This window comes from Nocardioides aquaticus (genome assembly GCF_018459925.1).
Classification (GTDB): Bacteria; Actinomycetota; Actinomycetes; order Propionibacteriales; family Nocardioidaceae; genus Nocardioides; species Nocardioides aquaticus.
On the sequence record NZ_CP075371.1, the window covers coordinates 1 to 57,671 of the forward strand.

Sequence of the window (57,671 nt, forward strand, 5' to 3'; positions counted from 1 at the left end):
CAGCTTGTGGACAATGCTGTGGAAGGACGAGGGCCCCCACCGGACGGGACGGGCCGCAGGGCTCGCAGGAGCCCGACCGCAGACCAGGAGGGACGCGACGTGCAGCAAGGACCCGAGGACCTCGAGAGGGCCTGGCGACAGGTCGTCGAGGACGTCGCGCCGGAGAAGCAGGCCTGGCTGCGCAGCAGCGCGCTGGCCACGGTGCACGAGAACACCGCGATCATCGAGGTGCCGAACGAGTTCACCCGCACCCGGCTCGAGGGCCGCCAGCGCGGCCAGCTCGAGGACGCGCTCACCGAGCTCCTCGGGCGCGAGATGCGGATCGCGGTGACGGTCAACCCCGCGCTCGAGCGCACCGACGCGGACGTGGCCACCGAGTCGGGCCCCGGCTCGCGGGGCGTCGAGCACGCCGCCCGACGCGACCCCCGGGACCGGGACCACGACGATGACGAGTCGATGCGTCGACCCATCGACATGTCGACATATCGATCCGCCGGGGCCCGCGGCCTCGAGGCGCACGACGGTCTCGGCGGTCCCCCCGTCGACGGGCTCGACCAGGGGGCGCCCTCACGACCCACCCCCGGTGGCGCCTCGCTGGGCTCCTCCGACGGTGCCGCCCGCGCGGCCGAGACCCGGCTCAACCCCAAGTACGTCTTCGAGACCTTCGTCATCGGCTCCTCGAACCGCTTCCCCCACGCCGCGGCCGTGGCCGTCGCCGAGGCGCCCGGCAAGGCGTACAACCCGCTCCTGGTCTACGGCGACTCGGGGCTGGGCAAGACCCACCTGCTCCACGCCATCGGCAACTACGTCCGCAGCCTCTACACCGGCTCGAAGGTGCGCTACGTCTCCAGCGAGGAGTTCACCAACGAGTTCATCAACGCGATCCGTGACGACCGGCAGGACCGCTTCAAGCGGCGCTACCGCGACGTCGACGTACTGCTGATCGACGACATCCAGTTCCTGGAGGGCAAGACCCAGACCCAGGAGGAGTTCTTCCACACTTTCAACACCCTCCACAACGCCAACAAGCAGATCGTGCTGACCTCCGACCGCGCCCCCAAGCGGCTCGAGGCGCTCGAGGACCGGCTGCGCAACCGCTTCGAGTGGGGCCTGATCACCGACGTCCAGCCGCCCGACCTCGAGACGCGGATCGCGATCCTGCGCAAGAAGGCGGCGATGGACCGGCTCACCGCGCCGCCGGACGTGCTGGAGTTCATCGCCTCCAAGATCCAGACCAACATCCGTGAGCTGGAGGGTGCGCTGATCCGGGTCACCGCCTTCGCCAACCTGAACCGGCAGGACGTCGACATGACGCTGGCCGAGATCGTGCTGAAGGACCTGATCCCCGAGGGCGGCGAGCCCGAGATCACCGCGCCGCTGATCATCGCGCAGACCTCGGCGTACTTCTCGCTGAGCATCGAGGAGCTCACCGGCCCGAGCCGTGGGCGGCACCTGGTGATGGCGCGCCAGATCGCGATGTACCTGTGCCGCGAGCTCACCGACCTCTCCCTGCCCAAGATCGGCGCCCAGTTCGGCAACCGCGACCACACGACGGTGATGTACGCCGACCGCAAGATCAACCAGCTGCTCGCCGAGCGCCGCCAGGTCTTCAACCAGGTCAGCGAGCTCACCAACCGGGTCAAGCTGCAGGCGCGCCAGCAGGGGTCCTGAGCCGGCGAACTACACGGCTGCAAGATGTGCAGCCGTGTCGTCCGAACCGGGGAGGGCCCCGGGAGAGGCTGTGGACACCCCGTGGTCGTGCCTCCACGACCGGGCCGGACCCACAGGCCGACGTGGTCCACCGGGGTCGCGGTGCACAGGCCCTGTGGACGACGATTGCGGCGTGCGACCTGCGACGACGTCGTTCCTCCACAGACTCCACCGCTCCTACTACGACCACTCACCTAGAGGGGGTCGGATGAACGGTGAACTCGGGAACGACGTCCTTCCTGTGGATGAGTCCCCCGCCGGCACCGGGCACGGAGCGGCGAGGTCGGGCACGCGCCTCGTCCTCCTCGCAGCGACGTGGCAGGATCGCGTCTCCCACGTCCGGCTGCTCCCGGCCGGCGTGCCCACGACTCCTCGACCCGAAGGACCGCCACTGTGAAGTTCCGTGTCGAACGCGACGTCTTCGCCGACGCCGTCGCCTGGGCGGCGCGGAGCCTCCCGGTGCGGCCGAGCGTCCCGGTCCTCGCCGGTCTGCTGATCACCGCCGGGGACGAGGGCCTGGTGCTGTCGAGCTTCGACTACGAGACCTCCGCCCGGGCCAACCTCAACGCCGACGTCAGCGAGGACGGCACCGTCCTGGTCAGCGGCCGGCTGCTCGCCGACATCTGCCGCAGCCTGCCCGCCAAGCCGGTCGAGGTCGCCCTGGACGGCTCCCGCGTCTCGCTGACCTGCGGCTCCGCGCGGTTCAGCCTGCAGACGATGCCGGTCGAGGACTACCCGGCCATCCCGGACATGCCGACCGCCACCGGCACCGTCGGCAGCGACGTCTTCGCCCACGCCGTCGCCCAGGCCGTCACCGCCGCCGGTCGCGACGACATGCTGCCGGTGCTCACCGGTGTCCGCCTCGAGATCGACGGCAGCACGATGTCGCTGCTGGCCACCGACCGGTTCCGGCTCTCCCAGCGTGAGCTCGACTGGTCCCCGCGCACCCCCGACGAGACCGTGGCGGCGCTGGTGCCGGCGAAGGTCCTGGCCGACACCGCCAAGTCGCTCACCGCCGGCAGCGAGGTGACCATCGCGCTGTCCTCCGGCGGCGCGGGCGAGGGACTCATCGGGTTCGAGGGCAACGCCCCCGGCGGGGTGCGCCGGACGACGACGCGCCTGCTCGACGGCGAGTTCCCCAAGGTCCGCAGCCTGTTCCCGAGCGAGAAGCTGACCGTCGCCTCGGTCGACAAGGCCTCGCTGATCGAGTCGGTCAAGCGCGTCGCCCTCGTCGCCGAGCGCAACACCGCGGTGCAGATGGCCTTCTCCGACGGCACCCTGACCCTCGACGCGGGCACGGGCGACGAGGCCCAGGCCTCGGAGTCGATCGAGGCCGCCATCCGGGGCGACGACCTGACCACCGGGTTCAACCCGCAGTTCCTGCTCGACGGCCTCGGTGCCATCGACCAGCCCACCGTCGAGCTCGCCTTCACCCAGGCGGCCAAGCCCGTGGTGATCTCGGGCTCGGTCGAGGACGGCGCACCGGACCCCGGCTTCCGCTACCTGCTGATGCCGCGCCGGCTGCTGTCCTGACCGGCCGACCCACGCCCGTACCCGACCGCAGGGGGACCCCAGTGAGCGACACCATGACCATCGGACTCGTCGGCCTCGGCAAGATGGGCGGCAACATGCGTACCCGCATGCGCAACGCCGGCCTCACCGTCGTGGGCTACGACCGCAACCCCGAGGTCGCCGACGTCGGCAGCCTCGAGGAGCTGGTCGCGCAGCTGCCCTCGCCCCGGGTGGTCTGGGTGATGGTGCCCTCGGGCGAGCCCACCCGCGCCACGGTCACCGCGCTGGCCGACCTGCTCGCCGACGGCGACCTGGTCGTCGACGGCGGCAACTCGCGGTGGACCGACGACGAGGACCACGCCGCGATCCTGCGCGAGCGCGGTGTCGGGTTCGTCGACTGCGGCGTGTCCGGCGGGGTCTGGGGCCTGGAGAACGGGTACGCCCTGATGTGCGGCGGCTCGGTCGAGGACGTGGCGCTGGTGCAGCCGGCGTTCGACGCCCTGCGTCCCGAGGGCGACTCGGGCTTCGTCCACGCCGGTCCCCGGCCCGGCGCCGGCCACTTCTCCAAGATGGTCCACAACGGCATCGAGTACGCCATGATGCAGGCCTACGCCGAGGGGTTCGAGCTGCTCGAGGCCGCCGACATGGTCGACAACGTGGTGGACGTGCTCGACTCCTGGCGCGGCGGAACGGTGGTCCGGTCCTGGCTGCTCGACCTGCTCGTCGCGGCCCTGCGTGACGACACCCACCTCGACGGCATCGCCGGCTGGGCCGACGACTCGGGCGAGGGTCGGTGGACCGTGGAGGCCGCGATCGACCACGCCGTCCCGGTCCCCGCGATCGCGGCGTCCCTCTTCGCCCGGTTCTCCTCCCGCCAGGACGACAGCCCGGCGATGAAGGCGGTCGCTGCGATGCGCAACCAGTTCGGCGGACACGCCACCCACACCGAGCCGCCGTCCGGCGGCTCCGCCGGCTGAACCGCTCCTAGACTGGCCCGGTCGTCCCGTCCGGGCGCGGCGCGGGAGGAGGACGCACCAGGTGTACGTCTCCCACCTGTCCCTGCACGACTTCCGCTCCTGGCCGAGCGCCGAGATCGCGCTCGACCCGGGCGTCACCGCCTTCACCGGCCGCAACGGCCAGGGCAAGACCAACCTGGTCGAGGCCGTCGACTACCTCTCGCGGCTCAGCTCGCACCGGGTCGCCACCGACGCGCCGCTGGTCCGTGCGGGCTGCGACCGGGCGGTGGTGCGCGCCTCGGTCGTGCGCGAGGGGCGGACGGCGCTGCTCGAGGTCGAGCTCGTCCCCGGCAAGGCCAACCGGGCGCGGGTCAACCGGTCCCCGCTGCCGCGCACCCGTGACCTGGTCGGGCTGGTGCGCACCGTCGTCTTCGCCCCCGACGACCTCGCCCTGGTCAAGGGCGACCCCGGCGAGCGGCGGCGGTTCCTCGACGACCTGCTGGTCCTGCGCGCGCCGCGGCTGGCCGGGGTCCGCGCCGACTACGACCGGGTCCTGCGGCAGCGCAACACGCTGCTGAAGTCGCTGCGCCAGGCCCGCCGCGGGTCGTCGGCGGAGGGCGCGCTGGCCACGCTCGAGGTGTGGGACGACCACCTCACCCGCACCGGCGCCGAGCTGTGGGCCGAACGCGTCGCGCTGGTCACCGCGCTGGCGCCGTACGCCGGGGCCGCCTACGCCGCGGTCGCCCGCGGCGCCGTCCGTGACGACGTGGGGATGTCCTACCGCTCCGCCTGCCCGGCCCCCGATGGTCTCGACCCGGCCGCGCCCGACCTGGCGGCCCTCACCGACGCCCTGCGCGGCGAGCTCGCGGGCCGTCGCGGCGACGAGCTCGACCGCGGCGTGACGCTGGTCGGTCCGCACCGCGACGAGCTGCTGCTCACCCTCGCCGGCCCGGCCGGCCCGGCCGACCCCCTGCCGGTCAAGGGGTACGCCTCGCACGGGGAGAGCTGGTCGTTCGCGCTGGCGATGCGGCTGGCGTCCTACGACCTGCTGCGCGCGGACGGCGACGACCCGATCCTGGTGCTCGACGACGTGTTCGCCGAGCTCGACGCGCAGCGCCGCTCCCAGCTCGCCGAGCTCGTCGCGGGCGCCGAGCAGGTGCTGGTCACCGCGGCGGTGCCCGAGGACGTGCCGGCGGCGCTGGCGGGGGTGCGGTTCGCCGTCGCGGACGGCGCCGTGACGAGGGTCGACGACGATGGCTGACCCCGACGGCGAGGCACCCGCCGAGGAGGTCCCGGCGGCGACCCCGGGGGCGGCGGAGCCGACCGCCGAGGAGCCGCACCGCGACGACGGGCTCGACCTCGCGCGCACGATCGCCCGGGCCACGGTCGGCACGACCGGTCCCGCCCGGCGTCGCCGGGGCAAGGACGCGACGACCCGCGACGCCGCGGCCGCGGCCGCGGCCCGGTCCGGGCGACGTCGCAGCAGCGGCGCGCACCCCGACGACCGGGACCCGCAGCTGCTCGGCAGCAGCCTGTCCCGGCTGGTCGCCGACCACGGGTGGGAGCTCGACCTGCGCATCCGCAGCCTGTTCGCGCGGTGGGAGGAGCTGGTCGGCGCCGAGGTCGCCGAGCACAGCACGCCCGAGTCCTTCGCCGAGGGTCGCCTGGTGGTGCGCGCCCACTCCACCGCCTGGGGCACCCAGTTACGGCTGCTGGCCCCGACGCTGCTGCGCCGGTTGGCCGAGGAGGTCGGCGACGGGGTCGTCACGGTGATCGACGTGCTCGGGCCGCACGCCCCGGGCTGGACCCGGGGGCGTCTGTCGACCCGCGACTCCCGCGGTCCCCGCGACACCTACGGCTGAGGGATCCCCGGCGTCCGGCGTGGGTGCCGCGACGCCCGGCGGCCCGGGCACCAGGAGCCCCCTGTGAGCCCTTCGTGGCCCTCGCTGGCGTATCCGCCCCCGGCGACCCCCTGCTCGGCCCCGCAGGCAGGCTTCCCGGGGCGCCTGGGGCCCTTCCACGGCTCGCCGAGCCCTCCCGGCTGGGGACGATGCGTGGCCAGGAGCCGTACGCGCGGTATGCTGGGTCCGTTCCGGCCTCCGCCGGACCCTGCCTGTCTGACTCCAGCTCGAAGAAGGTTGTGCGTGACCGACGAGACCCCGACGCCCGACGAGATCACCGCCGCCACACCGAAGCCGGACGACCCGGGCGTGACGGCCGCCGACCCGGAGGCCGACCAGGGCTCGATCGCCTCCCGCGACCACGTCAGCGCCGACTACGACGCCTCCGCGATCCAGGTCCTCGAGGGCCTCGAGGCCGTGCGCAAGCGTCCCGGCATGTACATCGGCTCCACCGGGGTCCGCGGCCTGCACCACCTGATCTGGGAGATCGTGGACAACGCGGTCGACGAGTCGCTGGCCGGCCACTGCGACCGGATCGTGCTCACGCTCCTCGGTGACGGCGGCGTGCGGGTCGAGGACAACGGTCGCGGGATCCCCACCGACACCGCCCCCGGCCAGGAGATGCCGGCGCTGACCATGGCGCTGACCCTGCTCCACGCCGGCGGCAAGTTCGGCGGCGGCGGTTACAAGGTCTCCGGCGGCCTGCACGGCGTCGGCGTCTCGGTCGTCAACGCGCTGTCGACGCACGTCATCGCCGAGGTCAAGAACCGCGGGCACCTCTGGCGCCAGACCTTCAGCATCGGCGTGCCCGATGGCGACCTGGTCGAGGTCCGGCCGATGGAGGACGGCGAGCGGACCGGCACGACGATCACGTACTACGCCTCGCCGGACATCTTCGAGACCACCGAGTACAACCTGGAGACGATCACCGCGCGGGTGCGCGAGTACGCCTTCCTCAACAAGGGCCTCGAGATCGTCGTGCGTGACGAGCGCCCCGCGGCCGAGGAGGTCGCCGACGTGGTCGACGACGGTCTCGAGGAGGACGTCGACGCCGAGCGGCCCGACGCGATCCAGCGCGCCGCCGGCGGTGGCGTGGAGCAGGTCTTCAAGTACGACCGCGGCCTGGTCGACTACGTCGAGCACCTCAACCGGCGCAAGGAGACCGCGAACCCCACGATCATCTCCTTCGAGGCCGAGACGGCCCCGTCGGTGGAGAACCACGCCAGCCTCGAGGTGGCGATGCAGTGGAACACCTCCTACACCGAGTCGGTCCACACCTTCGCCAACACCATCAACACCCACGAGGGCGGCACCCACGAGGAGGGCTTCCGGGCGGCGCTGACCTCCCAGGTCAACCACTGGGGCGAGGAGTGGGGCCTGATCAAGAAGCGCGAGGACCGGGTCTCGGGCGACGACATCCGCGAGGGCCTCACCGCGATCATCTCGATCAAGCTGGGCAACCCGCAGTTCGAGGGCCAGACCAAGACCAAGCTCGGCAACACCGAGGCCAAGAGCTTCACCCAGCGCACCGTCAACGAGCAGCTCGGCGCCTGGCTGGAGCAGAACCCGGCCGAGGGCCGCGACATCGTCCGCAAGTCGCAGGCCGCGGCCACCGCCCGGATCGCGGCCCGCAAGGCGCGCGACCTGGCCCGCGACCGCAAGGGCCTGCTCGGCCGCTCCGGCCTGCCCGGCAAGCTCTCGGACTGCCAGTCGACGAACCCGGCCGAGTGCGAGGTCTTCATCGTCGAGGGCGACTCCGCCGGCGGCTCGGCGCGCCAGGGCCGCGACCCGCGGATCCAGGCGATCCTGCCGATCCGCGGCAAGATCCTGAACGTCGAGAAGGCCCGCATCGACAAGGTGCTGGGCAACACCGAGGTGCAGTCGATCATCTCCGCCCTGGGCACCGGCATCCAGGAGGAGTACAACGCCGAGAAGCTGCGCTACCACAAGGTCGTGCTGATGGCCGACGCCGACGTCGACGGCCACCACATCAACACCCTGCTGCTGACGCTGCTGTTCCGCTTCATGCGCCCGCTGATCGACGGCGGGTTCGTCTACATGGCCCAGCCGCCGCTCTACCGGCTGCGCTGGAACAAGCCGGCCGAGCACGAGTTCGTCTACTCCGACGCCGAGCGCGACGCGCTGCTGCGCGACGGCGCCGCGGCCGGCAAGAAGCTGCCGAAGGAGAACCCGGTCCAGCGCTACAAGGGCCTCGGCGAGATGAACGCCAAGGAGCTGTGGGAGACCACGATGGACCCGGACAACCGGCTCCTGCTCCAGGTCACCCTCGACGACGCCGCGCACGCCGACGAGATCTTCTCGATCCTGATGGGCGAGGACGTCGAGCAGCGCCGCTCCTTCATCCAGCGCAACGCCAAGGACGTCCGATTCCTCGATATCTAGGTCTCTAGCACTCACCCTAGACAGTCGTAGAAGCAACCAGAGAGAGCGATCGTGACCGAGACCCCCACCGGCGGCACCCCGACCGGATCCCGGATCGAGCCGGTCGAGCTGCAGACCTCCATGCAGCGCGCCTACATCGACTACGCCATGGCCGTCATCGTCGGCCGGGCCCTGCCCGACGTGCGCGACGGCCTGAAGCCCGTGCACCGCCGCGTGCTCTACGCCATGTACGACGGTGGCTACCGCCCCGACCGCGGCTTCTCCAAGTGCAGCCGCGTCGTCGGCGACGTGATGGGGCAGTACCACCCGCACGGCGACACCGCGATCTACGACACCCTGGTCCGCCTGGCGCAGCCCTGGGTGATGCGGGCGCCGCTGATCAACGGCCAGGGCAACTTCGGCTCGCCGGGCAACGACTCCGCCGCGGCGATGCGGTACACCGAGTGCCGGATGGCGCCGCTGGCCATGGAGATGGTGCGCGACATCGAGAAGGAGACCGTCGACTTCCAGCCCAACTACGACGGTCGCTCGCAGGAGCCCGTCGTCCTGCCGGCGCGGTTCCCGAACCTGCTGACCAACGGCTCCGCCGGCATCGCGGTCGGGATGGCCACCTCGATCCCGCCGCACAACCTGCGCGAGGTCGCCGAGGGCGCCCGCTGGGCGCTCGAGCACCCCGACGCCACCAAGCAGGAGCTGCAGGACGCGCTGATCGAGCGGATCAAGGGCCCCGACTTCCCCAACGGCGCCACCATCGTGGGCCGCCAGGGCATCGAGCAGGCCTACCGCACCGGGCGCGGCTCGATCACGCAGCGGGCGATCATCGACGTCGACGAGGACGCCAAGGGCCGTACCATGCTCGTGATCACCGAGCTGCCCTACATGGTCAACCCCGACAACCTCGCCCTGAAGATCGCCGAGCTGGCCGACTCCGGCCGGGTGCAGGGCATCGCCGACGTACGCGACGACACCTCCGACCGCACCGGTCAGCGCCTGGTGATCATCCTGCGCCGTGACGCCGTGGCCCGCGTGGTGCTCAACAACCTGCTCAAGCACACCGAGCTGCAGAGCAACTTCAGCGCCAACATGCTGGCCCTGGTCGACGGGGTGCCGCGCACCCTGTCGATCGACGCGTTCATCAGCAACTGGGTCGAGCACCAGATCGAGGTCATCCGGCGCCGCACCGAGTACCTCCTGCGCGAGGCCGAGAACCGGGCCCACATCCTGCGCGGCCTGGTCAAGGCCCTCGACATGCTCGACGAGGTGATCGCGCTGATCCGGCGCTCGCCCGAGGTCGAGGACGCGCGCGACGGCCTGATGTCGCTGCTCGAGATCGACGAGATCCAGGCCCGCGCGATCCTGGAGCTGCAGCTGCGCCGGCTCGCGGCGCTGGAGCGGCAGAAGATCATCGACGAGCTGGCCGAGATCGAGCGGACCATCGCCGACCTCGAGGACATCCTGGCCAACGTCACCCGCCAGCGCCAGATCGTGGCCGACGAGCTGGCCGAGGTCGTCGAGAAGTACGGCGACGACCGGCGTACCCAGATCGTGGCCGCCGAGGGCGACCTGTCGATGGAGGACCTGATCCCCGACGACGAGCTCGTCGTCTCCATCACCCGCGGCGGCTACGCCAAGCGCACCTCCCGCGCGCTGTACCGCACCCAGAAGCGCGGCGGCAAGGGCGTGCGGGGCGCGGCTCTGCGCGGCGACGACGTCGTCGAGCACCTGATGGCCACCACCAACCACCACTGGCTGCTGTTCTTCACCACGGCCGGACGCGTGTACCGCACCAAGGCCTACACGCTGCCCGAGGCCTCCCGGGACGCCAAGGGCGGGCACGTCGCCGGCCTGCTGTCGTTCCAGCCCGACGAGTCGATCGCGCAGGTCCTGGCGATCCGCGACTACGACCAGCTGCCGTACCTCGTGCTCGCGACCCGGCACGGCCTGGTCAAGAAGACCCGCCTGGCCGACTACAACAGCCCGCGCCAGGCCGGCATCATCGCGATCAACTTCCGCGAGGAGCACCCGACGCTGGGCCAGGACGAGCTGATCGGCGCCGAGCTGGTCAGCGCCGACGACGAGATCCTGCTGGTCTCGCGCCGCGGCCAGGCGATCCGCTTCCGCGCAGACGACGCCCAGCTGCGTCCGATGGGACGCGCCACCTCGGGCGTCTCCGGGATGAAGTTCCGCGAGGAGGACTCGCTGCTGTCCATGTCGGTCATCCGCGCCGCCCAGGTCGCGGCCGAGGAGGCCGCGGGCCTCGCCGAGGGCACGGAGGACTCGCCGGACGTGGAGGCGTCGCCCGAGGAGGTCGCGGAGGTCAAGCCGCAGTACGTCTTCACGATCACCGACGGCGGGTTCGCCAAGCGCACCCGGATCAGCGAGTACCGCACCCAGTCGCGCGGCGGCCTGGGGATCAAGGCGATGGCCCTGGCCAACGAGGACCGCGGCGGCCTCGTCGGCGCGTTCATCGTCGAGGACGGCGACGAGGTGCTCTCGATCACCGCCACCGGCCAGGTCGTGCGCAGCCCCGTCAACGACGACTTCCGCGCCACCGGCCGCTCCACCATGGGGGTCCGGTTCGTGACCACCAAGTCCGGCGACAGCGTCGCCGTCGTGGCCCGCTCCGTCGAGGCCAAGGTCGAGGCCACGGTGGAGGGCGAGGTCGAGGGCGAGGGCGAGGTGGCCGGCGAGTCGTCCGATTCGCCCGCGGCTGACATGATCGAGACGACCGGGGCGGCCGACGACGCCGCAGAGGTCGCCGGCGACCAGGGCGGCGACGACGCCGGGGAGGACACCTGAGATGAGTGACGGATCGGGCCGCAGCGCCGGCACACGCGCCGACGGGCCGGGCGACGACGCCACCCGCAAGGTCCCCATCACCCCGGCGGCGACGCCGTCCGGGGGTGCGGGGAGGACGAAGGGCACCGGGAGCACGGCCGCCGAGGCCAAGGGCGGCGTCTCCGACGACACCGCGTCGCGACCGCCGCTGATCGAGCGGATCCAGGCCAAGCTGGCCTCGGCCACCGAGGAGCACCGGGCCAACGCGTCGGCGAAGTCGGAGCACACCACCTCGACGAGCAGCCAGGTCAAGACCGGCGGCGGGAGCCGTACGCCCCGACGGGCGCGGCTCCGGCTGACCCGGATCGACCCGTGGACGGTCATGAAGACCTCGTTCCTGCTGGCCATCGCGTTCGGCGTGGTGACCGTGGTCGCGGTGGCGATGATCTGGTCGGTGCTCGACGCCGCGGGGGTCTGGGACTCGATCAACACCACGATCCAGGAGAGCGTCGGCGGACCCGACACCGCCGACCTCGACGTGGAGAACTACATCGGCACCTCCCGCGTGCTGGGCTTCACCGTGGTCGTCGCGGCGATCGACGTCGTGCTGATCACGGCGATCGCCACGCTGACCGCGTTCCTCTACAACATGTCCGCGGCGCTGCTCGGCGGCGTCGAGGTCACCCTGTCGGAGGACCAGAACTGATCGCCGCCGCACCCCTTCCGACCTGCGAACTCAGGTCGGCGGAGCCCGTTTTGTCGGGCTCCGCGGGGGTGGGGTAGTGTCACCCCTCGGCCGCAGGTCGGCCATGTCGGCCGCGGCCGGAGCGGGCCTATAGCTCAGACGGTTAGAGCGCTTCCCTGATAAGGAAGAGGTCACAGGTTCAAGTCCTGTTAGGCCCACCAGCACCATCCCCGCAGCCCGGACCAGCCCCACCACCGTTGGAGAGACCATGAAGAAGGTCGTCCTCGCCGTGCTGGCCGCCGCCGGCGCCGTCGTCGTCAAGCGCCGGTTCGACGACGGTCGGGCCGAGCAGGCGCTCTGGGCCGAGGCCACCGACCCGGTCGAGCGGACCTGAGCGGCCACCACCACCCGTACGACCCGCACCACCGGCCGCACCCGCGGCCGACCCGGGGCCTTGGCGCAATTGGTAGCGCACCTGCTTTGCAAGCAGGGGGTTAGGGGTTCGAGTCCCCTAGGCTCCACCGAGAGAAACCGCAGGTCAGCCTGCGGTTTCTTACCATTTCCGGGCTAACCCCCTGCTGATTCTCTGCTCGCTATGGGGGACTGGCGGGGGAATGGGCCTAGCTGATGCAGGGGTTCCCGAATCTGCCTGACGGCCATGAGCCAAGATGACGTCATGCCGATCCCGGACGACGTGTGGAACGACCTCATCGAGATGCAGCCGGGAGAGATGAAGAACAGAGGTCCGCTCGCGTCCAGGTGGCGCGACGAGGCGGTCGAGCAGCTCCTTACGTCTGGACACCTCGTTGCGGACGGTGGCCGCGTTACGCGCACGAAGGTGTCACTAGACGCGGAGGCCCTTTGGGAGGTTCTGCCGGAGGACGGGTCCACGATGGGCAACCAGAGGGCCCGCACCGAACTCGGGTGGAGGGACGAACGTCGGTACGAGAATGCCAAGGCCATCTTGCTCGCCACGAGCGAGATTGCTGTGGGCCGCGGGCGGGGAGGCTCGATCAAGCGGATCACGGACCCCAGCGGCTCGCTCGAGCAGGTGCCGAACTCGCCCGCACCTACATCCCGGGCAGCGGTGCCGCCGGAGGTTGAGAGCCGTGCTGACGTGCAGGCCCCCGTCGACGAAGAACGTCGGGTGACGAGGGCGCCCGCGAGCACAGAAACGGAACGGGCGGAGCTGCACAAGACCATCTGGCGGATCGCTAACAATCTTCGCGGCAGTGTCGACGGATGGGACTTCAAGACATATGTCCTCGGGATGCTCTTCTACCGTTTCATCTCCGAGAACCTGACGGTCTACCTCAACGAGCAGGAGCGGCTGGCAGGTAACGAAGGCTTCGACTACCGCAACCTGGCACGTGCTGACGCGGAGGTTGGCCGTGACGAGACGGTCAAGGAGAAGGGCTTCTACATCCTCCCGGAGGATCTGTTCGCTAATGTCCGCGCCAAGGCCAGGCACGACGAGAACCTCAACGAGACCCTGAGCCGTGTCTTCAAGAACATCGAGGGCTCGGCCGTCGGCGCGACCTCCGAGGATGACATCAAGGGTCTCTTCGACGACCTCGACGTCAACAGCAGCAAGCTCGGCCCCACGGTGGCCAAGCGCAACGAGAAGCTCGTCAAGCTCCTCGACGCCATCGGCGACCTCCCGCTCGGTGGTGCCTTCAGGGAGAACAATAACGACCTGTTCGGCGACGCCTACGAGTACCTCATGCAGATGTACGCGTCCGCGGCCGGCAAGTCCGGTGGTGAGTACTACACGCCTCAGGAGGTTGCGGAGCTCCTGGCCAGGATCACCGTCGTCGGCAAGACCGAGGTCAATAAGGTCTACGACCCGGCCTGCGGCTCGGGCTCGATGCTGCTGAAGTACGAGAAGGTCCTCGGACACGGCAAGGTGCGGCAAGGCTACTTCGGCCAGGAGGTCAACCTGACCACCTACAACCTGTGCCGGATCAACATGTTCCTGCACGACATCCCGTACGAGAAGTTCGAGATCGCACACGGCGACACCCTGATCGATCCGGCCCATTGGGACGACGAGCCGTTCGAGGCGATCGTGTCCAACCCGCCCTACTCGATCAAATGGGAGGGCGACGCGAACCCGCTACTTATCAACGACCCGCGATACGCACCAGCCGGAGTCCTCGCGCCCAAGTCCAGGGCGGACCTCGCGTTCACCATGCACATCCTGAGCTGGCTTGCCGTCAACGGTACTGCTGCAATTGTCGAGTTCCCCGGAGTGCTATATCGCGGAGGAGCTGAGCAGAAGATCCGCAAATGGCTCGTAGACAACAACTACGTCGACACCGTCATCCAGCTCCCGCCGGACCTCTTCTTCGGCACGACGATTGCGACCTGCGTTCTCGTGCTCAAGAAGTCCAAGCCTGACAACACGATCCTCTTCATCGACGCCTCGGCGGAGTTCACACGCCAGGGCAACAAGAACAGACTCACTGCCGACCACCAGGAGTCGATCCTCGAGGCCTTCAGCAAGCGGGACGACGTCCCCTACTTCGCCAAGCTCGTCGATCATGAGGTCATTGCCGACAACGGCTACAACATCGCGGTCAGTTCGTACGTCGAAGCCGAGGACACTAGCGTCGCGGTCGACATCCGTACTCTGAACGCTGAGATCGCCCGCATCGTCGTGAGCCAGTCGACGCTCCGCGCGAAAATCGACGCAATCGTTGCTGACTTGGGGGAGAGTCGTGAGCGAGGACGAGGAGGCGGCGCGCGACTCTCTGACCACAGCCGTGGAGAGTTCGGTTGAGCGGTTCCTCGATGGGCACCTTTCGCCAGAAGAGGAGCGGCACGCCCGGAACATCGGGCGCATGTGCTTGGAGTTCGCGTGCCTCGAGGAAGAAATCGGCGAGCTCGTGGTGTCTCGAGGCGGCGGATCCCCAGATCGGGAGGCCTACATGGAGAGGGTCAAGACCGGTAAAGGCGTCCTCTCGGCCATTGCCGAGGTGGCCACAGGTGACCTGAGCGACCTCAAGGAGCGTTACAACGCTTTCAAGGCAGAGCGTGATCGCTACGCTCATGCGTCCCTGGGGGCGGTCCTCCAGGAGGAGCAGACGGAGGATGGCCGGAGGATCCTCCACCTCAAGACAGATCTGCAAAAGCATCCGAGAGGCGATCGCCACCCGAGCGGTCGGGTGTCGTCGCTGCCAACTGACGAGGATACGGACGCGCTCATCCGCGACATGCGTTCGCTTCGGATGAGGCTAATGAACGAACGGATGCGCGCCACGGTCGAACGGGCCACAAAGAACATTGCCACGCAGATGCACGAGATGGTTAGCCGCAGTCTCCCGCCCATGCGTGAGCGCATGACCGACATGGTTCGGCGGATCGTCCCGTGAGCCGTATCGTCGACCTTATCGCTGAGCACTGCCCGGAAGGTGTCGAGTTCAAGGCGCTCGGCGAGGTTGGCGAGTTCATTAGAGGCAACGGCCTTCAGAAGAAGGACTTCGTCGCCGCGGGCTTCCCGTGTATCCACTACGGGCAGGTGTTCACAACCTATGGGACGGCCACGAGTACAACGAAAAGCTTCGTGACCCCTGAGTTGGCGATGCGCCTACGACGAGCCAAACCGGGCGATCTCGTCATCGCTACTACCAGCGAGAACGACGCGGACGTCTGCAAGGCCGTTGCGTGGCTCGGGGACACAGAAGTGGCAATCAGTGGCGACTCCTATATCTACTCGCACAGCCTGGACCCCCTCTATGCCGCCTTCTTCCTCCAAACGAGTGACTTCCGATCTCAGAAGATGCGATTCATCACGGGAACGAAGCTCAAGAGGGTCTCCAGTAGGCACCTTGCACGGATCAAGATCCCCGTGCCGCCCTTGGTGATCCAGCGCGAGATCGGCAAAGCCCTCCAAGAATTCGGAAGGCTGAGAGCCGAACTCGTTGTCGAGCTTGAAGCCGAACTTCGATACCGCTCTCGCCAGTTCTCGTATTACCGCGACTCCCTTCTCGCAGGGGGGGAGGCGGAGAGCGATCGTTGGGCAACAGTGGGCGAGTTGTATGAGTCGTCGTCCGGTCTTTCGAAAAGCGCGGATCAGTTCGGGTTCGGTCAACCGTTTCTGTCGTTCAGAACAGTGTTCAACAACCCCATCGTTCCCTCTGAACTTCGCAACCTCGTCAACTCGACAGAGTCGGAACAAGCCCGCTACTCGATCAACGCGGGCGACGTCTTCGTTACGCGAACGAGCGAAGATATTGAAGGTCTCGGCATGAGTTGCGCTGCGCTCAGGGGTTACCCCAAGGCTACTTTCAACGGCTTCACTAAACGACTCCGTCCCAGAGAGCCCGATGTCATTGATGCGCAATTCGCCGCATACTTCTTCCGCTCTTCACTCTTCAGAAGACAGATCGCCCGTATGGCTGTCCTGTCCACGCGGGTCAGTCTGAACGACGACATCCTGCTGAGGATCCGTATCCCCGTTCCCCCGGTGGAAGAACAGCAGCGGATCGTCGCGATCCTCAACAAATTCGATGCGCTCGTGAGCGACTTGTCACGAGCGCTGCCAGCTGAGGTGGCCGCTCGCCGACAGCAGTATGAGTACTACAGGGACAAGCTGCTCACGTTCGAGGAAGCAGCGTGACCGAGTTCCCCGAGCTCGGCGTTGCGGGCAGTGCCACCCACTTCGAGCCGATCTCGGTCAGTGACGAGAGCACGGTCGTCGCAGAGTTCCCGCCCGAGGATTCGAAGGAGAGCGGCTACCAGAGCGAGGCCGAACTGGAAGCTGCGTTCGTCAAGCTGCTCCAGGGGCAGGCCTACGAGTACCTACCGATCGTCAACGCTTCCGCGCTGGAGACCAACCTTCGCGCCCAACTCGAAACGCTGAATAAGTTCGAGTTCACCGACCCTGAGTGGCAGCGGTTCTTCAACGAGTCCGTCGCGGGCAAGAACGACGGGATCGTCGAGAAGACGGCCCGCATCCAGGAAGACCACATCCAGGTCCTCAAGCGCGACGACGGCACGGCCAAGAACATCTACCTGATCGACAAGACGAGCATCCACAACAACCGGCTCCAGGTCATCAATCAGTACGAGGTCGAGGGCCGAGCATCAGGTGTTCAGCGCTCGAACCGCTACGACGTCACCGTCCTCGTCAACGGGCTGCCGATGGTGCACATCGAGCTCAAGCGCCGCGGGGTCGACATCCGGGAGGCCTTCAACCAGATCAACCGCTACCAGCGGGAGAGCTTCTGGGCCGACTCCGGCCTGTTCCAGTACGTCCAGCTCTTTGTCATCAGCAATGGCACCCTGACGAAGTACTACTCCAACACCACCCGCGAGCGACACGTCAGCGAGACGGTCGGTAGCAAGCGCGGCAGGAAGCAGTCGTCCAACACGTTCGAGTTCACGAGCTGGTGGGCCGACGCGAGCAACCGGGCGATCGCCGACCTGACCGGGTTCACCAAGACGTTCTTCGCCAAACACACCCTGCTCAACATCCTGACGAAGTACTGCGTGTTCGATGTCGACCGCAACCTGCTGGTGATGCGTCCGTATCAGATCGTCGCGGCCGAGCGGATCCTTCAACGCATCGAGACCTCCACCAACTACAAGAAGCTCGGCACCATCGGAGCCGGCGGCTACGTGTGGCACACCACCGGGTCCGGGAAGACGCTCACCAGCTTCAAGGCCGCCCAGCTGGCGAGCAAGCTGACCAGCGTCGACAAGGTACTTTTCGTCGTCGACCGCAAGGACCTCGACTACCAAACCCAGCGCGAGTACGACCGCTTCGAGAAGGGCGCGGTCGACGGCACCACCAACACCGCGCACCTCAAGCGAAGGCTCGAGGATCCGACGTCGCGGATCATCGTCACGACGATCCAGAAGCTCGCCAGGTTCGTGAGCTATGAGCGAGGACACGACGTGTTCGGCTCGCATGTAGTGGTGATCTTTGATGAGTGCCATCGCAGCCAGTTCGGCGACATGCACATGGCCATCACGAACGTCTTCCGCCGCTACAACCTGTTCGGCTTCACGGGCACGCCGATCTTTGCCGAGAACGCTGGGGCAAGCGGGAACCCGCAGTTACGCACCACCGAGCAGGCATTTGGCGACAAGCTCCATACGTACACGATCGTCGATGCGATCAGTGACAAGAACGTACTGCCGTTCCGCATCGACTACGTCAACACACTGAAGCTCCCGGCGGCCCTGACCGACAAGCAGGTTGCCGCGATCAACACCGACGCAGCTCTGCTGAGTCCGGAGCGGGTCGGAGCGGTGACGTCGTACGTCCTCGACCACTTCGATCAGAAGACCCGCCGCAACTCGGCCTACCGGCTGGGGGAGAAGCGCGTCGCCGGGTTCAACTCGGTGTTCGCGACCGCGTCCATCGACGCAGCGAAGCGCTACTACAAGGCGTTCAAGGAAGCGCAGCGCGAGCGGGAGGAGACGGTCCCGGGATACCAGCCCCTCAAGGTCGGACTGATCTTCAGCTACGCCGCCAACGAGGACCTCGACGGCGGCATGCTGGGGGAAGAGGAGTTCGAGACCAGCGACCTCGATTCCAGCTCCCGCGACTTCCTCGAAGGCGCGATCCAGGACTACAACGTCATGTTTGGCACGAGCTTCGACACGTCGGCCGACCGGTTCCAGAACTATTACAAGGACCTGTCGCAGCGTCTCAAGAACCGTGAACTCGACCTCGCGATCGTCGTCAACATGTTCCTCACTGGCTTCGACGCCACGACCCTGAACACCCTGTGGGTCGACAAGAACCTCCGCCAGCACGGCCTGATCCAGGCCTACTCGCGGACCAACCGGATACTCAACTCGATCAAGACCTACGGCAACATCGTCAGTTTCCGCGACTTGGAGCAGGCCACCAACGACGCGCTGTCGCTCTTCGGCAACAAGGACGCCAAGGGCATCGTCCTGCTCAAGCCCTACGCCGACTATTACGCCGAATACTCCAGGCTCGTCGCCGACCTCACGACCTTGTTCCCGCTCGGCCAGCCGATCGTCGGCGAGGCTGCGCAGAAGGCGTTCATCACGCTCTTCGGCGCCATCCTCCGGCTACGCAACATCCTGGTCTCCTTCGACGACTTCGTCGGCCACGAGATCCTCAGCGAACGCGACTTCCAGGACTACCGAAGCATTTACCTCAACCTGTACGCCGACTTCCGCGGCCAGGACGCGGTCGAGAAGGAGTCGATCAACGACGACGTGGTCTTCGAGATCGAGCTCATCAAGCAGGTCGAGGTCAACGTCGACTACATCCTGCTGCTGGTCGAGCAGTGGCGTGAAGCCCGAGGCAACGGCTCCGACGTCGAGATGGCCGCGCTGATGAACATCCAGCGCGCCATCGACTCCAGCATCACCCTGCGCAACAAGCGCGACCTCATTCTTGCCTTCGTCGACTCCGTCAACGTCAGCGCGGACACTGGCGAAGACTGGCGCCGCTTCGTTGATGCCAAGATGGCTGAGGAGCTCGAAGGGCTGATTGTCGCGGAGGCGCTCAAGCCTGATGAGACCCGCGCGTTTGTCGCCGACGCCTTTCGCGACGGCGCCATCCCCACCGCCGGAACTGCTGTTACCAAGATCCTGCCGCCCGTCTCCAGGTTCGCGGCCGGGAACGACCACGCACTCAAAAAACAGACCGTTCTCGACAAGCTCGCCGCCTTCTTCGACCGGTATGCAGGACTCTCGTGACCCGGGCCGGCGTGCCGTGAGCATCGCTGCGTGCGAAAAGGTCTGACGGCGACTCGCACCTCTAGAAACGTGTCTGTCCTACCCGGGAGTGCAGAACTACCGCCCAGTCAACGTCGAGCCCCTCGCCCATCCGCCCGATGACTTGAAGCGCAGTTGCTCCGGCCAACCACCCGCTGCCCTTGACGAACTTTGACGAGGACCGACGAGTCACGAAACCGTTGGACTCAGCAGCAGTTCGAAGCCTCCAGACCGAGCGGCACGCATGCTACGAAGGTCCGTAGATCGGTCCGCCCATGGGGCGGGCCGTGAGTCATTTCAAGGCTAAGTGACGACGGCTGACGGGCGGTGACGAGGGCGATGCGTGGTGGGGTCAAGTTCTACCGCGGCTCCGCGTCCGCAGCGCGCTCGTACGTAGAGGCGGACCGCTCACGGGTCGACGACTACTACCTCGCGGAGGGCACGGGCGTTGCCGAGCGGTATGTGGCCAGGACATCTCCCGCCGAGGGGGGACGCGGTGTTTTCGCAGTTCAGGGCGGGGGACGCTAGACGGTGACGCGTACGAGCGGTGGGTCGCCGGGTACGACGTCGAGACTGAGAGGCCGAAGGGCCGGTTGCGCCAGGACGCTCGGGGGCTTCGGTTCGTAGAGGTCGTGGTCAACGGGCCGAAGACCTGGTCGCTGGCTGCGGCGCTTCATCCCGACGTCGCTGCGGCGTACGACGCGGCGATGGATCGCGCGGCCGGCGAGGTGATCGGGTGGGTGGCTGAACATGCCACCACGCGGGTCGGGCCGCGGGGCCGGCAGGTGCAGGTGCCGGTAAAGAGGCTCGAGGCGGCCGTGGTCCGGCACTACACCTCCCGAGCCGGCGACCCGCACCGGCATCTCCACGTGCAGATCAACGCCCGCGTCTTCGCGCAGGGGACATGGCGAGGACTGCACTCGGTCGGTGTCGTCGACAGCATCGAGGCGCTCAACGGGATCGGTCACGCCGCGGTGATGTGCGACCCCGAGTTCCGAGCCGCGCTCGCGGCACGCGGCTACAGCCTCGACGCTAACGGCGAGATTCAGCAGCTCGCGCCGTACGCCGGCGGGTTCAGCCAGCGCGCGGCGCAGATCAACCGCCATGTCGACCGGTACGAGGCCGCTTGGCGTGCCGAGCACCCTAGCCAGGAGCCCGGGCCGCGACTGCGCCGCACCTGGGACCGCCGGGCGTGGGCCGACGCGCGACCCGACAAGGTCGTGCCCCGCAGCGGCGCCGACCTCGTCGCCGCGTGGAATGAGGAGCTGCGCGACCTCGGCTTCACCCCACCAACCAGCCCGGTGAACGACGCCGGCGTCCCGGTCGGCCGGCTCAACCGGGATGTGGCCGCCGACCTGGTGCTCACCCGGCTCGGCGCGAAGCGGTCGGCGTGGAACGCAGCCGACATACGCGGCGAGGTCGAACGACTGATCGCCTCCGTCGACGTGATCGCCGAGCGACCGGTGCGGCACGAGCTAGTTGAGGACATCGCCGACCGCGCTTTGACGCGGTGTGTGCCGCTGCTGGACCGCGACGACGTCCCCGAGCACGTCCGCAGCCTGACATCGCAACGGGTCCTGGGCGTCGAGGCCGACCTGGTCGACAGCTTGGCTGCACGCTCCGCCCGGTCGGTCACTAACGCGGTGCGGCTCCGCGGCATCGACCACCTCGACCCCGCGCAACGAGATGTGGTCGCGGCGCTCGCCGGCGACGCCGAGCTGCTCGTCATCGAGGGCGCCGCCGGCACCGGCAAGACCACCACCCTGGCGGCCGCCCGCGACGTGCTCGACGACGCAGACCGTCGACTCGTGGTCGTCACCCCCACGCTCAAGGCAGCCCAAGCAGCGCAGCAGCAGGTCGGCACCGACGCCTTCTCCGCCGCCTGGCTGATCCACCAACACGGCTACCGCTGGGACGAGGACGGCCACTGGTCACAGACCGACGCCGCGCCAGAGGCACGCGCACGGCTGCTGCCCGGCGACGTCCTCCTCGTCGACGAGGCCGGCATGCTCGACCAGGACACCGCCCGCGCGCTGCTCGCCATCGCCGACCAAGCCCACGCAGCCGTCGCGCTCCTCGGCGACCGACACCAGCTCCCGGCCGTCGGCCGCGGCGGCGTCCTAGACCTCGCCGCACGCTGGGCGCCACCTGAGGCGCACCACGAGCTCGAGTCGGTCCACCGGTTCAGCGATCGTGCGTACGCCGAACTCAGCCTCCTCATGCGAACCGGTGAGCGGTCTGGTGAGGTCTTCGACGCCCTCCTCGAACGCGGCCAGGTCGTCATCCACGCCAGCGAGGTCGGACGCACCGCAGCTCTGGCCGCCATCGGCGCCCGCGCCGCCGACGGTGACCAGCTCGTCATCGCCGACACCCGCGACCAGGTCGCCGCGCTCAACGCAGCCATCCGCGACCGCCGCCACGAGGAGCGCGCACCATCCGGTGAGCAAGATGGTGAGCGCGGTCGTGGAGATGTTGTTGGGCCGATCACGGCCCGGGGTGAGCGGATCGGTCTCGGCGACCGGGTCGCCACCCGACGCAACGACCGCGACCTCGAAGTCGCCAACCGCGACACCTGGACCGTGGCCGGCATCGGCGACGACGGCAGCCTCCTGATCACCGGCCGCCACGGCCAACGGACCTTGCCCGCCGGCTACGTCCACGACCACGTCGAGCTCGCCTTCACCACCACCGCCTACGGAGCACAAGGCGATACCAGCGACTGCGCACACCTCGCACTCGGCGAGACCACCGGCGCCGCCTCGGCCTACGTCGCCATGACCCGCGGCCGCCACCACAACATCGTCCATCTCGTCGCCGAGTCCCTCGACGAGGCCCGCAGCCAATGGGTCGACGTCTTCCACCGCGACCGCGCCGACCTCGGCCCCAGCCACGCTGTTCAGCGAGCCGCCGACGACATCGACCGGTACGGGCCGAACGCTCAGCCGACCAATGCTGGAACGCGGCCGGTGCCGAGCAGCGGCCCACGTCGCCCACCGCCATCGCTGCCGGCTCCTCCATCCAGCTCCCGCGGGATCGGCCGCTGACCACCTTCCTCGCGCCGAGTGATCGCCCGCAGCAGCCCGGAGGACCTAGGTGACCAGGAGAGGCCCGGGTCTCGACAACAGCGGCCATTAGGGGTGTCCGAACCGTTGGACCCGATGTCGCTTCTCCAAGAAGGAGCCGCCGAATCCGTCGGCGGCCATGGCGAAAGGCGACGTGATGGTGACACCCATCGGCATCCCCGACGACTGGGACGACAACAACCTGATCCTGTTCGAGGAGTTCTGCGACCTCATCCGCACACCGCAGCGAACCGTCCGTGACTGGCGTCGTCGTGGCGTCGGGCCGCGGTGGACCCGCTTCCAGGGCGTGGGCCGGCTCTACATCACCGTCGCCGAGGCCCGACGCTTCCTCGGTTCCGCCACCGCCCCACGAGCGGAGGTGCGTTCCGATGGCTGAGCGACGCCCCATCCCCGTCTACCTCAGCCTGGAGGAAGCGGCCGACGCCATGTCGGTCTCGGTCAAGACCATCCGGCGCTGGATCGCCGCCGGCACCCTTCCGGCGTACCGGTGCGGCAAACGTGCCATCCGGATCAAACTCGAAGACCTCGAGGCCGCGCCCCGACAGATCCCGTCCGCTCGTTGGTGAGACCGTCTGGCAATCGCGCCAGTAGCTAAGCCGACCGTGCCGTGAAGCCCACCCCCGCGGTCATTAGGGGACGGAGTGCCTGGACCAGCGCGGCGAGCTCACCCGCGGCGAGGTCGGCAGGCACGCCAACCTCCACCAAGGTCTCGGCCCGAGCAAAGGCCACGCGGGCGGAGGTCTCGAAGTGGCCGAGTTGCTCCGGGCTGAGCGCGTTGGCCTCTGCCTTGCGACCGTAGGAGGCGACTTCATGTTGGGAGCGGCGCAGGTACTCCTCAAACGTGTCGACGTGAGCCTTCGCCCTCTTGTAGTCGCGGTCCGCTCCTCGACGGCAGGTGTCCGAGCAGTACTCCTTGCGACGACCGGGCCCAAGTTCCTGAACAACGGGCTTCTTGCACGAGAGCCGCCCGCAAGGGGGAGCGATCTGGCCAATGCTCTGGTCGTCCGTATCCATGATGTCCGCCTATCCGCGCGCTAAGGGGGTCCTGTAAGCCCCACTGTGGCGGCAAGGGGTCACCACAAGCCGCAGAAACGCCGAACTACACGGGTGTTTATTCGCGCGATTCACCAGCGAAATTGCCCCAGCTTCGTCGGCGTGTTGCGGCCCGGCGGGTCGGCGTCGCTGCTGGACTGGCGTCGCCACCTGAACCCAGGCGGCGCAAAAACCGCGCGAATGCCAAAGCGCCCGGCTGGGAGGCCGGGCGCTGAGGTGCACGGGACATGAGCTGTCGTCGTACGGATGGAACCGCAATGACATCACCGGTCCCGAGCTCGCGCAAGACACGCACTGACGTGCGAGACGGGAGGGATCGCCAATGTGGCGGTTCGTCGTAGCAAACAATCAGGCCGGCAACCCGACGTGGTGGCTCTACGCCGGCAACAACGAGATGGTGGCGTGGGCGGGTGAGACGTTCGCGTCGACCTCCAACGCCAGCCGGGCCGCGTCGGCCTTCAAGCAGGGAGCGAGGACCGCGCGGTACGACGTCTACCAGGACATCGGCGGCTCCTGGCGTTGGCGGGCGTGGCGCTCGTCCGACAAGGTCGCGGCCTCCGGCGAGTCCTTCTCCAGCAAGTACGCCGCCGACCAGGCGGCGGTCAGGGTCCGTGATCAGGCGAGTGGTGCCTCGGGTCCGGCCTGACCGTTGACGGTGGCGACACCTGGCTCGGGACAGGTGCCGACCGGCCGCAGCGGGCAGCGCGCGCCCACAGGCCCAACGCGATCAGTTCTTATGTGTCGCTGCTCCGTGTTAGCGTGACATCACTACATCCCCCTCGCCTCTCGTAGAAGCGCACTAGGGGGATTTTTATTTTGGTTGGGCTGGAGATCGTCCCATGGTGAAGGCTTCGCGTGCCCGAGGCACTGGCACCTACGACAAGCCTCCGCTCACGCTCGAGGAGCTGGTCGAACGCCTGCAGGATCGGGGCCTTGCGATACCCGACCGAGATCGGGCCATTCGCTACCTCCGACACCTTGGCTACTACCGACTGTCGCCCTACACGATCCCGTTCCAGGTCGCCGGGACCGACCACCAGTTCCGACCGAACGTCGAATTCGACGACGTCCTCGACCTCTATGTCTTCGACCGCGCGCTGCGACTGCTCATCCTCGACGCCGTCGAGCGGGTCGAGGTGGCCGTCAGGAGCTCACTCACCGACCACATGTCTATTACCTATGACGACCCGCACTGGTATGTCGATCCCAGCCACTTCGCGGATGGTCGCGACCACAGCGGCCTGCTCAGGAGCATCGGGAAGACGTGCGACGAACAACTTGGGCGGGCAGCAGAGCATCCCGGAGACAATCTTGTGTTCCGTTCGGCGCTCGAGCACTACCTCACCACTTACGGCGCGCCGGCACTGCCGCCGTCATGGCTGATGGTGGAGACGCTGACGATCGGTTCCCTGGAGCGAGTCGTGCGCAACCTCAAGCGAAGGTCGGACAAGACCGCAGTCGCCAAGACAGTTGGCATCAACGCTGTGCTGTTGGACTCCTGGCTGCGCACCTACGTCCGCGTGCGCAACATCTGCGCTCACCATGGACGCATGTGGAACGTCGGCATCGGCGTATACCCGGCGCTCCCTACTTCCAGCGCCATCTCCTGGCTCGAAGACAAGACCGTGCTCGCCGGTCGCAGGGCGAAGCAGCTCTACCCCGTGCTCGTATCTCTCCAGTCCGTACTGGACACGATCTCCCCACGCAGCACGTGGGCGCGACGACTCAGCGACCTCATCGCCGAGCACCCGCACCTACCCCTCGGCGGCATCGGAATGCCCGAGGACTGGCGCGACGACCCATTTTGGGCCCGGCACATCCAGGACCACGGGTAGCGCCCAGACGCCGAGTCAGCGGCTGCGTGCGCTCTCCCAATCGCTGTAGGCCACGCCGATCTTCTCGGCGAGTGACCTGTCCCGGTCGAGGGTGGCGTGTTGGTAGATCGCCATCGCCGCTTGAGACGCGTGGCCCGCACGAGCCTGCAGTTCTGCAGCGGTCGCGCCGTGCTGCCCGGCCAGCGTCAACGCCGTGTGGCGGAGGTGGTGGAGCGTCAGGTCCGGGCGTCCGGCGGCTTCCCGAGCCGGACGGTAACGGTCCATTAGGTAGCGGACGCTCATGTGGTCAGTGCGGTCGCCGGGGAACAGTAGGCCGTTCGGCCCCTCGGCGCTGTACTGAAGCAGGTGCTGCTGGAGCATCTTCAGGAAGGGAGGCGGCACGTGGACGGTGCGCACGCCGCTCCTCGTCTTTGGGGTGCTGATCGGCCGGCCGCACTTGGGACAGGCGCCGCGGGCTGATGGGTTCGCATCCTTATCGACCTTGCGCGTGACGTCGATCCGGCCGGTGACGCCGTCGACGTCGGAGCGCCGGAGTTCGAGCAGCTCGCCTTCGCGGAGGCCGACGAACGCGGCCAGGACGATGAGCAGCTTGAGCCGCTCAGGCATGGCGTCGATGATGACCGCGAGCTCGTCGAAGGTGGCCGGCACGGCTGCCCTCTTGACCCGCGCGCCGCTCGCCCCGCGGATCTTCGGCGGCGCTCGGTCGATCAGCTCCTCCTCCTCCGCCGCCTGCAGGAGGGAGCGCAGGAGCCGGTACGCGGCCGCGTTGGTTGACTCTGTTGATGCATTGAGGGACGCGCGCCAAGCCTTGATCTCCGAGAGTGTCACGTCACGGAGCGGCAGCTCGCCGAAGTAGGGAAGGAGCCGCGAGGCGAGCAGCGTCTCGTAGCCGCGAACGGTGTTGGGCCGCAGCCCGCGCTCGGCGAGGTAGCGCTTCGAAAACGCGCGGACCGTGTTGGCCGCAGCCGCCCGCTCGCGCAGTTCGGCGGCCGCTTTGCGCGCGGCCGGCGGCGTCCACTCGTCGCGGTCGATCAGCGCCCGCTCGGACGAAAGCCAGCCCTCTGCGTCCATCTTCGAGCCGAAGCTCCGCGAGTAGCGCGTGCCGTCGGGCATGGCGTACCTCGCCCGATAGGAGACATCGCTCCGGCTGGTGCGCCGTTCGACCTCGCCGAAACCTCGTCTTCGTGCCATCGCGAGACCTCCCGCCCCGTCTGTGGGATAGGTTCCCCGAGCCCACCCCGGGTGGATCCCCATGCTTAACCAGCAGGGCGTGGGGGGCCCGTGGGGGAAAGGATGGCACAGTCCGTCCATTGTAGGCCACCTCTGAACTGGAACTTTAGCCGCTGGCCACAGTTTGCGAGGTGACCCGACATGCTTTGCAAGCAGGGGGTTAGGGGTTCGAGTCCCCTAGGCTCCACCGCCGAGATGACGCTCGCGGACAGCCGAGATGACGCCTCCGGCGCCTCGAGATGACGGTTCCGGCGCGGATCGCCGGCCGTACGACGTCCCGCCCACGTGACGCGGCCCACGCCGCCGCGCGCCGTGTGGGCCGGTCTCGTGGGCGAGACTCTCGGAGTGATCGTCTCCTCCGTCCCCCCGCCCCTGACCGCCTGGCGCGGTCTGCTGCCGCCGCTGGCGCTGCTGCTGGTGTGGGACGTCGTGGTGACCCTGGCCTACGTCCGGGGCTGGCTGGGCTTCGGCGAGATCACCATCCAGTACACGCTCTACGGCACGGCCGTCGCGCTGTTCCTGGGGTTCATGGTCAACGCCGCCTACGCCCGGTGGTGGGAGGCGCGGACGCTGTGGGGCACGATCACCAACCACTCCCGCAACCTGGCGCGGGAGAGCGTCACGCTGCTCGACACCGCCGCCGCGGAGGCCCGGCCGATGCTGGTCACCGAGGTCGTCCGGGCGCAGGCCGCGTACGTGCACGTCCTGCGGACCTCCCTGCGGGGCCAGGAGCCGCCCGAGGAGCTGACCCGCTACACCACCGACGAGGTGGCGGCGCGCGTGCTCGAGGCGACCAACAAGCCGAACGCGGTCCTGAACGAGATCGGCACGCTGCTCACCGAGGCCCGGCGCCGGGGGATGGTCGACACGATCACCCGGGTGCAGCTCGAGACGACCCTGACCACGCTGGCCGACGCCCAGGGCGGCCTGGAGCGGATCAAGAACACCCCGCTGCCGGTGCAGTACCGCTTCCTGCCGTCGTTCTTCGCCCGCACCTTCTGCGTCATCCTGCCGTTCGCGATGGCGCAGGACCTGAGGTGGCTGACGCCGGTCGGGTCCGGCCTGGTCGGGATGATGTTCCTGCTGGCGGTGCAGGTCGGCCGGGACCTCGCCGACCCGTTCCGGGACGAGATCCACGACGTGCCGATGACCGCGATCACCCGCACGATCGAGATCGACCTGCTGGAGACGATCGGGGAGCGGTCCCCGGACCGGGTGGGTCCGCGGCACGAGGTGCTGTGGTGAGGGCGCCGGAACCGTCATCTCGAGGCGCCGCGAGCGTCATCTCGGCGACTAGGGTGCGCGGGTGCAGGCCCTCCCCCCGTTCGCCCGGGCACCCGTGCTGGGCGCGATGGCGGCGGTGGCGCTCGCGCTGACCCTGGCCAGCCCGGCGTACGGGTACCACCGCGACGAGCTGTACTTCCGGATGCTCCCGCCGCAGTGGGGGTACGTCGACCAGCCGCCGCTGACCCCGCTGATCGCGCGGGCCACGACGCTGCTGGCCGACGAGACGTGGGCGCTGCACGTGCCGGCGACGCTGCTGATGGCGGTCTCGGTCGCCGTGGTCGCCCTGATCACCCGGGAGCTCGGCGGGGACCGCACGGCGCAGACGCTGTGCGCCTGGGCCTACGCCACCTCGCTGCTGCCGCTGGAGTTCGCCCGGGTCCTGCTGACCGCCACCGTCGACCTGGTGGTCTGGCCGCTCGTCGTGCTGCTCGTCCTGCGCGCGGTACGCCGCGACGAGCCCCGGTGGTGGCTGGCCGTCGGGCTGGTCGTGGGCCTGAGCACCTACAACAAGTGGCTGGTCTCGCTGCTGGTGCTCTCCCTGGCCGCCGGGATCGCGATGCTCGGGCCGCGCCGGCTCCTCCGCTCGCCCTGGGTGTGGGGGGCGGGCCTGCTGGCCCTGGCGCTGGCCGCGCCGAACCTGGCCTACCAGGCCACGAACGGCTGGCCACAGCTCGACATGGGCCGGGCCCTGGCCCGGCACAACGCCACCGAGGTGCGGCTGCTGGCCCTGCCCATCCTGCTGGTGATGCTCGGCCTGCCGCTGGTCCCGGTCTGGGTCGTGGGGCTGGTCGCGCTCTGGCGCGGGCGCCACGGCTGGGGCGACGTGCGGTTCCTCGCGGCGGCGCTCCCGGTGCTGCTGGTCCTGGTCGTGACGGGCGGCTCGCAGTTCTACTACTCGCTGGGCCTGCTCACCGCCGTCCTCGCGGCCGGGTGCGTCGTGGTGGTCCGGTGGTGGCGCGACGGGCCGCGCAGCCGGGCCCGGTGGGTCGCCGCCGGCGTGGTCGTCAACGCCGCGACCTCGGCGGTGATCGCGCTCCCGCTCATCCCGGTCGAGCACCTCGGCTCGACCCCGGTGCCGCTGTTCAACCAGATCGCCCAGGACCAGGTCGGCTGGGAGGAGTACGTCGCCGACGTCGCCCGCGTCCGGGACGCGCTGCCGGTCGAGGACCGGGCACGGGCGGTCGTGGTCACCGACAACTACGGGGAGGCCGGGGCGATCGACCGGTACGGCGCGGCCCACGGCATCGACGAGGTGTACAGCGCGCAGAACGAGCTCTACCTCCAGGGCCGGCCGCCGGAGGAGGCCACGCTCGCCGTCGTGGTCGGTACCCGGATCGGCATCCTGCGGCGGATCTTCAGGGACTGCCGGATCGGCGGTCGCCTCGACCACGGGCTGGGCGTGGACAGCCAGGAGCAGGGCCGGCCGGTCACGGTGTGCGACCTGCCGCGCGGCGGGTGGGAGGCCGTCTGGCCCCGGTTGCAGCACTACGACTGAGGCTCGGGCACGGCCTCGTACGCTGAGGGGGTGCGCGCGTTCCTGACCCCCCGGATGCTGGGGGCGCACCTGCTCGCCCTGGTGCTGGTGACGGTCGCGCTGCTGCTCGCCGCCTGGCAGTTCGCCGCCTGGGACGCCCGGCGCGACGCCGAGGCCCGTGACCTGAGCCGGATCGAGCCGCTCGCGATCACCGAGGCGCTGGGCCCCGACGACCCCTTCCTGGGTGACCTCGTCGGCCAGCCCGTGGTGCTCGAGGGCCGGTGGCTCGACGACGCGACGGTGCTGGTCTCCGGGCGGGAGAGCGAGGGCCGCGAGGGCTTCTGGGTGGTCACGCCCCTGCAGGAGGACGCCACCGGGTCGGCCCTGCCGGTGGTGCGCGGGTGGACCGCCGACGAGTCCGACGTGCCCCCGGCCCCCACCGGGGAGGCCGAGATGGTCGCCTACCTGCAGCCCCCGAGGGCCGGGTCATCACCGACGCCGACCCCACCGACGACGTCGTGCCCCAGCTGCGCACCGCCGACCTCCAGCAGCGCGTCGAGGTCGACCTCTACGGCGCGTACGCGGTGGTCCCGCCGCCCGCGGCCGACGCCATCGCCCCGGTGACTGGCCGCACGGGCGGACGGCGGTCAACGACGGGACAGACGGCCTGGACCCGGCCACGGTCGAGCAGCTGCCCCCGGTCGGGCAGACCACCGCGCTGCGCAACCTGCTCTACGGCATCGAGTGGGTCGTCTTCGGCGGGTTCGCCGGCTTCATCTGGTGGCAGTTCGTGCGTGACTCACGTCGCGCCGAGTCCGCCGACGGCGCCGACCCGGAGCCGTCCCCGCAGCCCGACCCGGTAGGTTCGGAGCCGTGAGGGGCGCGCTGACGAGGTACCGGGTGATGGCCACGATCGTCGGCGTCCTGCTGGTCGTGCTGATCCTGGTCGGCACCCCGCTGGCCAACTTCGACGGCACCGGCATGTGGTACGTCATCCCGTCCACGCCGGAGGTCTTCCCGGCCGGGTCGACGGCCCACGAGGTCGGCCTCGCGATCACCGAGTACCTCGGCGTGGCGCACGGCTGGCTCTACATGATCTTCCTGGTCACCGCCTTCTGGCTGAGCCGCAAGGCCGACTGGGACCTCGGCTTCACCGTCGTCACCCTGCTCTGCGGGACCGTGCCGCTGCTGTCCTTCTGGGCCGAGCGCCGGGCCACGCGCCGGGTGCGGGCCGAGCACGGCGCCGAGCTGGCCGCGCCCGCCGCGCCGGCCGCCGCCACCCGTTGAGCGCATGACCACCGCCTTCGTCCTCGGCGGCGGCGGCGTCCTGGGCGCGGTCGAGGTCGGGATGCTGCGGGCCCTGCTGGAGCGGGGTGTGACCCCCGACCTGGTGCTCGGCACCAGCGTCGGCGCCCTGAACGGCGCCCTGGTCGCCAGCGACCCGACCCCGGACGTGGTCGACCGGCTGACCTCGCTGTGGCGCTCGGTCGCGGAGTCCGGTGAGGAGCTCTACGGCGACCGCCGCCTGCGCACGCTGCGCCGCGCCCTGACCACCGGGACGCACCTCTACTCCGCGGCACCCCTGCGCCGCCGGGTCGAGGCCGAGCTCGGCGGCGCCCGCTTCGAGGACCTCCCGGTGCGCCTCGAGGTGTGCGCGGCCAGCATCGAGCGGGCGGCGGAGCACTGGTTCACCCGCGGCCCGGTCGCGCCGGCGGTGATGGCCAGCGCGGCCGTCCCCGGCCTGCTGCCGCCCGCCGAGGTGGACGGGCAGCACTACCTCGACGGCGGCATCGTGAACTCGATCCCGCTCGGGCGGGCCGTGGAGCTCGGGGCGACCCGGGTCTTCGTGCTGCAGGTCGGCCGGGTCGACCGGCCGCTCGCGGTCCCGCAGCGCCCGTGGCAGGTCGCCCGGGTCGCCTTCGAGATCGCGCGCCGCCACCGGTTCGCGCGCGAGCTCGAGCTGGTCGCCGGCGCCCGCCCCGAGGTCGAGTGCCACGTGCTGCCGGCCCGCGGCACGTCGGCGCGCGACGACTCGCTGACCGCCTTCCGCGACACCTCCGGCGTCACGCGGCGGATCGAGGCGACGTACGACGCCACGCGGGCCTACCTCGCCGAGCACGACGTCGCCGCCACGGGCACCTCGTGAGCTGGACCAGCGCGACCGCGCGACGCACCTGGGTGGTGCGCCGGTTCGTGCTGGCCCCGGCGGTGGTCGCGCTGACCGCGCTGGTCTGGGCCCTGCTGCCGGTCGGCATCGTCGTGAGCGCGCTGGTGTCGCCGCTGATGAGCGGGCGGTGGCGGGCCCTGCGGCTGTTCTGGCTGCTCGTGGTGTGGCTCAGCATCGAGACCGTCTGCCTGGCGGTGCTGCTGGGCTGGTGGGTGGCCAGCGGGTTCGGGCGGCGGATCCGGACGCCGTACTGGGAGGGCGTGCACTACGACCTGGCCCAGGGCATGACCTGGGTGCTCTTCGGACGCGCCGAGCGGGTGCTGAACCTCCGGGTGGTCACCGAGGGCCCCGACCCCGACGCCCATCCCGGCCACCCGCTGGTGGTGGTCAGCCGGCACGCCGGGCCCGGCGACTCGCTGGTGCTCGTGCACGCCCTGCTGCACTGGTACCGCCGCGAGCCGCGGATCGTGCTGAAGGACACGATCGCCTGGGACCCGCTCGCCGGGGTGCTCCTGGGACGGATACCGTCCCGGTTCGTGACCCCGGGCGGGGACGCCGGCGACACGCTGGAGGGGCAGGTGGCCGCGCTGGCCACCGGCCTCGACGACGACGACGCGTTCGTGATCTTCCCCGAGGGCGGCAACTTCACCCCCGGCCGCCGCCAGCGCGGCATCGACCGGTTGCGTGAGCGCGGTCTCGAGCCGATGGCGCGGCGCGCGGAGGCGCTCACGAACGTCCTCGCGCCCCGCCCCGGGGGCCTCCTGGCCGCCCTGGACGCCGCCCCGGAGGCCGACGTCGTGCTGGTCGCCCACACCGGGCTCGACCACCTGCTGACCGCGGCCGACCTCTGGCGGGAGGTGCCGATGGACAAGCAGCTGATCATGCGGTGGTGGCGGGTGCCCCGCGAGGAGGTCCCGCTCGACCGGGACGCCCGGATCGAGTGGCTCTACGACTGGTGGGCCCACATCGACGCCTGGGTCGACGAGCACCGTCCCGAGCCGCTGGCCCCGGGCGCCGTCCGTCGCCGGGCCGCACCGGCCGCACGTCCGGACGCACCGACGGCCTGACCCCCGGAGGGGCCAGGCCGTCAGCTGGTGCGGGGTGGTGCGGGGTCGTGCTCAGGCCTTGTGCTGGCCGTCCACGTCGATGACCTCGGCCGGGTCGTCCGGCGTCGTGGCCGTGTGCGGGGTGCCCGCGGCGTCGGCGAGGGCCTCGTCGGGCGAGGAGCCGGCCGAGTCGTCGAGTCCGGCGCCCTCGGCGGCGACCGGCGACGGGGGCGTCGTGGTCGAGGCCGGGGCGGGCGGCGGGGTCGGGGTGTAGGAGGACTGCCACGGGTCCTCCTGGGACCCCTGCAGCTTCTTGGCCACGAGGGCCGCGGCGCCGGCGACGCCGGCCACGACGAGCAGCGTCTTGAGCTTGCTCCGCTTCTTCTTCTGCGGCTGGCCGCTCAGCTCGGCGACCTTCGCGTCGGCGAGCTCCTTGACGGCTGCGGCCTTCGAACCGGCAGCGGCAGCGCCGGCGGCGACCACGGGGGCGGCCTTCACCTTGGCCTCGTGGACCAGGGGGCGGTGCGGTCGCGCACGGTCGCGAGGTGCGGCGCGGCCTTGCTGCGGACGTCGGCCACGTAGGGCGCGGAGAGGTCGCGGGCCTGGGCGACGTACGGCGTACCGACCTCGCGGGCCTTGTCGCGGGCGTCGGCGACGTACGGCGCGGCCTTGTCGCGGGCGTCGGCCACGTAGGGCGCGGCCTTGTCGCGGGCGTCGGCCAGCGCGGGGCCGGCCTTCTCCCGGGCGTCGTTCAGCGCGGGGATCGCGGTGTGGGTCACGAAGTCGCCCGCGGAGGTGAGGGCGGACTCGACGTGAGGCTTCGCCTTGGCTGCCAGGCCGACGCCGCCCGCCTGGGCGAGCAGGGTCTTCTTCTTCTTGCGCAGTGCCATGCGAACGTCCCTCTGCAGTGGTGGTCTGGGGGTCTCACCCAATCATGAACGGGCCGGACCGACCACGCTCCGGGGGCGGGCGGCACACGCTCCGCTTGATGATCATGGCAGGATCGCCGGGGACGACCTCCACCCGCACGGGTGGCGGAACCGGCCGCGGGCGCGGGGCGATGACCCCGCGGGACCTGCGACGACGCCGACGACAGACCGACCGGAAAGGCACCCCCACCCATGCCGAAGCAGGCGATCCTCCACACCAACCGCGGCGCCATCTCCGTGGACCTCTTCCCCGACCACGCGCCGGAGACCGTCGCCAACTTCACCGGTCTGGCGACCGGCGAGAAGTCCTACGACGACGGCCGCGGCCGCAGCGGCCCGTTCTACGACGGCCTCGTGTTCCACCGGATCATCGACGGCTTCATGGTCCAGGGCGGCTGCCCGACCGGCACCGGCACCGGCGGCCCCGGCTACACGTTCAAGGACGAGCCGCACCCCGAGCTGACCTTTGACAAGCCCTACCTGCTCGCGATGGCCAACGCCGGGCCGGGCACGAACGGCTCGCAGTTCTTCATCACCCTCGGCAAGACCCCGTGGCTGAACTTCAAGCACACCATCTTCGGCGAGGTCGCCGACCAGGCCGGGCGCGAGGTCGTCGACGCCATCGGCAAGGCCCCGACCGGCCCCGGTGACCGTCCCCTCGAGGACGTCGTCATCGAGCGTGTCGAGGTCGTGGACAACTGACGCAGCAGCCCGCTCCGGGCACCGGAGGGGTGCCGGTCTGCTACCGGCACCCCGACCGGGAGAGCCACATCCGCTGCCAGCGGTGCAGCCGCCCGATCTGCCCCGACTGCATGAACGACGCCGCGGTCGGCTTCCAGTGCCCCGCGTGCCTGGCGGAGGGTCGCAAGCAGACCCGCCAGGGACGCACCCCGTACGGCGGCCGTCGCTCGGCGAACCCCCAGGCGACCTCCCTGACGCTGATCGCGGTCAACGTCGGGGTCTGGCTGGCGACCGTGCTGGCCGGTGGCGCCTCCTCCGGCCTGGTGCGCACCCTCGTGCTGCGCCCGGACGGTGGCTGCGTCGGGCTCGGCGCGCCGGACGCCGGCTCGTGCACCTCCTCGGGCGGGCTGTGGCTGCCGGGCGTCGCCGACGGCGCGCTGTGGCAGCTGGTCACCAACGCGTTCCTCCACGTCGACGTGCTCCACCTGCTGCTGAACATGGTGGCCGTCTACGTGCTCGGCCCCCAGCTCGAGGGTCTCCTCGGCCGGGCGCGCTTCCTCGCCCTCTACCTGGTCTCGGCGCTCTCCGCCTCGGCCCTGGTGATGTGGGCCGCCCCGCAGTTCCAGGCCACCCTCGGTGCCTCGGGCGCCGTCTTCGGCCTGTTCGCGGCCTACCTCGTCGTCGCGCTGAAGGTGAAGGCGCCGCTCCAGCCGATCCTGGTGATCCTCGGCATCAACCTGCTGATCACCGTCGTGGGTCGCGGGTTCATCTCCTGGCAGGGCCACCTCGGCGGCTTCGTCGGCGGCATCCTGCTGGCGTTGGCCTTGGTCTACGCGCCGAAGCAGCAGCGGGCCCGGTGGCAGTGGGCCGGTGTGGCCGCGGTCGCGGTCCTGGTCCTGGTGGTCATCGCCGCCCGGGTCGCCGTCCTCGCCTGACCGGCCCCGTCGCCGTCGGCCGTCCCGGCCCGCCACGGCCGTCCCGACCCGGCCACGGCAGCTGTAACGCTGTGTTACTTCATCTGGTGCACCGTCATGACGGTGCAGGAGACCGAGTAACACAGCGATACAGCCGCGCCCGGCCGCGGGGTCGAGTTTCCACACCTGTGGAGCACCCGGTGGATAACTACACGCATGTTATTCACAGGGAGTTCCACAGGTGTGAGTAACCGTGTCCGGGGCCCGGACGCAGACAGTCCCCGACGATCTCGTCGGGGACTGTGCGTGCGGGGGTACGGGCGGGCGGCCCGCGCGGGTCAGCGCGGCGGCGCGCTCACTCCCACTTGGTGGCGAAGACGAAGCCGACCGCCATCGCCGCCACGCCGACGAAGAGGTTGCGCTGGCCGAGGTCGTCGAAGACCGGCAGCACGGAGACATCGTCGCTGATGATGTAGAAGACGCAGATCCAGACCAGGCCGAACAGGAACGAGCCGAGCATCCCGACCACGACGCCGCGGCCGCGGCCGAGGGGGGTCGAGGGGTGGGCGGCGACGACCAGGCCGAGGAACAGCAGGCCGAAGCCGATGAGGTAGTTCCAGTCGCCGAGGTCGGCCATGAAGGCCGGGCTGCCGGCCTCGGGGGCCGGCTCGCCGACCACGGGGCTGCCGGCACGGACCGCGACGTAGTAGAAGGCGATCCACGCGACGCCGACCACCATCATCAGCACGGCCACGACGAACCGGGCCGTCACCACGCGGCCCCGGTCGGGGTCGGTGTAGGTCTGGGGCTTGGTCTTGGCCACGAAGGGGCTCCTCGTCGGGCGCGCGTCGCCGCCGGGGGCGGCGTGGGGGCAGATGATGGTCCGGCGGTTACCTTAGTCGTCGTGAGCCAGACCGATCCGGAGGACCCCGCCCAGGCGCCGCGCCGTGCGCTGCGTCCCGGGTGGAGGGTGGCGACTCCCGCCGTGGTCGTGGTGAGCGGCCTGCTGTTCGCGGTCAGCGCCACCAACAGCGACGGCACCGACCTGCGCCCGGGCCGCTACCGCGACATGGTCAGCGTGGTCGAGGGGGAGTCCCGTGCCTACGACGCGCTGGCCGCCCGTGCCTCCCAGCTCACCACCGAGGTGGACGACCTCACGGCCTCGGTCGGCTCCGCCGAGGTCGACGAGGTGCGCGGCGAGGCGGCCGCGCTGCGGGCCTCCGCCGGGCTCGAGCCCGAGGTGGGCCCCGGCGTCAGCGTGGTGCTGGCCGACGCCTCGTCCGAGACGATCGACGACGCCGTCTCCGCCGGGGTGCAGGACATCAACGAGCTCGTGGTGCACCAGCAGGACATCCAGGCCGTGGTCAACGCCCTGTGGGCCGGCGGCGCCAGCGCGGTGACGGTCGAGGGCCAGCGGATCGTGTCGACCACCGGCATCAAGTGCGAGGGCAACGCGGTGCAGCTGCAGGGCATCCCGTACCCCCAGCCGTACGAGATCGCCGCGGTGGGCGACCCGGCCGACCTCGTCGACGCCCTCGACACCGACCCGTACGTCGCGGGCTACCGCGCCGACGCCGCCGACCCGTCCGGGGGCGTCGGGTGGGGCCTGGACCTGGAGGCCGAGGTGGTCGCCCCGGCCTACGACGGCCTGCTCGACCTCAGCTACGCCGAGCCGCAGGCCTGAGCCCACCCGGCCGGGTCGTGGCGCCAGGGCCGCCCGCCTGCCCGCGCGCCGGGCCGGCGGCCTCGCCGCGCGGGCCGTCCTCGCCCCGCTCGGGCTGGTCGTCGGACGGGTCGTCGGACGACTCGTCGTCGGAGGGCCCGTCGGTGGGGTCGTCGCTCGGTCCGTCCGTCGGGTCGTCGGACGGGTCGTCGGTGGGATCGTCGGTGGGCTCGGGCTCGCCCTGCGAGACGAAGATGTTGACGTCGCCGCCCTCGGCCAGCGGGGTGCCGGCGTCGGGGATCTGGTCGACGACGGTGCCGGCCGGCGCCACGCTGGTCGGGTCCTCACGCACCACCGGGTTGAAGCCGGCCGCCTGGAGCTGGCGCACGGCCTCGCCCTGCTGCAGGTCCTCGACCGAGGGCACCTCCTCGGGGCCGTCGGAGTAGGTCACCGTGACCCGGGTGCCGACGTCGACGCTCGTGCCGGCGCCCGGGTCGGTCGACAGCACCTCGCCCGCGGGCTCGTCGGACTCGGCGGAGACGGGGTCGACCCCGAGGCCCTCGTCGCGGAGAACGGCGACCGCGGCCGCACGCTGCTGCCCGACGACGGTGGGGACCTCCACCTGCTCGGGTCCCTCGGAGACGACGAGGTCGATCTCGGTGGCCGCGACGACCAGGGTCTCGGGGTCCGGGGTCTGCTCGACGACGCGACCCGCGGCGACCCGGGCGTCGGGTCGGAACTCGACCTCGCCGACGCTGAGGCCGGCCTCGCCGATCGCCGTGCGGGCGTCCTCCTCGCTCAGCCGGACCAGGTCCGGGACGGGTTCCCTGGCCGGCGGGGACTCCATCAGCCGGGGCAGCAGGAACGCGGCGCCGGCCAGCAGGAGGACCGCCAGCAGGATCAGCAGCCACAGCAGGCTCCGACCGCGACGGCGGCCGGCCTCGGGGTCCGGTGGCGGCGCCGGCACGACCGTGGTCGCACCCGAGCCGCCACCGGCGCCGTACGCCGCCCCGGCGCCCGCAGCCCCCGCCGCGCCGAGCGCGGCGGCCCCGGCGACCGGCATGGCCGGCACCCGGGCGTGCACCTGCTCCCCGGCCAGGTAGCGCTCGATGTCGGCGCGCATCTCGGCCGCCGACTGGTAGCGGTCCTCGACCCGCTTGGCCAGGGACCGCATCACGATCGCGTCGACCTCCGGCGGCAGGTCGGTGTCGTGGTCCGACGGCGGCTGGGCCGGCTCGCGCACGTGCTGGTAGGCCACCGCGACCGGGCTGTCGCCGACGAACGGCGGCCGCGAGGTGAGCAGCTCGTAGAGCAGGCAGCCGGCGGAGTAGACGTCGGAGCGGCTGTCGACGGTCTCGCCGCGGGCCTGCTCGGGGGACAGGTACTGGGCGGTCCCGACCACGGCGGCGGTCTGCGTCATCGTCGACTGGGCGTCGCTGATCGCCCGTGCGATGCCGAAGTCCATCACCTTGACGTCGCCCGCCGGCGTCAGCATGACGTTGCCGGGCTTGATGTCGCGGTGGATGATGCCGGCGCGGTGGCTGTAGTCCAGCGCCGCGAGCACGCCGCTGGTGATCTCGAGCGCCCGTTCCGGCAGGATCTTGCGACCCTCGCGCAGGATGTCGCGCAGGGTGCGCCCGGACACGAGCTCCATCACGATGTACGGCTGGGCGACGCCGTCGGCGGCGATCTCCTCGCCGGTGTCGTAGACCGCCACGATCGAGGGGTGGTTCAGCGACGCGGACGACTGCGCCTCACGCCGGAACCGGGCCTGGAAGGTGTCGTCGCTGGCCAGGTCGGTGCGCAGCCGCTTGACCGCGACCGTGCGGCCCAGCCGGGAGTCGGTGCCCTTGCGGACCTCGGCCATGCCGCCCCGGCCGAGGAGCTCGCCGAGCTGGTAGCGCCCGCCGATCAGCGGTCCGGAGTCGCCGCTCATCCCTCGGTGCCCTGGGTGGCCTCGGCTCCGGCCTCGGCGTCGGCGTCGTCGGTGGCCGTCGGCGTCGGCGTCGGCGTCGGCGTGGTCTCGGGCGCCGGTGCCTCCTCCCGCGACGCCTGGCCGGCGTCCTCGGAGGTCCCCGGAGCGTCGTCGGCGGACTGCCCGGACGGGGTCGGCGTCGGCGCCGGTGCGGTGTCGGGCGCCGGCGGGTCCTCCCGCGAGGCCTGGCCGGGGGCGTCCTCGGAGCTGCCGGGGGCGCTCTCGGTGGACTCCTCGGACGGGGTGGGCGTCGGTGTCGGGGTGGGCGTCGGAGTCGGAGTCGGCGTGGGGGTCTCCTCCGGAGGCGCGCCCAGGTAGGTGACGGTGACGCTGGCGCCCTCGGGCAGCTCGCCGTCCGGGGCGACGCCGGTGACGGCACCCTCCTCACCGGAGCCGTCGTTGGTCTGCTCCGAGGGCTGCGGGCTCAGCCCGAGGTCCGAGAGCTCGGCGACCACGGAGTCGATGTCGTCGCCGAGGTAGTCCTCCGCGGAGATGGTCACGGTCGTCGGGGCGGCCGAGGTCGGCGGTGCCTCGGTGGTGGGGGCGGCGCTCGTCGGCTCCTGGGTGGGCGAGCGGGTCGGCTCGGAGGTCGCCGAGGTCTCGCCCGAGCCGGGCTCGGTCGTGCCCGTCTCGTCGCCGCCGAGGAAGGCGAAGTAGGCGACCAGCAGGAGCAGCACCAGCAGCAGTCCGACGACCACCGGCAGGAGCACCTTGGCGCGGCCGTCGCTCTCCTCGGCCCGACCGACCCGGACCGGCTCGAGGGGTTCTGCCGGGGTGTCCGCGGCGGCGGGCACGGCGCCTGTGCGCATCACCCGCGTGCTGTCGGCGTCCGCGGCGGACGCGCCCGCCAGACCTGCGCCGGCGAGCCCGGCAGCGCCGAGGCCGGCGGCCGCGGCGGCCAGCCCGCCCGGCAGGACGGCGGTGGCCGGCTCGCGCAGCGCCGCGGCGAAGGCGTTGCCGTCGGGGAAGCGGTCGGCGGGGTCCTTGGCCAGCGCGGTGCGGACCACGGCGGCGAGGTCGTCCGGGACGTCGGAGGGCAGGTCCGGCACCGGCTGCTGCAGGTGGGCCAGCGCGGTGGCCACGGGGGAGTCGGCCTCGAACGGCCGACGCCCGGCCAGGCACTCGAAGGCGACGACACCGAGGGCGTACACGTCGGAGGCCGGGGTGGCCTGCTCGCCGCGGGCCTGCTCGGGGGAGAGGTACTGCGGGGTGCCCATGACCTGTCCGGTCTGGGTGATCCCGGCGGCGTCCGCGGCGCGGGCGATGCCGAAGTCGGTGATCTTGATCCGGCGGTCACGGGTGACCAGCAGGTTGGCCGGCTTCACGTCACGGTGGATGATCCCCGCGACGTGCGCGGCGCCGATCGCGGTCGCGGCCTGGGCGAGCAGGTCGCGCAGCACCTCGCGGTCCACGGTCCGCCCGGCCTGCTGGCCCTGGCGCAGGATGTCGGAGAGCGGCTCGCCGTCGACGAGCTCCATGACCAGGAACGGCTGGGGGTGGCCGGAGCCGTCGCGCGAGGGGCCCTCGCCCACGTCGTAGACCTGGGCCACGCCGGGGTGGTCGAGGGCGGCGGCGTGCCGGGCCTCGGTGGCGAAGCGCGCGCGGAAGTCGGGGTCGTCGGAGTACTCGTGCTTGAGCACCTTCACCGCGACGGTGCGCCCGAGCATGGTGTCGGTCGCCCGCCACACCTCGCCCATCCCGCCGGTGGCGATCCGGGAGTCGAGGCGGTAGCGGCCGCGGTCGTCGACGAACCGCTCGGGTCCGCCGTCGCCGCCGCCGACCGGCTGCGTGGGGCGCGTGGGGGGCTGCTGGTCGCTCACTGGTTGATCACCGCCTCCATGACCGCCTTCGCGATCGGTCCGCCGAGCTGTCCGCCGGCGATCTCGCCGCGCGGGATGTCCGCGCTCTCGATCATGACGGCCACGGCCACCTCGGGGTTCTCCGCGGGGGCGAAGGAGGTGAACCAGGCGTACGGCGGGACGTCGTCCTGGCCGCTCTGCGCCGTGCCGGTCTTGCCGGCCACGGAGATCCCCGGGATCGCGGCCGGGCTGGCCGTGCCGTTGTCGACCGTGGCGACCATCAGCTGGGTGAGGTCCTCGGCGGTCTCGGAGGACACCGCGCGGGAGAAGTCGTCGTCCTCGGTCTGCTCGAGCACGTCGTACTCGGCGGACTGGATCTCGTCGACGACGTAGGGACGCTTCACGACGCCGTCGTTGGCGATCCCGGCCGCGACCATCGCCATCTGCAGCGGGGTGGCCCGGACCTCGAACTGCCCGATGCCGGTCTGGCCGGTCTGCGGGGCGTTCGCCTCCTCGGGGAAGTCCGAGATGGCCTGCGGCCCCCAGTCCTCGAGGTAGCGCTGGTTGAACCCGAACGCCTCGGCCTGCTCCAGCATCGCCTCCGCGCCGACCTCCACCGCGAGGGCGGCGAAGGTGGTGTTGCAGGACTGCTCCATGGCCTGCTCGAACGGGATCGTGGTCGTGCCGCAGTCGCGGCCCTCGTTGTCGATCAGGCCGGTGTCGCCGGTCGTCTCGGGCAGCTGGTAGGTCGCCCCGCCGGGGACCTGGTCGTCGGCGGTGTAGGCGCCGCTCTCGATCGCGGCGGCCGCGGTGACCAGCTTGAAGGTCGAGCCGGGCGGCAGCGTCTGCTGGATCGAGCGGTTCAGCAGCGGCTGGCTGTCGCGCTCGGAGAGGTCCTCGTAGGTGCGGCGCACCGACGTCAGGTCGTGCGAGGCGAGGTTGTTCGGGTCGTAGGTCGGCAGCGACACCGCGGCCAGGATCTTGCCGGTGGCCGGTTCGACGGCGACCACCGAGCCGCGCACGTCCTCGCCCAGCGCCGACAACCCGTCGTACGCCGCCCGCTGCGCCGCGGCGTCGATGGTCAGCTGCACGTTGCCGCCGGCGTCGGACTTGTTGGAGAGCAGGTCGACGAGCTGGCGCACGAAGAGCCGGTCGTCCTCGCCCGAGAGCACCGGGTTCATCGACTGCTCGACACCGGTCTGGGAGAAGAAGCTGAAGTAGCCGGTGAGGTGGGAGTACATCAGCGGCATCGGGTACGTGCGCAGGTACTCGTACTTGTCGTCGACGGGCTCGCTCTCGGCCACGGCGTCGCGGCCGACCAGGATCGCGCCGCGCTCGACGGAGTAGGCCGCCTCGATCACGCGGCGGTTGAGGGGGTCCTCGTCGAGGTTCGAGGCGTTGAAGAACTGCAGGTACGTCGCGTTGGCCATCAGCGCCACGAAGAGGATCAGGCAGAAGACCGAGATGGTGCGGATCGGCTTGTTCATCGCGGGATCTTCACCACCTGGGTCGCCTCCTCGTCGGGGCTCTCGTCGGTCGCGGACAGGTCGGGCACGGGGCGGCGGGCCTGGTCGGAGATGCGCAGGAGCAGGGCGATGATCACCCAGTTGGCCACCAGGGAGGACCCACCGTAGGACAGGAAGGGGGTGGTCAGACCGGTCAGGGGGATCAGCCGGGTGACGCCGCCGATGACCACGAACACCTGGAGGGCCAGCACCCCCGCGAGGCCGGTGGCCATCAGCTTGCCGAAGGCGTCGCGGGAGATGACGGCCGAGCGCAGCGCGCGCTCGACGATCAGGCCGTAGAGCAGGATCACCGCGAGCACGCCGGTCAGGCCGAGCTCCTCGCCGATGGCGCCGATGATGAAGTCGGACTCGGCGTACGGCACCCGCTCGGGGCTGCCCTGGCCCAGGCCGCGGCCGATCAGGCCGCCCCAGGCCATCCCGAACAGGCCCTCGACGAGCTGGAAGGAACCGGGCGACTGGTCGTAGAAGGGCAGGGGGTCGAGCCAGATGTTGACCCGGTTCTGGACGTGGCCGAAGAGCTCGTAGGCCACCGCCGCGCCGCCGAAGAACAGCGCGCTGCCGACGACCAGCCAGCCCGGCCGTTCGGTGGCGACGTAGAGCATCACCAGGAACAGGCCGAAGAACAGCAGGCTGGAGCCGAGGTCGCGCTGGAAGACCAGGATGCCCAGGCTGACCGCCCACATCGCCAGGATCGGGCCGAGGTCGCGGCCGCGGGGGAGGTCGACGAACAGCAGCCGGCGCCCGGCCAGGGCCAGGGCGTCGCGGTGGACGACCAGGTAGCCGGAGAACGCGATGACGAGCAGGACCTTGGCGACCTCGCCGGGCTGCAGGCCGAACGGGCCGAGACGGACCCAGATCCTGGCCCCGTTGACCTCGTAGCCCAGGCCGGGCACCAGGGGCCCGAGCAGCAGCAGGATCGCGCCGAGGCCGGCGGTGTAGGTGAACCGCGCCAGCACCCGGTGGTCGCGCAGGACCAGCAGGGTGATCGCGAACAGCACGACGCCGACGGTCATCCAGGTCAGCTGCTGCTGGGCGAAGGTGGTGCCGTCGGCCAGGTCGAGACGGCGGATGACGGCCAGGCCGAGGCCGTTGAGGGCCGCCACGACGGGGAGCAGGACGGGGTCGGCGTACGGCGCGACGAGGCGGACGACGACGTGGGCGCCGATGATCAGCGCGGCGAGGCCGCCGCCGTAGCCGAGGATGTCGGCCGGAACGGCGCCCTCGACGCCGAGACCGACCGCGGCGTAGGCGCCGATGCCGACGGCGAGCGCGAGCACGAGCAGGAACAGCTCGGCCCCGCGGCGGCGGCGGTGGACGAAGCCCATCAGGGCCCCGGGCTGGGTCGAGGACATCCTCATCCCTCCCCGGTGGTGGCGCCGGTGGTGGGCTCGGTGCTGGCGCCGGCGGTGGGCTCGGTGCGCTGCTGCTCGGCGAGGCGCTGGACGGTCTCGCGGGCGGACTCGAGGTCGCCGGCGTCGATGCCCTCGGTGACCTCGTTCGCGTCGAAGCCCGAGAGCAGGTCGACGTCGACGTCGCTGGTCTCGTAGGGCTCGGACAGGGCGATCCCGGGCAGCTCGGCGTCGAGCCCACGGAAGATCGTGACCTGGCCGTCGCTCTCGCCGACGTAGTACTGGCGCTGGCTCCACGCCCAGGCTGCGGCGGTGGCCACCCAGAGCAGGCCGACGACGACGGCCAGGACCAGCAGCCGGCTGAGCCAGGCGAAGCGTCGCGGCGGGCGGGGGGCGTAGCGCTGCGCCTCGGGGTCGGTGGCGATCGCGAACGGCACGCCCTCGGGGATCTCGGCGTCGACCGGCTCGAGCTCGCCGGTGTCGCCGGAGCGGTGGCCGCGGAAGATGCCCATCCCGCCGGAGACCCCGCGGCCGCGGCGTCGCAGCTCGGAGGCGGCGCCGACCAGGAGCGGCTCCAGGTCGGAGAAGGAGGGGTCGTCGGCCGTCGCGGTCTCGTCGAGGACGTCGGCGACCACGCAGGTCACGTTGTCGGTGCTGCCGGCCTCGAGGCTGGCGCGGACCAGCTCGACGGCGGCGTAGTCGGGCGTACCGGTGGCCAGGATGTCGGCGAGGCGGTCCGGGCGCAGCGACCCGCTGGCGCCGTCGCTGCACAGCAGCAGCCGGTCGCCGGGCACGACCTCCAGGACGAAGAGGTCGGGCTCGAGGTCGTGGTTGCCGTCGAGCGCGCGCAGGATGACGTGGCGGTGGGGGTGGGTCTCGGCCTCCTCGGGACTGATCCGTCCCTCGTCGACCAGCGTCTGCACGAAGGTGTGGTCGGTGGTGAGCTGCGAGAGCTCGCCGGAGCGGTACAGGTAGGCCCGGCTGTCGCCGACGTGGCCGATGCCGACCCGGCTGCCATCGAAGAGCGCGACCGTGGCGGTGGTGCTGGTGCCGTTGAGCGCGGGCTCCTCGTCGACCAGCCGGCCGATCGCGAGGTGCGCGGCGTCCAGGCCGGCGGCGACCCGGTCGAGCAGGTCGCCGCGGTCGGCCGGCGCGTCGTCGAGCTCGCGGAGCGCCTTCACGGCCGTGGAGGACGCGATGTCGCCCCGCGCGGCGCCGCCGACGCCGTCGCAGACGGTGAGCAGCCACGGCCCGGCGTACCCGGAGTCCTGGTTGTCCTTGCGGACCCGACCGACGTCCGAGATGGCGGAGTAGTGCAGGACGAGGGACGTCACTTGCGCAGCTCCAGGACGGTCTTGCCGATCCTGACCTGGGTGCCGAGGACGAGCGTGGTGGGCTGGGTGATGCGCACCGAGCCGATGTAGGTGCCGTTGGTGGAGCCGAGGTCCTCGACGTACCACTGGTCGCCGGAGGCGGCGATGCGCGCGTGGCGGGTGGAGGCGTAGTCGTCGTCGAGCCGGATCGCGGCGTCGGTGCCGCGGCCGATGAGGATCGGGGCCTGTTCGAGCGGGACGGTGACGCCCTCGTTGGCGCCGGAGGTGACCGCGACGTGGGTGGGCTGCCCGCGACGCGGCTTGGCCGGCTTCTTGTTCTTCGACTTCTTCTGCTTCGGCGCGGCGGGGCCGCCGGTGCGGGCGGCCTCGGGCACGCGGGCGCCGAACATGTCGGAGCGGATGACCGAGATCGCCGACAGCACGAAGATCCAGAGGATGGCGAGGTAGGCGGCGCGCACCAGGAACAGGGTCAGCTCAGACATCGGACTGCTCCTCGACGAGCGCGACGGTCATGGTCGTGTTGCCGGCCTGCACCCGCGAGCCGTCGTGCAGCGTGGCGCGGCTGACCCGGTGGCCGTCGACGGTGATGCCGTTGGTGGAGCCGAGGTCGTGGACCTCGACCGCCGGGCCGCGCGCACCGTCGGTGACCACGAACTCCGCGTGCCGGCGGCTCATGCCGGGGTCGTTGACCCGCAGGTCGGCGTCGCTGCCCCGTCCGACCACCAGGCCGGGGGCCTGGAGCGGGTGGCGGGTGCCGTTGACGACCAGCAGCGCGCGGGCGCGGCCGACCTGGGTCTGGGAGGCGTGGTGGATGACGCGGCCCTGGGCCTCGCTGCGCACCCGGAACCGGCCGGTGGTCAGCTCCTCGGCGACGGCGAAGTCGATGCTGATCGGCCCGGGGAAGGCGTACCCCTGCTGGTGGGCGTGGACGTCGAGCTCCTCGGCGAAGGTGACCTCGAGGTCGTAGGGCGCCAGCCGGTCGTGGTCGGCGCCGGACAGCTCCACGTGGAAGACGTTGGGCACGACGCGGCGGGTGCGCGAGACGATCTGGGCGTTGTTGTCGACCTCGCGCTGGAGCGCGGCGGAGATCTCGACCGGCTGGACCGCGGAGCGGAAGGTCTTGGCGAACGCGCTCGACACCGCCTGCTCGAGCTTGCTCTCGAAGCGTTGCAGCCTGCCCATGACTCCACCTCCTCCTGGCCTGCGTCTCGTGTGGTCGCCCACGCCGGGGGAGCGTACGGATAACTGGTGGCGCGGCGTACCGACCCGGCGGTCGGCCGGGGTCGCTCGATCGTATCGGGGTCAACCATCCGGAGGGCGAACCCTGGGCGGCTCGGCGGGGGCGCGACCGGGCCTGGACAGGGGCGGATTGGGCACGACCACGGGGTCGGGGTAACGTTACGCCCGCTTCACGCGCGAGTGGCGGAATAGGCAGACGCGCACGGTTCAGGTCCGTGTGTCCGAAAGGACGTGGGGGTTCAACTCCCCCCTCGCGCACGTGTGAGCAGGTCCCGGATCCACCTCGGTGGGTCCGGGACCTTTCTCGTTCCCGGGGCGGCGTCGGGCAGGTGCCCCGCGCGTCCCGCCCGCCGGGACACGCCCACCCCGTACGCCGACCGGGACGTCCCGCCCTGGCGTGCGACCCCCGGACACATGACCGTGGCCCCTGTCCGCCTGCCGCCCCGGTGCCTAGCGTCCGGTCCGGGGCGAGCAGAGGGGGACCGCGTGGACGGTGCAGCGGGCGGCGGAGCCGCCCCGGTGGTGCACGAGGGCAGCTGGTGGCTGCTCGGCCTCGGCCTGCTCGCCTTCGCGCTGCTGGTCGTCGTGCTCGCCGGCGCGCTGACCAGGCTCTACCTCGACGACGAGATCGGGGAGCACCGGGCGGCCAAGGCCACCAGGGCCACCAGGGCCACCAGGGACCCCGGGGCGGCGCGGCGGTCGACGGGGTCGTCACGGCCGGTGCGCCCCCGGCCGGCGGCGGCCCACCGGCTGGGCCGGGGCGGTCGGTGGCGGCGACCGGCGCCGGGTGCGGCGTGAACGGGCCCCGGCCAGGACCGGCTACCGGGTCGCGGAGGTCAGCTCGACGCTCACCAAGGTGTCGCGCAGGCGTACGGCGTTCGTGCCGCGCCGCGGGGCGCTCGAGCTCACCGACGGGGTGACGCGGTAGGTCGTGCCGGGGTCGAGGCCGCGCACCAGCCAGCGCGCCGTCGCCGGTCCGTCGGCGCGGGGATCGATGGTGGCGGGGCCGGCGGGGCGGGTCCGGAGGTCGTCGGTGGTGGGGTCGTCCTGACCGTCGGCCCCGCCGGTGTCGACGGTCAGCTTGAGGACGAACGGTCCGGGGCCGCGGGTGCGCGCGTCGTAGGAGACCTCGACCACGGCGTCGTACGCCGCGGCGTCCGCGGGCGTCCCCAGCTGCAGCGAGGCGACCTCGCCGATGCCCCCGATGTCGGCGGAGTACGACGCGCTGGGTCCGCTGCCGTAGAAGATCGCCGCGCGCGTCACGGGCTGCGGGTCCCGGGCACCGCCCCCGGCGAGAGCCGCGACCGCCCCGCCCGTCCCGGCGACCAGGGTCGCGACCACCACCGGCAGCACCCAGCGCCTTGACGTCACGCGCCGAGGGTAGGCGCGTCCGCCGCGGACCGCGGGAGGTGTCCGCAAGCGTCACCTCGGGTGTCCGCGAGCGTCATCTGGGCTGTCCGCGAGCGCCATCTCGGCGGGCGCGGCGGAAGGAGCGGGCGGAGCCGCGGCCGCTGCTGATCACCCGGGCGTTCGCGTCGTCCACGATCGAGCCGACGGTCTCGGCGGCGTCGGCGCGGTTGGAGCCGATGCCGCCGCGCGGACCGCGCTTGATCCAGCCGACCACGTAGGTCGCGGGCACGGCGGCCCCGGTCGTCGGGTCGACGACGCGGCCCTCGCGGTGCGGGACGGTGCTGGTGGCGTGGTCGAAGGGCAGGCCCGGCACCGGCTCGCTGCGGTAGCCCACCGAGCGGAGGACCAGGCCGGTGCGGACCTCGCTCCTGGCCCTCTCGGGGTCGCCGGCCGCGGGGGCCAGACAGACCGCCCGCACGCGGTCCTCCCCGACCAGCCGCTCGACGACGGCGTGGAAGCGGAGCACGAGGCGGCGGCGTACGGGGGGCCCGCCGGCGTGGTCGAGCGGCGCGACCTCGAGGCCCTGCAGGGCGGCCGCCTTGCTGCCGGGGGCGGCGGCCGCGATCGCCTCGGCGACCTCCGGCCCGCCGTCGACGACCACGTCGAGGTCCTCGCGGGCCAGCAGGGGGCGCAGCTCGGAGAGCGAGTACGCCGCCTCCGCCGGGCCGCGCCTGCCCACCAGCACCACCTCGGTGACGGCGCTCGCCCCCAGCGCCGCCCTCGCGTGGGGGGCCACGGGGGTGCCGGTCAGGTCGGCTGCGTCGGTGAGCAGCAGGCGGGCCATGTCGAGCGCGACGTTGCCGTTGCCGACCACGACCACCCGGCCCGTACGTCCGTCGCCGTCGGCGGTCAGGTCGACCACGTCGGCGGGGACCTCGGGGTGGCCGTTGTACCAGCCGACGAACGTGCGCGCGGGCAGGCTGCCGGCCAGGTCCTCGCCCGGCACGTCCAGCGCCCGGTCGGCCGAGGCGCCGACGGCGTAGACCACGGCGTCGTGGTGGGCCAGCAGCTGCTCGTGGGTCACGTCGCGGCCGACCTCGGTGCCGAGCACCAGCTCGACCCGGGGGTGGCGGCGGACGGTGTCGAACCGCGCGCCGATCTTGCGGGTGTCGACGTGGTCGGGCGCGACGCCGAAGCGGACCAGGCCCCCGGGCTGCTCGAGCCGGTCGAGCATGGTCACCTCGGCGCTCGTGGTGAGCAGGGCCGAGGCGGTGTAGCTGGCCGCCGGCCCGGTGCCCACCACGGCCACCCGCAGGCCGGCGGCGTGCCCGGCCAGCGCGGCCGGGAAGTCCGGCGCCCCCCAGGCGGGCGCCGGGCCGTCCTCGAAGTGCGCGGCGTTGAGCGCGGCGTACGCCTGCTCGTCGCCCACCAGGGCGTCGACCGGCTTGATCGCGTCCACGGGGCACGCGTCGGCGCAGGCGCCGCAGTCGATGCAGCTGCGGGGGTCGATGAACACCATCTCGGTGGTCCCGAAGCCGGGCTCGCCGGGCGCGGGGTGGATGCAGTTGACCGGGCAGACGGACACGCAGGACGCGTCGTTGCAGCAGGACTGCGTGACGGCGAAGGCCACGGCTCAGACCATGCTCACGCGCTGGTAGATCCTCAGCGCGGGACGGGTCAGCAGGCCGAGCTCGTCGAGGAACTCCATCAGGTGCGCACAGCTCGAGCGCATCAGCGTGTGGTGGTGCTCGTTGGCCCGCGCCGCGGCCACCGCGCGCTGCGGGTCGAGCCCCGCCGCGGCGTAGACACCCTCGTTGACCATGTTGGACACGATCTGCTGGGCGGCGATCGCGATCACCAGCGCCGACAGCCTCCGCCGGCGCGGGCTGGCGCCCTCGATCCGCTCGCGCATCTCCTGCCGCGCGAACTTCATGTGCCGGGACTCCTCGACCACGTGGATCCTGCTGGTCGTCCGCACGATCGGCAGCACCTGCTCGCCGCGCATCCAGTCGCGCTGCATCACGTCGAGCACCTCCTCGGCCACGAGGATCCCGCCGTAGGCGACCTCGGCGGCGGCGAGGCTCTTGAAACCGCGGCCGAGGGCGATGCTGGCCCGGCGCGGGAAGTAGGCACCGATCCCCATCGTCGAGCAGGCCCGGGCGAACATGATGGAGTGCCGGCACTCGTCGGCGATCTCGGTCAGCGCGAACTGGAAGTCCGGCTCCGCGTAGTCGCTGCAGTACTGGTCGCGCAGCACCATCTGCTGGAGGATCATCTCGAACCAGATCCCGGTGCTCATGATCGAGGCGACCTCGTGCCGGGTCAGCGTGACGCGCTGTGCGTGGGTCATCTCCTCCCACAGGTCCGTGCCGTAGAGCGTGCTCCACTCCGGGTTCAGCCCGAAGTGGTCGGGGTCCAGCGGGGTGTCCCAGTCGACCTCGGTGGTCGGGTCGTAGGACAGCGCCGCGGCGGAGTCGAGCAGTCGCTGCGAGGAGTCGCGGGTGCCGGGCTGGGGAGCGGTCGTGGTCATCGGGAGGACCTCCAGGAGCTGGTGGGTGCCGGTCGGGAGCAGTTGGTGCGACGCCGTGTCCGGTAGGGGGTACGACGCGTATCGACTACCTAGACGGTACAGCGCGTACCCCCTGTCCGGGCAAGCGTTTGCACGAGTGAGCCGGGTAACCTCGCGAAGGTGTCGACCCCGCCCGCCGAGCCCGCGTCCCCGGCGCTGGCCGACGGCCGGGCCGTGCGCTGGAGCGGGCAGCAGCAGCGGCGCCGCGAGGAGTTCGTCGAGGCCGCGCTGGTGGCGATCGCCGAGCACGGCGCGGACGTCTCGACCGAGCAGATCGCGGCGCAGGCGGGGGTCGCGCGGACCCGGCTCTACCGCCACTTCGCGGGCGCCGGCGAGCTCAACCAGGCCATCGCCGCGCGCGCGGAGGCGATGATCCTGGAGGGCCTCGCCCCGTCCTGGGACGCCTCGACGAGCCCGATGACGATCATCCGCTCCGCGGTGACCACCCACCTGCAGTGGCTGACCGAGCACCACGGCCTCTACCGCTACCTCGTGCGGCACTCGGTCACGACGGCAGCCGGGGAGAACGTCGTCACCGACGTCAAGCGGCTCATCTCGGACCTGCTGATCCGCCTGCTCGACCACTTCGTCGACCTGCTGGGGCTCGACGTCAAGGTCACCCAGCCGCTGTCCTTCGGCCTGGTCGGGTTCGTCGACGCCGCGGCCGGGCGCTGGGTCGAGGACCCGCGCGGGGTCTCCCTCGAGGAGATGGTCGACCTGCTGGCCGGGTGGATCTGGTCCCTGCTCGACGCCGTGCTGGGCGACGTCGGCCTCGACATCGACCCGTCGGTCCCGCTGGAGCTCGACCCGGTCGACTGAGGGCGGGCCCGGGGCCCGCCGCCCGGCGCGGCGTCACTCGCCGAGCGTGGTCTCCAGGTCGCGGAGGTAGCCCGCGAACCCGCGCCCGACCCGGCCGTACCGGCGCCCCGAGGTGACCGCGGGCAGGCCGGCGGCCTCGTGGACGCCGTGGGCGCGGAGCGCGTCCACGAGCAGGACGTCCTCGTGCTCGGCGACCGGCGGGAACCCGCCGACGGCGTCGTGGGCGGCCAGCCGGACCCCGAGGTTGGCCCCGTGCACGGCGACCGGTGCGGCGGGTCCGTGCCTCAGGAGCCAGGCGGCGTACGTCGTGGGGTCGAGGTCGCGCTCGTCCGGCACGACGGCGCCGAGGACCAGCCCGGCACCCGCGTCCGCGGCGGCCACCTGCTGCACCAGCCAGCCCGGGGGCACCACGGTGTCGGCGTCGGTGGAGGCGACCCACACCGCCCCGGGCGGCAGCGGCCCCAGGGCGTCGACGGCGGCGCGGACGCCCTCGCGCCGCGCGGTCCCGACGCTGCGGGCGGTCACGACCAGGGTCGCCACCCCGGCCCGCGCGGCGACCTCGGCCGTGCCGTCTGTGCACGAGTCGAGCACGACCAGCGTCGTGGCGGTCAGGTGCGGGCACGCCTCCCGCAGGGCCGTGACCGACGCCGCGACCGCGTCCAGGCAGCGTCCGACCAGCTCCTCCTCGTCGTGGGCCGGGACGACCACGACGACGGCCCGCACCGGGGTCGGCAGGGTGACGGCCTCAGTCATGCGGGTCGGGCAGGACGTCGTGGCCGAGGACCAGCATCGCGACGTCGCGGTCGGCGTAGGTCGCGGCCACCGGCAGGACGGCGGTGAAGGCGGCGTGGACGTCCGCGCCGTCCAGGGGCCAGCCCTCGACGGGGTGCCGCCAGTGCGCCAGGACGACGACGCCCCCGGGCGCCAGGTCGGCGGCGACCCGGGCGACCAGGCCCTCGAGCGCGGCGGGGGAGAGGAAGTAGCCCACCTCGGAGACCACGACGAGGTCCCACGGCCCGGGGGGCTGGTCGTCGGGGACCGCCCCGGCCAGCAGGCGCACCCCGGTGCCGGCGGGGTCGGTGTCGAGGCGGGTGCGCGCCAGCGCCAGCGCGTGCGGGCTGGGGTCGAGCGCGGTGAGGTGGTCGCAGCGGGTGGCCAGGGCGAGGGTCGTCGCGCCGGTGGAGCAGCCGACCTCGAGCGCGGAGGCGTACCGGCGGTGCGGCAGCAGGGCCAGCAGCAGGGCGCGCTTGCGCTGCTCGTACCACCGTCGGTCGACTCCCCAGGGGTCGTCGGCCGCGGCGTGCAGCCGGTCCAGGTCGGGGTCGGCGGCCGGCTCCCGGACGAGGACCTCCACCTCGCCCGCGGAGTGCGCCAGCAGGGCCGGGCCGAGCAGCACCTCGTCGCCGGGCTGGTCCGAGAGGGGCTCGACCTGGGTGCGGTGCGCGCGGACGGCGAGGGTCTTGGCCGCGACCGCGGCGGGGTCGAGGCGGAGCGCGGTGAACCGGTGCCAGGGGGCGTCGTCGGGGGCGGCCCAGTGCCAGAACCAGACGGCGTACTCCAGCAGGTCGGCCCCGCAGCGGACGGCCGCGGCGGCGCCGGCGCGGCCGACGGCCTCGTGGTCGGGGTGGCCGTCGCTGCGCCACGGCGCGACCACCAGCGTCCGCCGCCCGTCCCCGACGACGTCGACCACCGCGGCGGCCACGGTGCCCTCGTGGTCCGCGACCCCGCCGTCGGGCAGCCCGAGCAGGAGGGGCACGCAGCCGGGCGCCAGCGCGTCGACGGCGGCGTGCGACTCCTCGGTACGGCGCGCCGCGAGCCGGTCGGCGGTGTGGGTCGGCGAGTGCGGGTGGCTGGCCTCGCCGGAGGTGGCCACGACGACGGCGACGTCGAGGCCGCGGGCGTGCGCGGTGGACAGCAGGCCTCCGGCGCCGAGGGTCTCGTCGTCGGGGTGCGCGGCCAGCACGACCACCCGGTCCGCCCCGGCGAGCGGGTCGTCGGCGTCCTCGAGGAGAGCGGCCCAGCGGGGGTCGGCGCGCCAGGCGGCGGCCGGGGTGCCCTCCCGGTCGTGGGTGAAGGTCACCACGGCGGGGAGGAGGGGTCGCGCTCGAGCAGGGCGGCGCCCAGGGCGGCCTGGTCCCGCTCGGCGTGGTGCTGGCGGAGGTAGAGCGCGAGGTCCGCGACCCGCCGCGCGTGCCGGGCCTCGTGGGCCAGCGGGCCGGGGCCGAGCGCGTGGGCCAGGCGACGGGAGACCTCCTCGCAGGTGTCGGCGACCACCTGGCGCACCCGCGCGGCGAGCAGCGCCCCGTCGGCTCCGGTCGCCCGGCCGGCGTCGATCTCGGCGGCCGCGGTGACGAGCACCGACCGGGCGCCGGCCAGGGCGGCGTCGACCGCGCCGAGGTGCACCAGCGCCACCTGGTCGGGCTGCCGGGTGCGGCACTGGTCGTGCAGCCGACGGGCAAGGGCGACCGCCCCGCCGTACCAGACCGCGGCCACGCCGGCGCCGCCCCAGGCGAAGCCCGGGCGGTCGAGGTACCAGCCGACCGGCCCGACCGGGGTGGCCGGCACGGCGTCGAGGGCCAGGGTCGAGGTCGTCACCTCGGCCAGGGCGTAGGCCGACCAGGCGCCGTCCTCCACCACCACGCCGGGCTGCCGGGTCGCCACCGAGAACATCGCCCGGTCGTGCTCGCCCACCCAGGCGGTGACCAGGCCGTGGCTCACCTCGCCGGCCAGCGAGCACCACGGCTTGCGGCCCGACAGGCGCCACCCGCCGGGGGCGTCGTGGTCGGGCACGGCGTCGAGGCGGGCGTGCGGCGCCTCGGCGGCCCACACCCCGTACGACGCGCCCTCCTCGATCGCCGTCGGCCGGTCGGGGGCCTGGTCCAGCACGGCAAGCGCGTCGAGGTGCGGCTCGAGGACCCGGCCCAGGGCGAGGTCCACCGCGGCGACCGTCGCCAGCTGCTCCCAGTGCTCGAGGGTCCGCCCGCCGCCGGGCAGGGGCGCGTGGCGGCCGACCCCGACCGCCCAGGCGACCGCCTCGGCGACGGGTGCGCGCACGAGGGCCTCGGCGCCGGCGGCGAGGTCGATCAGGTCGGTCAGGTCGGCGAGGTCGCTCGGGTCGGGCGTCGTGGCGGCGAGCCGGACGGGCACGGGCGCGGCGGGGGGCGCGGAGGAGGGCACGCTCCCCACTGTGGTCGCTGGCGGCGGGACCGACCCCATCCCTGGGTACCCGACCGGGCGGAGTGGGTGGGCGTGTCCTGGGGCGGGTGGGTCAGTGGGTCGCGGCAGCGCCCCGGCGCGAGGTGACGAGCGTCTTCACCGCGACGATCAGCGCGCCCAGCAGCGCGCCGACGAGGGCGGACGCGGCGGTGTTGACCAGCCAGCCGAGCACGCCGCCGAGGACCGGGACGGCGTCGTGGACCGCGACCTCGAGGTGGTGGACCAGGTCGTACGGACCGCTGACCCCCAGGTCCTTGAGGCCGACCAGCTCGATGTGGCCGCCCACCCACAGCATCGCGGCCGTGCCGACCACGGAGATGACCGACAGCACCTTCGGCATCGCGCGGACCAGCCCGGAGCCGAACCGGCCGGCGGCGCTGTCGGCGCCGCGGCGCTCGACCAGGGCCAGGCCCAGGTCGTCCATCTTCACGATCGCCGCGACCGCGCCGTAGACGACGACGGTGATGAAGAGCGCCACCACGACCAGGATCACCAGGCGGGAGAGGAACCCCTCCGAGGCGATCTCGTTCAGCGCGATCACCATGATCTCGGCCGACAGGATCAGGTCGGTGCGGACCGCGCCGGAGACCACCTCGTCCTCGGACTTCTCCCGCGGGTCCTCGGCGTGGTGGGCGCCGTGGCCCAGTGCGTGCCAGACCTTCTCGGCGCCCTCGTAGCAGAGGTAGGCGCCGCCGAGCATCAGGATCGGGGTCAGCGCCCACGGCAGGAACTCGCTCAGCAGCAGCGCCGCCGGGAGGATGAACAGCAGCTTGTTGCGGATCGACCCGATCGCGATCCGCTTGATGATCGGCACCTCGCGCGCCGCGGCGAGCCCGCGGACGTACTGCGGGGTGACCGCCGCGTCGTCGACCACGACACCGGCCGCCTTCGCCGACGCGCGCGCCGCGGCGGCCCCCACGTCGTCGACCGACGCCGCGGCGAGACGGGCCAGCGCGGCCACGTCGTCGAGCAGGCCGAAGAGCCCGGCGCTCATCGTGCGGTCCGTCGGGCGGTGGGGGCGGGGTGCGGGGAGGTCACGGCACCATCATGGCCCGAAGAGCCGAGACCGTGTGGCCCTCCACGGGGGTCAGTCGCGTCGTGCCGCCTCGTCGAAGGCGGCGGCCGCACCCCGCAGGAAGCGGTGGACCACGGCGCGGTCGTGGTCGTCGAGGTCGGCGTCCAGCGTGGCCAGGTGGCCGAGCATCGGACCGAGGTGGGTCAGCACGTCGGCGCGACCGTCGTCGGTGAGCTCCACGACCGTGCGCCGCCGGTCGGCCGGGTGCGGGTGGCGCGCCACGTGGCCCTTGGCGCTGAGCCGGTCCACGACACCGGTCGAGGCCGCCGTGCTCACCTCGAGCAGCCGGGCCAGCTCGGCCGGCCCCGCCGCCTCGCGGGCGAGGTGCTCCAGGGCCTGCATCTCGTGGTCGTTGACGCCGAGCCTGCGGGCCAGCTCGTGGCGGTAGCGCGCGGAGGCGTCGACGAGGTCGCGGACCAGCTGGGCGGTCGGCGGGGGCTCGGGAGGGCGGGTGCCGATTTTGTTTCACCAACTTAACTACTAGGCTGCTGAACGACATCGTACCGCCGCACCCAGGAGCCACCCGTGCCCGCACGCACCGAACCCACCTCCCGACGCGCGACCGGTCCCGTCATCGGTCTGGTCACCGGGCGACGGACGGCCGCGGTGGTCGCCCTCGTCCCGCTCCTGCTCGCGGTCCTCGCGATCGTGTTCCTCGGCGAGGGCGAGCGGACCCCGAGCTCGACCGACAACGTGCCGGCCGGCCTCGACTCGACCCTCGGGACGGAGCTGCGCGACGAGCTCCCCGCCGGTGACACCAGCGCGGCCGTGGTGGTGCTGACCGCCGACGAGGGCACCTTCGACCGGGCTGCCGTCCGCGCGCTCACGGGACTCGCCGACGACCTCGGCGCGGTGCCCGCCGGACCGGACGGGTCGTTGCAGGTGGCCGAGGACGGCACGGCGGCCCTGGCCGTGGTGCCGCTCGACAGCGGCTCGGCCACCGAGACCGCCACGGCGGTGGGCGACCTTCGCGACCGGATCGACGGGGCCGTCCCGGACGGCGTCACCGGGCAGGTCACCGGACCGGCGGCGGTGCAGGCCGACCTGGCCGCGGTGTTCGACGGGGCGGACTTCCGGCTGCTCGGCGCGACCGCCCTGGTGGTGGCGATCCTGCTGATCCTCACCTACCGCAGCCCGATCCTCTGGGTGATCCCGCTCGCGGTGGTCGGCGTGGCCGACCGGCTCGCCGCGGTGCTCTCGACCCAGGCCATGGAGGTCCTGGGCGTGGCCTGGGACGAGTCGACGGTGGGCATCCTCTCGGTGCTGGTGTTCGGCGCCGGCACCGACTACGCCTTGCTGCTGATCTCGCGCTACCGCGACGAGCTCAAGGTCGAGGAGTCGCGGCACCGCGCGATGGCGACCGCGGTGCGGCGCACGGCCGAGGCGGTGGTCGCCAGCTCGGTGACCGTGCTGCTCGGGCTGCTGACCCTGCTGCTCTCCCTCGTGCCGACGACCCGCGGCCTCGGACTGGCGTGCGCCATCGGCATCGTGATCGCCGCGACGTTCGCGCTCGTGGTGCTGCCGGCCGCCCTGGTGTGCTTCGGTCGGTGGGTGTTCTGGCCGCGCGTGCCGCGGGTGGGGCAGGCCGCGCTCGCCGACACCGACACCGTCTGGCACCGCGTGGGCGACCGGGTCGCCCGCCGACCGGGCGCCTTCGTGGCCGGCACGCTGGTCGTGCTCGCGATCCTGGCCGCCGGGGTCCTGCGCATCGACACCGGCCTCGGCACCGACGAGCAGTTCCTGCAGGAGCCGGAGGCGATCAGTGCCGCCACCCGGCTGGCGGAGTCGTTCCCGGCCGGCGTCTCCGACCCGGCGCAGGTGCTCACCCGGGCCCCCGCCGAGCAGGTGCTGGCGGCGGTCGAGGGCGTGCCCGGCGTCGGTGCGGCCGAGGTCGCCCAGGAGGGCGCCGGCGTCGCCCAGCTCGACGTCGTCCTCGAGGGCGAGCCCGGCAGCGAGGAGACGGCCGCGACCGTGGCCGGGCTGCGCGAGGCCCTGTCCGGCTTCGACGACACCCACGTGACCGGCACCGAGGCCGAGGCCGTCGACGCGAAGGACGGGGCCGCCCGGGACCGGTGGGTGATCTTCCCGCTGATCCTGGTGCTGGTCCTGGGCGCGCTGCTGCTCCTGCTGCGCTCGGTGGTCGCCCCGGTGCTGCTGGTGCTGACGGTCGTGGCCACCTACGCCGCCGCGCTCGGGGCGTCCTGGTGGGTCTTCACCGGGCTGCTGGGCTTCAGCGCGATCGACACCGGGGTGCCGTTGTTCGCGTTCCTGTTCCTCGTCGCGCTCGGCGTCGACTACAACATCTTCCTGGTCACCCGGGCGCGCGAGGAGGCGGCGACGCACGGCTCGCGCCAGGGCATGCTGCGAGCGCTGGCGGCGACCGGCGGCGTGATCACCAGCGCCGGG

Annotated in this window: 50 protein-coding genes and 3 tRNA genes (1 of these 53 running past the window's edge); 33 read left to right on the forward strand and 20 right to left on the reverse strand. The window is 71.7% G+C overall.

Annotated elements, in window-relative coordinates:
• The first annotated feature begins 99 nt into the window (after window positions 1–99).
• The 18 genes from dnaA to ENKNEFLB_RS00090 all read left to right on the forward strand — a co-directional run bounded on the left by dnaA (window position 100) and on the right by ENKNEFLB_RS00090 (window position 23,301).
• Window positions 100–1,671 carry a chromosomal replication initiator protein DnaA gene (gene dnaA, locus ENKNEFLB_RS00005; protein ID WP_246535746.1) on the forward strand — a complete coding sequence of 524 codons (1,572 nt, stop codon included), beginning with the start codon at window positions 100–102 and terminating at the stop codon, window positions 1,669–1,671.
• Window positions 1,672–2,103: 432 nt separating this feature from the next.
• Entirely contained in the window at window positions 2,104–3,243 is a 1,140-nt protein-coding gene (gene dnaN, locus ENKNEFLB_RS00010) for a DNA polymerase III subunit beta (RefSeq protein WP_214057334.1), read from the forward strand.
• 53 nt (window positions 3,244–3,296) lie between these two features.
• Window positions 3,297–4,199 (forward strand): phosphogluconate dehydrogenase (NAD(+)-dependent, decarboxylating), encoded by a 903-nt coding sequence (gene gnd / locus ENKNEFLB_RS00015; protein ID WP_214059234.1) that lies wholly within the window; start codon window positions 3,297–3,299, stop codon window positions 4,197–4,199.
• A gap of 61 nt (window positions 4,200–4,260) precedes the next feature.
• A complete protein-coding gene (gene recF, locus ENKNEFLB_RS00020) occupies window positions 4,261–5,439 on the forward strand; it encodes a DNA replication/repair protein RecF (protein WP_214057335.1) in 1,179 nt (392 codons plus the stop codon).
• Complete coding sequence (locus ENKNEFLB_RS00025; RefSeq protein ID WP_214057336.1) at window positions 5,432–6,040, forward strand: DciA family protein; 609 nt, start codon at window positions 5,432–5,434, stop codon at window positions 6,038–6,040. The genes recF and ENKNEFLB_RS00025 overlap by 8 nt, the downstream gene beginning before the upstream one ends.
• A 282-nt stretch (window positions 6,041–6,322) precedes the next feature.
• The gene (locus ENKNEFLB_RS00030; RefSeq protein WP_420830519.1) at window positions 6,323–8,482 is read left to right on the forward strand and encodes a DNA topoisomerase subunit B; all 2,160 of its coding nucleotides are present in this window, start codon (window positions 6,323–6,325) and stop codon (window positions 8,480–8,482) included.
• A gap of 120 nt (window positions 8,483–8,602) precedes the next feature.
• Window positions 8,603–11,281 (forward strand): DNA gyrase subunit A, encoded by a 2,679-nt coding sequence (gene gyrA / locus ENKNEFLB_RS00035; protein ID WP_246536062.1) that lies wholly within the window; start codon window positions 8,603–8,605, stop codon window positions 11,279–11,281.
• Between the two features lies 1 nt (window position 11,282).
• Entirely contained in the window at window positions 11,283–11,966 is a 684-nt protein-coding gene (locus ENKNEFLB_RS00040; RefSeq protein WP_214057338.1) for a DUF3566 domain-containing protein, read from the forward strand.
• A 123-nt stretch (window positions 11,967–12,089) separates the two neighbouring features.
• Window positions 12,090–12,166 (forward strand) — tRNA-Ile (locus ENKNEFLB_RS00045).
• 47 nt (window positions 12,167–12,213) lie between these two features.
• Entirely contained in the window at window positions 12,214–12,339 is a 126-nt protein-coding gene (locus ENKNEFLB_RS00050) for a DLW-39 family protein (protein ID WP_214057339.1), read from the forward strand.
• Window positions 12,340–12,393: 54 nt separating this feature from the next.
• A tRNA-Ala gene (locus ENKNEFLB_RS00055) sits at window positions 12,394–12,466 on the forward strand.
• A gap of 626 nt (window positions 12,467–13,092) precedes the next feature.
• Complete coding sequence (locus ENKNEFLB_RS00060; RefSeq protein ID WP_214059236.1) at window positions 13,093–14,727, forward strand: type I restriction-modification system subunit M; 1,635 nt, start codon at window positions 13,093–13,095, stop codon at window positions 14,725–14,727.
• On the forward strand, window positions 14,666–15,319 hold the full coding sequence (locus ENKNEFLB_RS00065) for a hypothetical protein (RefSeq protein WP_214057340.1): 654 nt from the start codon (window positions 14,666–14,668) through the stop codon (window positions 15,317–15,319). The genes ENKNEFLB_RS00060 and ENKNEFLB_RS00065 overlap by 62 nt, the downstream gene beginning before the upstream one ends.
• On the forward strand, window positions 15,316–16,566 hold the full coding sequence (locus ENKNEFLB_RS00070) for a restriction endonuclease subunit S (protein ID WP_214057341.1): 1,251 nt from the start codon (window positions 15,316–15,318) through the stop codon (window positions 16,564–16,566). Before ENKNEFLB_RS00065 ends, ENKNEFLB_RS00070 begins: the two co-directional genes overlap by 4 nt.
• Window positions 16,563–19,634 (forward strand): type I restriction endonuclease subunit R, encoded by a 3,072-nt coding sequence (locus tag ENKNEFLB_RS00075; RefSeq protein ID WP_214057342.1) that lies wholly within the window; start codon window positions 16,563–16,565, stop codon window positions 19,632–19,634. The genes ENKNEFLB_RS00070 and ENKNEFLB_RS00075 overlap by 4 nt, the downstream gene beginning before the upstream one ends.
• A gap of 491 nt (window positions 19,635–20,125) precedes the next feature.
• Window positions 20,126–22,696 (forward strand): MobF family relaxase, encoded by a 2,571-nt coding sequence (gene mobF / locus ENKNEFLB_RS00080; protein ID WP_246536063.1) that lies wholly within the window; start codon window positions 20,126–20,128, stop codon window positions 22,694–22,696.
• 175 nt (window positions 22,697–22,871) lie between these two features.
• Window positions 22,872–23,111, forward strand: a complete 240-nt coding sequence (locus ENKNEFLB_RS00085; protein ID WP_214057343.1) for a hypothetical protein — start codon at window positions 22,872–22,874, stop codon at window positions 23,109–23,111.
• Window positions 23,104–23,301, forward strand: a complete 198-nt coding sequence (locus ENKNEFLB_RS00090; protein ID WP_214057344.1) for a helix-turn-helix domain-containing protein — start codon at window positions 23,104–23,106, stop codon at window positions 23,299–23,301. Before ENKNEFLB_RS00085 ends, ENKNEFLB_RS00090 begins: the two co-directional genes overlap by 8 nt.
• 25 nt (window positions 23,302–23,326) lie before the next feature.
• Here ENKNEFLB_RS00090 and ENKNEFLB_RS00095 read toward each other — a convergent pair whose 3' ends face one another.
• The gene (locus ENKNEFLB_RS00095) at window positions 23,327–23,749 is read right to left on the reverse strand and encodes a hypothetical protein (RefSeq protein WP_214057345.1); all 423 of its coding nucleotides are present in this window, start codon (window positions 23,747–23,749) and stop codon (window positions 23,327–23,329) included.
• Between the two features lie 361 nt (window positions 23,750–24,110).
• Between ENKNEFLB_RS00095 and ENKNEFLB_RS00100 the strand changes: the two genes are divergently transcribed.
• On the forward strand, window positions 24,111–24,434 hold the full coding sequence (locus ENKNEFLB_RS00100; protein WP_214057346.1) for a YegP family protein: 324 nt from the start codon (window positions 24,111–24,113) through the stop codon (window positions 24,432–24,434).
• Between the two features lie 196 nt (window positions 24,435–24,630).
• A complete protein-coding gene (locus ENKNEFLB_RS00105) occupies window positions 24,631–25,623 on the forward strand; it encodes an Abi family protein (protein ID WP_214057347.1) in 993 nt (330 codons plus the stop codon).
• A 15-nt stretch (window positions 25,624–25,638) separates the two neighbouring features.
• Here ENKNEFLB_RS00105 and ENKNEFLB_RS00110 read toward each other — a convergent pair whose 3' ends face one another.
• Window positions 25,639–26,934 (reverse strand): tyrosine-type recombinase/integrase, encoded by a 1,296-nt coding sequence (locus tag ENKNEFLB_RS00110; protein WP_476703691.1) that lies wholly within the window; start codon window positions 26,932–26,934, stop codon window positions 25,639–25,641.
• A 264-nt stretch (window positions 26,935–27,198) separates the two neighbouring features.
• Here ENKNEFLB_RS00110 and ENKNEFLB_RS00115 point away from each other — a divergent pair, with 264 nt between their 5' ends.
• The 6 genes from ENKNEFLB_RS00115 (at window position 27,199) to ENKNEFLB_RS00140 (ending at window position 32,848) form a co-directional block, all read left to right on the forward strand.
• Window positions 27,199–28,098 carry a bestrophin family protein gene (locus ENKNEFLB_RS00115; protein ID WP_214057349.1) on the forward strand — a complete coding sequence of 300 codons (900 nt, stop codon included), beginning with the start codon at window positions 27,199–27,201 and terminating at the stop codon, window positions 28,096–28,098.
• Window positions 28,099–28,159: 61 nt separating this feature from the next.
• Complete coding sequence (locus ENKNEFLB_RS00120; protein WP_214057350.1) at window positions 28,160–29,635, forward strand: glycosyltransferase family 39 protein; 1,476 nt, start codon at window positions 28,160–28,162, stop codon at window positions 29,633–29,635.
• 30 nt (window positions 29,636–29,665) lie between these two features.
• A complete protein-coding gene (locus ENKNEFLB_RS00125) occupies window positions 29,666–30,238 on the forward strand; it encodes an SURF1 family cytochrome oxidase biogenesis protein (protein ID WP_214057351.1) in 573 nt (190 codons plus the stop codon).
• A 249-nt stretch (window positions 30,239–30,487) separates the two neighbouring features.
• Complete coding sequence (locus ENKNEFLB_RS00130) at window positions 30,488–30,901, forward strand: DUF3817 domain-containing protein (RefSeq protein WP_246535748.1); 414 nt, start codon at window positions 30,488–30,490, stop codon at window positions 30,899–30,901.
• Window positions 30,902–30,905: 4 nt separating this feature from the next.
• Window positions 30,906–31,760: a patatin-like phospholipase family protein gene (locus ENKNEFLB_RS00135; protein WP_214057352.1), complete on the forward strand. Its 855-nt coding sequence runs from the start codon at window positions 30,906–30,908 to the stop codon at window positions 31,758–31,760.
• Complete coding sequence (locus ENKNEFLB_RS00140; protein ID WP_246535749.1) at window positions 31,757–32,848, forward strand: lysophospholipid acyltransferase family protein; 1,092 nt, start codon at window positions 31,757–31,759, stop codon at window positions 32,846–32,848. Before ENKNEFLB_RS00135 ends, ENKNEFLB_RS00140 begins: the two co-directional genes overlap by 4 nt.
• Before the next feature lie 51 nt (window positions 32,849–32,899).
• On the opposite strand, the gene ENKNEFLB_RS00145 is transcribed toward ENKNEFLB_RS00140, so the two are convergent.
• Window positions 32,900–33,325, reverse strand: a complete 426-nt coding sequence (locus ENKNEFLB_RS00145) for a hypothetical protein (protein WP_214057353.1) — start codon at window positions 33,323–33,325, stop codon at window positions 32,900–32,902.
• Window positions 33,322–33,717, reverse strand: coding sequence for a hypothetical protein (locus ENKNEFLB_RS00150; RefSeq protein WP_214057354.1), 396 nt, complete (start codon window positions 33,715–33,717; stop codon window positions 33,322–33,324). The genes ENKNEFLB_RS00145 and ENKNEFLB_RS00150 overlap by 4 nt, the downstream gene beginning before the upstream one ends.
• Window positions 33,718–33,948: 231 nt before the next feature.
• On the opposite strand from ENKNEFLB_RS00150, the gene ENKNEFLB_RS00155 reads away from it, so the two are divergent.
• Window positions 33,949–34,458: a peptidylprolyl isomerase gene (locus tag ENKNEFLB_RS00155; protein ID WP_214057355.1), complete on the forward strand. Its 510-nt coding sequence runs from the start codon at window positions 33,949–33,951 to the stop codon at window positions 34,456–34,458.
• 110 nt (window positions 34,459–34,568) lie between these two features.
• Window positions 34,569–35,372, forward strand: a complete 804-nt coding sequence (locus ENKNEFLB_RS00160; RefSeq protein WP_214057356.1) for a rhomboid family intramembrane serine protease — start codon at window positions 34,569–34,571, stop codon at window positions 35,370–35,372.
• Between the two features lie 334 nt (window positions 35,373–35,706).
• Here the strand turns inward: ENKNEFLB_RS00160 and ENKNEFLB_RS00165 are convergent, their stop codons facing one another.
• Window positions 35,707–36,174 carry a cell division protein CrgA gene (locus ENKNEFLB_RS00165; protein ID WP_246535750.1) on the reverse strand — a complete coding sequence of 156 codons (468 nt, stop codon included), beginning with the start codon at window positions 36,172–36,174 and terminating at the stop codon, window positions 35,707–35,709.
• 81 nt (window positions 36,175–36,255) lie between these two features.
• Between ENKNEFLB_RS00165 and ENKNEFLB_RS00170 the strand changes: the two genes are divergently transcribed.
• Window positions 36,256–37,035, forward strand: a complete 780-nt coding sequence (locus ENKNEFLB_RS00170) for a DUF881 domain-containing protein (RefSeq protein ID WP_246535751.1) — start codon at window positions 36,256–36,258, stop codon at window positions 37,033–37,035.
• Here ENKNEFLB_RS00170 and pknB read toward each other — a convergent pair.
• The 7 genes from pknB to ENKNEFLB_RS00205 are packed head-to-tail and all read right to left on the reverse strand — an operon-like array spanning window position 37,010 to window position 46,179.
• The gene (gene pknB / locus ENKNEFLB_RS00175) at window positions 37,010–38,950 is read right to left on the reverse strand and encodes a Stk1 family PASTA domain-containing Ser/Thr kinase (RefSeq protein ID WP_214057357.1); all 1,941 of its coding nucleotides are present in this window, start codon (window positions 38,948–38,950) and stop codon (window positions 37,010–37,012) included. The genes ENKNEFLB_RS00170 and pknB overlap by 26 nt on opposite strands.
• Window positions 38,947–40,809 (reverse strand): serine/threonine-protein kinase, encoded by a 1,863-nt coding sequence (locus ENKNEFLB_RS22780; RefSeq protein ID WP_214057358.1) that lies wholly within the window; start codon window positions 40,807–40,809, stop codon window positions 38,947–38,949. Before ENKNEFLB_RS22780 ends, pknB begins: the two co-directional genes overlap by 4 nt.
• The gene (locus ENKNEFLB_RS00185; RefSeq protein ID WP_214057359.1) at window positions 40,806–42,275 is read right to left on the reverse strand and encodes a peptidoglycan D,D-transpeptidase FtsI family protein; all 1,470 of its coding nucleotides are present in this window, start codon (window positions 42,273–42,275) and stop codon (window positions 40,806–40,808) included. Before ENKNEFLB_RS00185 ends, ENKNEFLB_RS22780 begins: the two co-directional genes overlap by 4 nt.
• Complete coding sequence (locus tag ENKNEFLB_RS00190; RefSeq protein ID WP_420830520.1) at window positions 42,272–43,666, reverse strand: FtsW/RodA/SpoVE family cell cycle protein; 1,395 nt, start codon at window positions 43,664–43,666, stop codon at window positions 42,272–42,274. The genes ENKNEFLB_RS00185 and ENKNEFLB_RS00190 overlap by 4 nt, the downstream gene beginning before the upstream one ends.
• 2 nt (window positions 43,667–43,668) lie before the next feature.
• Entirely contained in the window at window positions 43,669–44,997 is a 1,329-nt protein-coding gene (locus tag ENKNEFLB_RS00195; protein ID WP_214057361.1) for a PP2C family protein-serine/threonine phosphatase, read from the reverse strand.
• Complete coding sequence (locus ENKNEFLB_RS00200) at window positions 44,994–45,479, reverse strand: FHA domain-containing protein FhaB/FipA (RefSeq protein ID WP_214057362.1); 486 nt, start codon at window positions 45,477–45,479, stop codon at window positions 44,994–44,996. Before ENKNEFLB_RS00200 ends, ENKNEFLB_RS00195 begins: the two co-directional genes overlap by 4 nt.
• A complete protein-coding gene (locus tag ENKNEFLB_RS00205) occupies window positions 45,472–46,179 on the reverse strand; it encodes an FhaA domain-containing protein (protein WP_214057363.1) in 708 nt (235 codons plus the stop codon). The genes ENKNEFLB_RS00200 and ENKNEFLB_RS00205 overlap by 8 nt, the downstream gene beginning before the upstream one ends.
• A 231-nt stretch (window positions 46,180–46,410) precedes the next feature.
• On the opposite strand from ENKNEFLB_RS00205, the gene ENKNEFLB_RS00210 reads away from it, so the two are divergent.
• Window positions 46,411–46,494: transfer RNA gene (locus ENKNEFLB_RS00210), tRNA-Leu, on the forward strand.
• 228 nt (window positions 46,495–46,722) lie between these two features.
• Window positions 46,723–47,034: a hypothetical protein gene (locus tag ENKNEFLB_RS00215; RefSeq protein WP_214057364.1), complete on the forward strand. Its 312-nt coding sequence runs from the start codon at window positions 46,723–46,725 to the stop codon at window positions 47,032–47,034.
• A gap of 21 nt (window positions 47,035–47,055) precedes the next feature.
• Here the strand turns inward: ENKNEFLB_RS00215 and ENKNEFLB_RS00220 are convergent, their stop codons facing one another.
• From ENKNEFLB_RS00220 to ENKNEFLB_RS00230, 3 genes are all read right to left on the reverse strand, one after another.
• Window positions 47,056–47,607: a hypothetical protein gene (locus ENKNEFLB_RS00220; protein ID WP_214057365.1), complete on the reverse strand. Its 552-nt coding sequence runs from the start codon at window positions 47,605–47,607 to the stop codon at window positions 47,056–47,058.
• Window positions 47,608–47,680: 73 nt separating this feature from the next.
• The gene (locus tag ENKNEFLB_RS00225; RefSeq protein WP_214057366.1) at window positions 47,681–49,216 is read right to left on the reverse strand and encodes an FAD-dependent oxidoreductase; all 1,536 of its coding nucleotides are present in this window, start codon (window positions 49,214–49,216) and stop codon (window positions 47,681–47,683) included.
• 3 nt (window positions 49,217–49,219) lie between these two features.
• The gene (locus ENKNEFLB_RS00230) at window positions 49,220–50,116 is read right to left on the reverse strand and encodes an AurF N-oxygenase family protein (protein ID WP_214057367.1); all 897 of its coding nucleotides are present in this window, start codon (window positions 50,114–50,116) and stop codon (window positions 49,220–49,222) included.
• Between the two features lie 159 nt (window positions 50,117–50,275).
• Here ENKNEFLB_RS00230 and ENKNEFLB_RS00235 point away from each other — a divergent pair, with 159 nt between their 5' ends.
• Window positions 50,276–50,974, forward strand: coding sequence for a TetR/AcrR family transcriptional regulator (locus ENKNEFLB_RS00235; RefSeq protein WP_214057368.1), 699 nt, complete (start codon window positions 50,276–50,278; stop codon window positions 50,972–50,974).
• A 33-nt stretch (window positions 50,975–51,007) separates the two neighbouring features.
• Here ENKNEFLB_RS00235 and ENKNEFLB_RS00240 read toward each other — a convergent pair whose 3' ends face one another.
• The 5 genes from ENKNEFLB_RS00240 to ENKNEFLB_RS00260 all read right to left on the reverse strand — a co-directional run bounded on the left by ENKNEFLB_RS00240 (window position 51,008) and on the right by ENKNEFLB_RS00260 (window position 55,724).
• Window positions 51,008–51,727 (reverse strand): glycosyltransferase family 2 protein, encoded by a 720-nt coding sequence (locus tag ENKNEFLB_RS00240; protein WP_214057369.1) that lies wholly within the window; start codon window positions 51,725–51,727, stop codon window positions 51,008–51,010.
• The gene (locus ENKNEFLB_RS00245) at window positions 51,720–53,057 is read right to left on the reverse strand and encodes a bifunctional PIG-L family deacetylase/class I SAM-dependent methyltransferase (RefSeq protein WP_214057370.1); all 1,338 of its coding nucleotides are present in this window, start codon (window positions 53,055–53,057) and stop codon (window positions 51,720–51,722) included. The genes ENKNEFLB_RS00240 and ENKNEFLB_RS00245 overlap by 8 nt, the downstream gene beginning before the upstream one ends.
• Window positions 53,051–54,151 (reverse strand): acyl-CoA dehydrogenase family protein, encoded by a 1,101-nt coding sequence (locus ENKNEFLB_RS00250; protein ID WP_246535752.1) that lies wholly within the window; start codon window positions 54,149–54,151, stop codon window positions 53,051–53,053. The genes ENKNEFLB_RS00245 and ENKNEFLB_RS00250 overlap by 7 nt, the downstream gene beginning before the upstream one ends.
• Window positions 54,152–54,242: 91 nt before the next feature.
• The gene (locus tag ENKNEFLB_RS00255) at window positions 54,243–55,184 is read right to left on the reverse strand and encodes a DUF808 domain-containing protein (protein ID WP_214057371.1); all 942 of its coding nucleotides are present in this window, start codon (window positions 55,182–55,184) and stop codon (window positions 54,243–54,245) included.
• 93 nt (window positions 55,185–55,277) lie between these two features.
• Entirely contained in the window at window positions 55,278–55,724 is a 447-nt protein-coding gene (locus ENKNEFLB_RS00260) for a MarR family winged helix-turn-helix transcriptional regulator (RefSeq protein ID WP_338040974.1), read from the reverse strand.
• Between the two features lie 66 nt (window positions 55,725–55,790).
• Here ENKNEFLB_RS00260 and ENKNEFLB_RS00265 point away from each other — a divergent pair, with 66 nt between their 5' ends.
• Window positions 55,791–57,671, forward strand: the 5' portion of a protein-coding gene (locus tag ENKNEFLB_RS00265; protein ID WP_246535753.1) for an MMPL family transporter. The gene runs 189 nt beyond the window's last position; only the first 1,881 of its 2,070 coding nucleotides appear in the window; its start codon is at window positions 55,791–55,793; its stop codon lies beyond the right edge, outside the window.

Coding starts and splice junctions, on each gene's coding strand:
- gnd (WP_214059234.1), top strand. CDS start 3,297: ATGACCATCGGACTCGTCGGCCTCGGCAAGATGGGCGGCAACATGCGT.
- ENKNEFLB_RS00025 (WP_214057336.1), top strand. CDS start 5,432: ATGGCTGACCCCGACGGCGAGGCACCCGCCGAGGAGGTCCCGGCGGCG.
- gyrA (WP_246536062.1), top strand. CDS start 8,603: ATGCAGCGCGCCTACATCGACTACGCCATGGCCGTCATCGTCGGCCGG.
- ENKNEFLB_RS00040 (WP_214057338.1), top strand. CDS start 11,283: ATGAGTGACGGATCGGGCCGCAGCGCCGGCACACGCGCCGACGGGCCG.
- ENKNEFLB_RS00050 (WP_214057339.1), top strand. CDS start 12,214: ATGAAGAAGGTCGTCCTCGCCGTGCTGGCCGCCGCCGGCGCCGTCGTC.
- ENKNEFLB_RS00085 (WP_214057343.1), top strand. CDS start 22,872: ATGGTGACACCCATCGGCATCCCCGACGACTGGGACGACAACAACCTG.
- ENKNEFLB_RS00090 (WP_214057344.1), top strand. CDS start 23,104: ATGGCTGAGCGACGCCCCATCCCCGTCTACCTCAGCCTGGAGGAAGCG.
- ENKNEFLB_RS00095 (WP_214057345.1), bottom strand. CDS start 23,749: ATGGATACGGACGACCAGAGCATTGGCCAGATCGCTCCCCCTTGCGGG.
- ENKNEFLB_RS00100 (WP_214057346.1), top strand. CDS start 24,111: ATGTGGCGGTTCGTCGTAGCAAACAATCAGGCCGGCAACCCGACGTGG.
- ENKNEFLB_RS00110 (WP_476703691.1), bottom strand. CDS start 26,934: ATGGACGGACTGTGCCATCCTTTCCCCCACGGGCCCCCCACGCCCTGC.
- ENKNEFLB_RS00135 (WP_214057352.1), top strand. CDS start 30,906: ATGACCACCGCCTTCGTCCTCGGCGGCGGCGGCGTCCTGGGCGCGGTC.
- ENKNEFLB_RS00150 (WP_214057354.1), bottom strand. CDS start 33,717: ATGGCACTGCGCAAGAAGAAGAAGACCCTGCTCGCCCAGGCGGGCGGC.
- ENKNEFLB_RS00155 (WP_214057355.1), top strand. CDS start 33,949: ATGCCGAAGCAGGCGATCCTCCACACCAACCGCGGCGCCATCTCCGTG.
- ENKNEFLB_RS00160 (WP_214057356.1), top strand. CDS start 34,569: ATGAACGACGCCGCGGTCGGCTTCCAGTGCCCCGCGTGCCTGGCGGAG.
- pknB (WP_214057357.1), bottom strand. CDS start 38,950: ATGAGCGGCGACTCCGGACCGCTGATCGGCGGGCGCTACCAGCTCGGC.
- ENKNEFLB_RS00185 (WP_214057359.1), bottom strand. CDS start 42,275: ATGAACAAGCCGATCCGCACCATCTCGGTCTTCTGCCTGATCCTCTTC.
- ENKNEFLB_RS00190 (WP_420830520.1), bottom strand. CDS start 43,666: ATGTCCTCGACCCAGCCCGGGGCCCTGATGGGCTTCGTCCACCGCCGC.
- ENKNEFLB_RS00200 (WP_214057362.1), bottom strand. CDS start 45,479: ATGTCTGAGCTGACCCTGTTCCTGGTGCGCGCCGCCTACCTCGCCATC.
- ENKNEFLB_RS00205 (WP_214057363.1), bottom strand. CDS start 46,179: ATGGGCAGGCTGCAACGCTTCGAGAGCAAGCTCGAGCAGGCGGTGTCG.
- ENKNEFLB_RS00230 (WP_214057367.1), bottom strand. CDS start 50,116: ATGACCACGACCGCTCCCCAGCCCGGCACCCGCGACTCCTCGCAGCGA.
- ENKNEFLB_RS00240 (WP_214057369.1), bottom strand. CDS start 51,727: ATGACTGAGGCCGTCACCCTGCCGACCCCGGTGCGGGCCGTCGTCGTG.
- ENKNEFLB_RS00255 (WP_214057371.1), bottom strand. CDS start 55,184: ATGAGCGCCGGGCTCTTCGGCCTGCTCGACGACGTGGCCGCGCTGGCC.